At 71.1% G+C, this 56,240-nt stretch carries 58 protein-coding genes (2 of these 58 cut by a window edge); 9 read left to right on the top strand and 49 right to left on the bottom strand.

Annotation, left to right across the window (positions count from 1 at the left end; genetic code table 11):
* The 6 genes from gltB to trpC all read right to left on the bottom strand — a co-directional run.
* Positions 1-1,690: the beginning of a glutamate synthase large subunit gene (gene gltB, locus ABEA33_RS25620; RefSeq protein ID WP_345530056.1), read on the bottom strand. Its footprint begins 2,867 nt before the window's first position; the window shows 1,690 of its 4,557 coding nt (coding positions 1-1,690); the start codon lies at positions 1,688-1,690; the stop codon falls past the left edge of the window.
* A 170-nt stretch (positions 1,691-1,860) separates the two neighbouring features.
* Positions 1,861-2,832, bottom strand: a complete 972-nt coding sequence (lgt, locus tag ABEA33_RS25615; RefSeq protein WP_345529952.1) for a prolipoprotein diacylglyceryl transferase — start codon at positions 2,830-2,832, stop codon at positions 1,861-1,863.
* Positions 2,833-2,842: 10 nt separating this feature from the next.
* Positions 2,843-3,451, bottom strand: coding sequence for an SCO family protein (locus ABEA33_RS25610; protein WP_345529951.1), 609 nt, complete (start codon positions 3,449-3,451; stop codon positions 2,843-2,845).
* Positions 3,444-4,241 (bottom strand): tryptophan synthase subunit alpha, encoded by a 798-nt coding sequence (gene trpA, locus ABEA33_RS25605; RefSeq protein ID WP_345529950.1) that lies wholly within the window; start codon positions 4,239-4,241, stop codon positions 3,444-3,446. The genes ABEA33_RS25610 and trpA overlap by 8 nt, the downstream gene beginning before the upstream one ends.
* Complete coding sequence (trpB, locus tag ABEA33_RS25600; RefSeq protein WP_345529949.1) at positions 4,238-5,479, bottom strand: tryptophan synthase subunit beta; 1,242 nt, start codon at positions 5,477-5,479, stop codon at positions 4,238-4,240. Before trpB ends, trpA begins: the two co-directional genes overlap by 4 nt.
* A complete protein-coding gene (gene trpC, locus ABEA33_RS25595; RefSeq protein ID WP_345529948.1) occupies positions 5,476-6,258 on the bottom strand; it encodes an indole-3-glycerol phosphate synthase TrpC in 783 nt (260 codons plus the stop codon). Before trpC ends, trpB begins: the two co-directional genes overlap by 4 nt.
* Before the next feature lie 131 nt (positions 6,259-6,389).
* On the opposite strand from trpC, the gene ABEA33_RS25590 reads away from it, so the two are divergent.
* Positions 6,390-6,734 (top strand): DUF4190 domain-containing protein, encoded by a 345-nt coding sequence (locus ABEA33_RS25590; protein ID WP_345529947.1) that lies wholly within the window; start codon positions 6,390-6,392, stop codon positions 6,732-6,734.
* Between the two features lie 18 nt (positions 6,735-6,752).
* Here the strand turns inward: ABEA33_RS25590 and ABEA33_RS25585 are convergent, their stop codons facing one another.
* From ABEA33_RS25585 to ABEA33_RS25560, 6 genes are all read right to left on the bottom strand, one after another.
* Positions 6,753-7,211, bottom strand: coding sequence for a DUF2752 domain-containing protein (locus ABEA33_RS25585; protein WP_345529946.1), 459 nt, complete (start codon positions 7,209-7,211; stop codon positions 6,753-6,755).
* A 19-nt stretch (positions 7,212-7,230) separates the two neighbouring features.
* Positions 7,231-7,431: an HGxxPAAW family protein gene (locus ABEA33_RS25580; protein ID WP_345529945.1), complete on the bottom strand. Its 201-nt coding sequence runs from the start codon at positions 7,429-7,431 to the stop codon at positions 7,231-7,233.
* A 78-nt stretch (positions 7,432-7,509) separates the two neighbouring features.
* Positions 7,510-8,085, bottom strand: a complete 576-nt coding sequence (locus tag ABEA33_RS25575) for a Trp biosynthesis-associated membrane protein (RefSeq protein WP_345529944.1) — start codon at positions 8,083-8,085, stop codon at positions 7,510-7,512.
* Positions 8,078-8,437 (bottom strand): phosphoribosyl-AMP cyclohydrolase, encoded by a 360-nt coding sequence (gene hisI / locus ABEA33_RS25570; RefSeq protein ID WP_345529943.1) that lies wholly within the window; start codon positions 8,435-8,437, stop codon positions 8,078-8,080. The genes ABEA33_RS25575 and hisI overlap by 8 nt, the downstream gene beginning before the upstream one ends.
* A 35-nt stretch (positions 8,438-8,472) precedes the next feature.
* Positions 8,473-10,287 carry an ABC transporter ATP-binding protein gene (locus tag ABEA33_RS25565; protein ID WP_345529942.1) on the bottom strand — a complete coding sequence of 605 codons (1,815 nt, stop codon included), beginning with the start codon at positions 10,285-10,287 and terminating at the stop codon, positions 8,473-8,475.
* Positions 10,284-12,110: an ABC transporter ATP-binding protein gene (locus ABEA33_RS25560; protein ID WP_345529941.1), complete on the bottom strand. Its 1,827-nt coding sequence runs from the start codon at positions 12,108-12,110 to the stop codon at positions 10,284-10,286. The genes ABEA33_RS25565 and ABEA33_RS25560 overlap by 4 nt, the downstream gene beginning before the upstream one ends.
* Before the next feature lie 115 nt (positions 12,111-12,225).
* On the opposite strand from ABEA33_RS25560, the gene ABEA33_RS25555 reads away from it, so the two are divergent.
* Positions 12,226-12,855: a TIGR03085 family metal-binding protein gene (locus tag ABEA33_RS25555; RefSeq protein WP_345529940.1), complete on the top strand. Its 630-nt coding sequence runs from the start codon at positions 12,226-12,228 to the stop codon at positions 12,853-12,855.
* 336 nt (positions 12,856-13,191) lie between these two features.
* Positions 13,192-13,356, top strand: a complete 165-nt coding sequence (locus ABEA33_RS25550) for a hypothetical protein (RefSeq protein WP_345529939.1) — start codon at positions 13,192-13,194, stop codon at positions 13,354-13,356.
* Positions 13,357-13,360: 4 nt separating this feature from the next.
* Here the strand turns inward: ABEA33_RS25550 and hisF are convergent, their stop codons facing one another.
* The 7 genes from hisF to hisD form a co-directional block, all read right to left on the bottom strand.
* Positions 13,361-14,122, bottom strand: a complete 762-nt coding sequence (gene hisF, locus ABEA33_RS25545) for an imidazole glycerol phosphate synthase subunit HisF (RefSeq protein WP_345529938.1) — start codon at positions 14,120-14,122, stop codon at positions 13,361-13,363.
* Positions 14,119-14,853 (bottom strand): bifunctional 1-(5-phosphoribosyl)-5-((5-phosphoribosylamino)methylideneamino)imidazole-4-carboxamide isomerase/phosphoribosylanthranilate isomerase PriA, encoded by a 735-nt coding sequence (priA, locus tag ABEA33_RS25540; RefSeq protein ID WP_345529937.1) that lies wholly within the window; start codon positions 14,851-14,853, stop codon positions 14,119-14,121. Before priA ends, hisF begins: the two co-directional genes overlap by 4 nt.
* A 12-nt stretch (positions 14,854-14,865) precedes the next feature.
* Positions 14,866-15,189, bottom strand: a complete 324-nt coding sequence (locus ABEA33_RS25535) for a hypothetical protein (protein WP_345529934.1) — start codon at positions 15,187-15,189, stop codon at positions 14,866-14,868.
* A 67-nt stretch (positions 15,190-15,256) separates the two neighbouring features.
* Positions 15,257-15,895, bottom strand: coding sequence for an imidazole glycerol phosphate synthase subunit HisH (hisH, locus tag ABEA33_RS25530; protein WP_345529933.1), 639 nt, complete (start codon positions 15,893-15,895; stop codon positions 15,257-15,259).
* Complete coding sequence (gene hisB, locus ABEA33_RS25525) at positions 15,892-16,491, bottom strand: imidazoleglycerol-phosphate dehydratase HisB (protein ID WP_345529932.1); 600 nt, start codon at positions 16,489-16,491, stop codon at positions 15,892-15,894. Before hisB ends, hisH begins: the two co-directional genes overlap by 4 nt.
* Entirely contained in the window at positions 16,484-17,575 is a 1,092-nt protein-coding gene (locus ABEA33_RS25520; RefSeq protein ID WP_345529931.1) for a histidinol-phosphate transaminase, read from the bottom strand. The genes hisB and ABEA33_RS25520 overlap by 8 nt, the downstream gene beginning before the upstream one ends.
* Entirely contained in the window at positions 17,572-18,873 is a 1,302-nt protein-coding gene (hisD, locus tag ABEA33_RS25515) for a histidinol dehydrogenase (protein WP_345529930.1), read from the bottom strand. Before hisD ends, ABEA33_RS25520 begins: the two co-directional genes overlap by 4 nt.
* Positions 18,874-18,964: 91 nt before the next feature.
* Here hisD and ABEA33_RS25510 point away from each other — a divergent pair, with 91 nt between their 5' ends.
* Positions 18,965-19,651, top strand: a complete 687-nt coding sequence (locus ABEA33_RS25510) for an LON peptidase substrate-binding domain-containing protein (protein ID WP_345529929.1) — start codon at positions 18,965-18,967, stop codon at positions 19,649-19,651.
* Positions 19,651-20,139, top strand: a complete 489-nt coding sequence (ybaK, locus tag ABEA33_RS25505; RefSeq protein ID WP_345529928.1) for a Cys-tRNA(Pro) deacylase — start codon at positions 19,651-19,653, stop codon at positions 20,137-20,139. The genes ABEA33_RS25510 and ybaK overlap by 1 nt, the downstream gene beginning before the upstream one ends.
* Before the next feature lie 27 nt (positions 20,140-20,166).
* Here the strand turns inward: ybaK and ABEA33_RS25500 are convergent, their stop codons facing one another.
* From ABEA33_RS25500 to mraZ, 26 genes are all read right to left on the bottom strand, one after another.
* Entirely contained in the window at positions 20,167-21,828 is a 1,662-nt protein-coding gene (locus tag ABEA33_RS25500; protein WP_345529926.1) for a DUF3352 domain-containing protein, read from the bottom strand.
* 52 nt (positions 21,829-21,880) lie between these two features.
* Positions 21,881-22,423 carry a hypothetical protein gene (locus ABEA33_RS25495; protein ID WP_345529924.1) on the bottom strand — a complete coding sequence of 181 codons (543 nt, stop codon included), beginning with the start codon at positions 22,421-22,423 and terminating at the stop codon, positions 21,881-21,883.
* Positions 22,420-26,007, bottom strand: a complete 3,588-nt coding sequence (gene dnaE / locus ABEA33_RS25490) for a DNA polymerase III subunit alpha (protein ID WP_345529922.1) — start codon at positions 26,005-26,007, stop codon at positions 22,420-22,422. The genes ABEA33_RS25495 and dnaE overlap by 4 nt, the downstream gene beginning before the upstream one ends.
* A gap of 94 nt (positions 26,008-26,101) precedes the next feature.
* Positions 26,102-26,794, bottom strand: a complete 693-nt coding sequence (locus tag ABEA33_RS25485; protein WP_345529920.1) for a GNAT family N-acetyltransferase — start codon at positions 26,792-26,794, stop codon at positions 26,102-26,104.
* A complete protein-coding gene (locus tag ABEA33_RS25480) occupies positions 26,784-27,722 on the bottom strand; it encodes an RluA family pseudouridine synthase (protein ID WP_345529919.1) in 939 nt (312 codons plus the stop codon). The genes ABEA33_RS25485 and ABEA33_RS25480 overlap by 11 nt, the downstream gene beginning before the upstream one ends.
* Positions 27,719-28,318 (bottom strand): signal peptidase II, encoded by a 600-nt coding sequence (lspA, locus tag ABEA33_RS25475; RefSeq protein WP_345529918.1) that lies wholly within the window; start codon positions 28,316-28,318, stop codon positions 27,719-27,721. The genes ABEA33_RS25480 and lspA overlap by 4 nt, the downstream gene beginning before the upstream one ends.
* Positions 28,291-29,103: a TraR/DksA family transcriptional regulator gene (locus ABEA33_RS25470; RefSeq protein ID WP_345529917.1), complete on the bottom strand. Its 813-nt coding sequence runs from the start codon at positions 29,101-29,103 to the stop codon at positions 28,291-28,293. The genes lspA and ABEA33_RS25470 overlap by 28 nt, the downstream gene beginning before the upstream one ends.
* A 178-nt stretch (positions 29,104-29,281) precedes the next feature.
* A complete protein-coding gene (locus ABEA33_RS25465) occupies positions 29,282-30,049 on the bottom strand; it encodes a DivIVA domain-containing protein (RefSeq protein ID WP_345529916.1) in 768 nt (255 codons plus the stop codon).
* 79 nt (positions 30,050-30,128) lie between these two features.
* Positions 30,129-30,422, bottom strand: a complete 294-nt coding sequence (locus tag ABEA33_RS25460; RefSeq protein ID WP_345529915.1) for a YggT family protein — start codon at positions 30,420-30,422, stop codon at positions 30,129-30,131.
* A 12-nt stretch (positions 30,423-30,434) separates the two neighbouring features.
* Positions 30,435-30,932, bottom strand: a complete 498-nt coding sequence (locus ABEA33_RS25455) for a cell division protein SepF (protein ID WP_345529914.1) — start codon at positions 30,930-30,932, stop codon at positions 30,435-30,437.
* A gap of 61 nt (positions 30,933-30,993) precedes the next feature.
* On the bottom strand, positions 30,994-31,692 hold the full coding sequence (locus ABEA33_RS25450) for a YggS family pyridoxal phosphate-dependent enzyme (protein WP_345529913.1): 699 nt from the start codon (positions 31,690-31,692) through the stop codon (positions 30,994-30,996).
* Positions 31,689-32,387 carry a purine nucleoside phosphorylase YfiH/LACC1 family protein gene (locus ABEA33_RS25445; protein WP_345529912.1) on the bottom strand — a complete coding sequence of 233 codons (699 nt, stop codon included), beginning with the start codon at positions 32,385-32,387 and terminating at the stop codon, positions 31,689-31,691. The genes ABEA33_RS25450 and ABEA33_RS25445 overlap by 4 nt, the downstream gene beginning before the upstream one ends.
* Positions 32,384-33,541, bottom strand: coding sequence for a cell division protein FtsZ (ftsZ, locus tag ABEA33_RS25440; RefSeq protein ID WP_345529911.1), 1,158 nt, complete (start codon positions 33,539-33,541; stop codon positions 32,384-32,386). The genes ABEA33_RS25445 and ftsZ overlap by 4 nt, the downstream gene beginning before the upstream one ends.
* A 286-nt stretch (positions 33,542-33,827) precedes the next feature.
* Positions 33,828-34,640: a cell division protein FtsQ/DivIB gene (locus tag ABEA33_RS25435; RefSeq protein ID WP_345529910.1), complete on the bottom strand. Its 813-nt coding sequence runs from the start codon at positions 34,638-34,640 to the stop codon at positions 33,828-33,830.
* Entirely contained in the window at positions 34,633-35,976 is a 1,344-nt protein-coding gene (murC, locus tag ABEA33_RS25430) for a UDP-N-acetylmuramate--L-alanine ligase (RefSeq protein WP_345529909.1), read from the bottom strand. Before murC ends, ABEA33_RS25435 begins: the two co-directional genes overlap by 8 nt.
* Positions 35,973-37,073, bottom strand: a complete 1,101-nt coding sequence (murG, locus tag ABEA33_RS25425; RefSeq protein WP_345529908.1) for an undecaprenyldiphospho-muramoylpentapeptide beta-N-acetylglucosaminyltransferase — start codon at positions 37,071-37,073, stop codon at positions 35,973-35,975. The genes murC and murG overlap by 4 nt, the downstream gene beginning before the upstream one ends.
* 8 nt (positions 37,074-37,081) lie before the next feature.
* Positions 37,082-38,338: a putative lipid II flippase FtsW gene (gene ftsW, locus ABEA33_RS25420; RefSeq protein ID WP_345529907.1), complete on the bottom strand. Its 1,257-nt coding sequence runs from the start codon at positions 38,336-38,338 to the stop codon at positions 37,082-37,084.
* A 26-nt stretch (positions 38,339-38,364) separates the two neighbouring features.
* Positions 38,365-39,825, bottom strand: a complete 1,461-nt coding sequence (murD, locus tag ABEA33_RS25415; RefSeq protein ID WP_345529906.1) for a UDP-N-acetylmuramoyl-L-alanine--D-glutamate ligase — start codon at positions 39,823-39,825, stop codon at positions 38,365-38,367.
* Positions 39,822-40,931 carry a phospho-N-acetylmuramoyl-pentapeptide-transferase gene (mraY, locus tag ABEA33_RS25410; RefSeq protein ID WP_345529905.1) on the bottom strand — a complete coding sequence of 370 codons (1,110 nt, stop codon included), beginning with the start codon at positions 40,929-40,931 and terminating at the stop codon, positions 39,822-39,824. The genes murD and mraY overlap by 4 nt, the downstream gene beginning before the upstream one ends.
* Positions 40,928-42,322 carry a UDP-N-acetylmuramoyl-tripeptide--D-alanyl-D-alanine ligase gene (locus tag ABEA33_RS25405; RefSeq protein ID WP_345529904.1) on the bottom strand — a complete coding sequence of 465 codons (1,395 nt, stop codon included), beginning with the start codon at positions 42,320-42,322 and terminating at the stop codon, positions 40,928-40,930. The genes mraY and ABEA33_RS25405 overlap by 4 nt, the downstream gene beginning before the upstream one ends.
* 5 nt (positions 42,323-42,327) lie before the next feature.
* Complete coding sequence (locus ABEA33_RS25400; protein ID WP_425577477.1) at positions 42,328-43,884, bottom strand: UDP-N-acetylmuramoyl-L-alanyl-D-glutamate--2,6-diaminopimelate ligase; 1,557 nt, start codon at positions 43,882-43,884, stop codon at positions 42,328-42,330.
* Between the two features lie 23 nt (positions 43,885-43,907).
* Complete coding sequence (locus ABEA33_RS25395) at positions 43,908-45,683, bottom strand: peptidoglycan D,D-transpeptidase FtsI family protein (RefSeq protein WP_345529903.1); 1,776 nt, start codon at positions 45,681-45,683, stop codon at positions 43,908-43,910.
* Positions 45,684-45,734: 51 nt separating this feature from the next.
* Positions 45,735-46,298 (bottom strand): cell division protein FtsL, encoded by a 564-nt coding sequence (gene ftsL, locus ABEA33_RS25390; protein WP_345529902.1) that lies wholly within the window; start codon positions 46,296-46,298, stop codon positions 45,735-45,737.
* On the bottom strand, positions 46,295-47,254 hold the full coding sequence (gene rsmH, locus ABEA33_RS25385) for a 16S rRNA (cytosine(1402)-N(4))-methyltransferase RsmH (protein ID WP_345529901.1): 960 nt from the start codon (positions 47,252-47,254) through the stop codon (positions 46,295-46,297). The genes ftsL and rsmH overlap by 4 nt, the downstream gene beginning before the upstream one ends.
* 82 nt (positions 47,255-47,336) lie before the next feature.
* Positions 47,337-47,534, bottom strand: coding sequence for a hypothetical protein (locus ABEA33_RS25380; protein ID WP_345529900.1), 198 nt, complete (start codon positions 47,532-47,534; stop codon positions 47,337-47,339).
* Between the two features lie 204 nt (positions 47,535-47,738).
* Positions 47,739-48,170, bottom strand: a complete 432-nt coding sequence (gene mraZ / locus ABEA33_RS25375) for a division/cell wall cluster transcriptional repressor MraZ (protein WP_345530054.1) — start codon at positions 48,168-48,170, stop codon at positions 47,739-47,741.
* A 384-nt stretch (positions 48,171-48,554) separates the two neighbouring features.
* Between mraZ and ABEA33_RS25370 the strand changes: the two genes are divergently transcribed.
* Genes ABEA33_RS25370 through ABEA33_RS25360 form a run of 3 tightly spaced genes read left to right on the top strand, consistent with a single transcriptional unit; the run spans position 48,555 to position 53,244 of the window.
* On the top strand, positions 48,555-49,538 hold the full coding sequence (locus ABEA33_RS25370; RefSeq protein ID WP_425577476.1) for an AAA family ATPase: 984 nt from the start codon (positions 48,555-48,557) through the stop codon (positions 49,536-49,538).
* Positions 49,539-49,585: 47 nt separating this feature from the next.
* The gene (locus ABEA33_RS25365; protein ID WP_345529899.1) at positions 49,586-50,860 is read left to right on the top strand and encodes a DUF58 domain-containing protein; all 1,275 of its coding nucleotides are present in this window, start codon (positions 49,586-49,588) and stop codon (positions 50,858-50,860) included.
* Complete coding sequence (locus ABEA33_RS25360; RefSeq protein ID WP_345529898.1) at positions 50,857-53,244, top strand: transglutaminase TgpA family protein; 2,388 nt, start codon at positions 50,857-50,859, stop codon at positions 53,242-53,244. The genes ABEA33_RS25365 and ABEA33_RS25360 overlap by 4 nt, the downstream gene beginning before the upstream one ends.
* Before the next feature lie 100 nt (positions 53,245-53,344).
* Here the strand turns inward: ABEA33_RS25360 and ABEA33_RS25355 are convergent, their stop codons facing one another.
* From ABEA33_RS25355 to ABEA33_RS25340, 4 genes are all read right to left on the bottom strand, one after another.
* A complete protein-coding gene (locus ABEA33_RS25355; RefSeq protein ID WP_345529897.1) occupies positions 53,345-53,782 on the bottom strand; it encodes a DUF3040 domain-containing protein in 438 nt (145 codons plus the stop codon).
* A 145-nt stretch (positions 53,783-53,927) separates the two neighbouring features.
* Positions 53,928-54,650: a methyltransferase gene (locus ABEA33_RS25350; protein ID WP_345529896.1), complete on the bottom strand. Its 723-nt coding sequence runs from the start codon at positions 54,648-54,650 to the stop codon at positions 53,928-53,930.
* Positions 54,651-54,669: 19 nt separating this feature from the next.
* Positions 54,670-55,104: an SAV_6107 family HEPN domain-containing protein gene (locus ABEA33_RS25345; protein WP_345529895.1), complete on the bottom strand. Its 435-nt coding sequence runs from the start codon at positions 55,102-55,104 to the stop codon at positions 54,670-54,672.
* Between the two features lie 154 nt (positions 55,105-55,258).
* Positions 55,259-55,708, bottom strand: coding sequence for a hypothetical protein (locus tag ABEA33_RS25340; protein ID WP_345529894.1), 450 nt, complete (start codon positions 55,706-55,708; stop codon positions 55,259-55,261).
* A 61-nt stretch (positions 55,709-55,769) separates the two neighbouring features.
* Here ABEA33_RS25340 and ABEA33_RS25335 point away from each other — a divergent pair, with 61 nt between their 5' ends.
* Positions 55,770-56,240 carry the 5' portion of a YbaK/EbsC family protein gene (locus tag ABEA33_RS25335; RefSeq protein WP_345529893.1) on the top strand. Its footprint extends 3 nt past the window's final position, so the window shows 471 of its 474 coding nt (coding positions 1-471); it begins with the start codon at positions 55,770-55,772; its stop codon lies off the right edge, out of view.

Here is a 56,240-nt window from a genome sequence, read left to right as displayed (position 1 = left end):
TGGAGATGACCGGGAACGGCAGCACCACCATCCGGCAGGACGCCGGCTGCGGCTCGAGCAGGTTGGACTCCGGGCCGATGGTGCCGGCCAGCGAGGTGACCAGCTCCTCGCGGATCGCGTCGAGCGGCGGGTTGGTGACCTGTGCGAAGAGCTGGCTGAAGTAGTCGAACAGCAGCCGCGGCTTCGCGCTCAGCGACGCGATGGGCGTGTCGGTGCCCATCGAGCCGAGCGGCTCGCCCCCGCCGTTGGCCATCGGCGTCAGGATGACGCGCAGCTCTTCCTCGGTGTAGCCGAAGACCTGCTGCCGGCGCGTGACCGAGGCGTGCGTGTGGATGATGTGCTCGCGGTCGGTGACGTCGGCGAGGTTGATCAGGCCGGCGTGGAGCCACTCGTCGTACGGGTGCTCCGACGCGAGCTGCGTCTTGATCTCCTCGTCCTCGATGATCCGGTGCTCGTCGGTGTCGATGAGGAACATCCGGCCCGGCTGCAGCCGGCCCTTGCGGACGATCGTGGCCGGGTCGAGGTCGAGGACGCCGACCTCCGAGGCCAGGACGACGAGGCCGTCGTCGGTGACCCAGTAGCGCGAGGGACGCAGGCCGTTGCGGTCCAGGACGGCGCCGATCTGGGAGCCGTCGGTGAAGACGACGCACGCCGGTCCGTCCCAGGGCTCCATCACGGCGGAGTGGAACTCGTAGAACGCGCGGCGCTTGGCGTCCATCTCGGCGTGGTTCTCCCACGCCTCCGGGATCATCATCAGCACCGAGTGCGGCAGCGAGCGGCCACCCATGTGCAGCAGCTCGAGCACCTCGTCGAAGGAGGCCGAGTCGGACGCCCCAGGGGTGCAGATCGGGAACAGCCGGTCCAGGTCGCCCGGGATGACGTCGGAGGCGAGCAGCGCCTCGCGGGCCCGCATCCAGTTGCGGTTGCCCATGACGGTGTTGATCTCGCCGTTGTGGGCGATGAACCGGAACGGGTGGGCCAAGGGCCAGCTCGGGAACGTGTTCGTCGAGAAGCGCGAGTGCACGACCGCGAGGGCCGATGCCATCCGCTCGTCGACCAGGTCCGGGAAGACCTTGTCGAGCTGGTCGGTGGTGAGCATGCCCTTGTAGGCGAGCGTCCGGGAGGAGAGCGACGGGAAGTAGACGTCGGTCTCGTGCTCCGCGCGCTTGCGCAGGCAGAAGGCGAGCCGCTCGAGCGCCATGCCCGTCACCCGGGTGCCGGCACCCGCGACGAAGAGCTGGGCGAAGCTCGGCATCACGCCGAGGGCCATCTGGCCGAGCCCCTCGGGCTGGACCGGGACCTCGCGCCAGCCGAGGACGGTCAGGCCCTCCTCGGCGGCGATCTCCTCGATCCGACGGCGGGTCTTCGCGACCTCCTCGTCGTCGCCCGGCAGGAACGCCGTACCCACGGCGTACGCGTGCTGGGCGGGCAGCTCGAAGTCGACGACCGCCCGGAGGAACGCGTCGGGGACCTGGAGCAGGATGCCGGCACCGTCGCCGGAGTTCACCTCCGCACCCGCCGCGCCTCGGTGGTCGAGGTTGCGGAGCGCGGTCAGTGCCTTGACGACGATGTCGTGGCTGGCAACGCCGGTGAGGGTGGCGACGAAGGCCACCCCGCAGGCGTCGTGCTCGAAGCGGGGGTCGTAGAGCCCTTGTGCTTGCGGGCCGGTCCAGTGTGCGGGCCCAGGCAAGGGTGCGGGCGGCGGGAATGCGTGCGAAGAAGGCACCGGGCATTCTCCCGTCGTCTCAGCGCCGCGCTGGCCCCACGACGTTGTCGGGCCGGCGCCGGCGGATCAGCGATGCAGATTCTGCGGGCAGGGGACGACATTGGCCCTGGCAGAAAGGACAGATTAACACCGCTCTAGGGGTGCTCCTGACCTCTGTCCGTCGTCGGGTCGTCCGCCTCACGCGGCTCTGCAGGCCCGCCAGAGGTGGACGAGTCCATTTCAGCGGCAGAGTCAGTGTCCGAGCCGGTCTCCGGTCCGCGCCCCTCGGCGTACACCTGCTCCTCGCGTCCGGGGTGGCGGCGAGCACTGACGACGAACCACACGAGGCCGGCGACGAAGAGCACCAGCGAGGTCCACACGTTGAAGCGCAACCCGCCGACGTCCTCGAGCTCGACGGTGTCGATCCGCAGCATCTCGATCCAGCCGCGGCCGAGCGTGTAGATCATGATGTAGAGCGCGACGACCCGGCCGTAGCCGAGCCGGAACCTGCGGTCGGCCCAGACCAGGATCCCGAAGGCCGCCAGGCACCACAGGCTCTCGTAGAGGAACGTCGGGTGGAACGTCGTGCCCGACGGGTAGCCGGCCCGGACCGCGGTGTCATCACTGACGGACAGCCCCCAGGGCAGGTCGGTCGGACGGCCGAACAGCTCCTGGTTGAACCAGTTGCCCCACCGGCCGATCGCCTGGGCGACCAGGACCCCGGGCGCCATCGCGTCGAGGACCGGCAGCAGCTTGATGCCCTTGCGCTTCGCGGCGATGATCGCCCCGACGGCGCCCAGCGCGATCGAGCCCCAGACCCCGAGGCCACCCTTCCAGACGTAGAGCGCCTCGATCGGGTGCTGCCCGGCGCCGAAGTAGAGGTCGTGGTCGGTGAGCACGTGGTAGAGCCGGCCGCCGACGAGCCCGAACGGCACCGCCCAGATCGCGATGTCCTGGATGTCGCCGGCGCGGCCGCCGCGCGCGACCCAGCGTCGCTCGCCGATCCAGATCGCCGCGACGATGCCGAGGATGATCGCGAGCGCGTAGCCGCGCAGCGGGAGGGGGCCGAGGTACCAGATCCCCGAGGAGGGGCTGGGGATCGAGAGCACGGTGGTGAGTGCGGTCATGGGGCGCTCATCAGTCCTTGTCGAGCAGCTGGTGGATGTCGGCGGCGAAGTCGGCGGAGGAGGTGTCCTCGCTCCAGTAGACCGTGCCTTCGTCGTCGGCGTCGACGCCGGTGATCGTGGTGCCGTGCGTGACGTCGTAGCCGCCGGACGGGAGCTTGTCGCCCTGGGTGATGCCGACGCCGAGCGGCTTGGCGACGGCGACGATCGTGTCGAGGTCACCGGTCAGGCCGATGAACTTCGGGTCGATGTGGGAGAGGTACCTGTCCAGCACCTCCTCCGTGTCACGGGCCGGGTCGGTGGTCACGTAGACGACGTCCACGCGGTCCCGGTCGCTGTCGTCGAGGCGGGTCATCGCCGAGGCGAGGTTGGACATCACGACCTGGCAGATGTCCGGGCAGTGCGTGTAGCCGAAGAAGACCAGGGTCAGGTCCTTGTCGGTGTCCTCGGTGAGCGAGAACGGCTCACCGTCGACGTCGGTGAGCGGCGTCGAGGACACCTCGAACGGCGGGTCGAGCTCGGTGCCGTGCAGCCCACCGCCCGCGCTGTCGCCGTCGCCGCCGCAGGCGGCGAGCGGGATCAGCAGGGCGGTGAGTACGGCGGCGAGGGCGCGCCTACCCACGCCGTACCCCGGCCGCCAGGTCCTCGGTCAGCCGGGCCAGCGCTCGCAGCCCGGTGCCGGTGTTGTCGGGGTGGTCGAGCAGCGCGCGCACGAACGCCGAGCCGACGATCACGCCGTCGGCGTACGACGCCACCTCGGCCGCCTGGTCGCCGTTGCTGACACCCAGGCCGACCCCGACGGGGAGGTCGGTCGCTGCGCGGGTGCGGGCGACGAGCGGCCCAGCCAGGTCTGAGGTGGTGGTGCGGGCGCCGGTGACGCCCATGACGGCGGTCGCGTAGACGAACCCCCGGCAGGCTGCCGTGGTCATCGCGATCCGCTCGTCCGTGGACGACGGCGCGACCAGGAAGACCTTGTCGAGGTCGTGCTCGTCGGCGGCCTCTGCCCACGTCGTGTCGGCGTCCGGCGTGAGGTCGGGCGTGATCAGGCCCGCTCCCCCGGCGTTGGCCAGGTCCTGGGCGAACCGGGAGACGCCGTACCGCTCGACGGGGTTCCAGTAGGTCATCACCAGGGTCGGGGTGCCGGTGGCCGCGACGGCCTCGACGGTGCGCAGCACGTCCTTGGTGCGGACACCGCGCTCGAGAGCCTGTTGGGCGGCGGCCTGGATGGTCGGGCCGTCCATGACGGGATCGCTGTAGGGCAACCCGATCTCGATGACGTCGCAGCCGGCGTCGACCATCGTGCGCAGGGCCTCGATGCCTCCGGCGACGTCGGGGAAGCCGGCGGGCAGGTAGCCGACCAGCGCGGCGCGGCCTTCGGCCTTGGCCGTCTCGAAGGCGGTGCTGCTGCTCATGCAGGGTCTCCCGTCTCGGCGTCCGGCTCTCCGAGGTGGAAGTACTCCAGCGCCGTGCCCATGTCCTTGTCGCCGCGGCCCGAGAGGTTGACCAGGATCGTCTGGCCCTGCCGCTGCTCGGCGATCCGCAGCGCGCCGGCGAGCGCGTGCGCCGACTCGATCGCCGGGATGATGCCCTCGGTGCGCGCCAGCAGCGACATCGCGTCCATCGCCTCGGCGTCGGTCACCGGCTCGTACGTCGCTCGACCGATGTCGGCGAGGTGGGCGTGCTGGGGGCCGACTCCCGGGTAGTCGAGCCCGGCCGAGATCGAGTGGGACTCGACGGTCTGGCCGTCCTCGTCCTGGAGCACGAACGTCCGGGCGCCGTGCAGCACCCCCCGCTCGCCGGCGTAGATCGTCGCCGCGTGCCGGCCGGTCTCGTAGCCGTCGCCGCCCGCCTCGAACCCGTAGATCGCCACGTCGGCGTCGTCGAGGAACGCGGTGAACAGGCCGATCGCGTTGGACCCGCCACCGACGCAGGCCACGATCGCGTCCGGCAGGCCGCCGTACTGCTCGATGCTCTGGGCGCGGGCCTCGTCGCCGATGCCGCGGCAGAACTCGCGGACCATCGTCGGGAAGGGGTGCGGTCCGGCTGCGGTGCCGAAGAGGTACGCCGTGTGGTCGACGCTCGCGACCCAGTCGCGCAGCGCCTCGTTGATCGCGTCCTTGAGGGTGGCGCTGCCGGAGTCGACGGCGACCACCTTCGCGCCGAGGAGGTTCATCCGGGCGACGTTGAGCGCCTGTCGCTTGGTGTCCACCGAGCCCATGTAGACCGTGCAGTCGAGGCCGAAGTACGCCGCTGCGGTGGCACTCGCGACCCCGTGCTGGCCGGCACCGGTCTCGGCGATCACCCGGGTCTTGCCCATCCGCTTGGTCAGCAGGGCCTGGCCGAGGACGTTGCGGATCTTGTGGGCGCCCGTGTGGTTGAGATCCTCTCGCTTGAGCAGGATGCGCGCGCCGACCTTGTCGCTGAGCCGCTCGGCGAAGTAGAGCGGGCTCGGGATCCCGGCGTAGTCACGCAGGATCGCCTCGAACTCGGCGATGAACGTCGGGTCGGCCATCGCGTCCTGCCACGCGACCGTGAGCTCGTCGAGCGCCGCGACCAGGGCTTCGGGCATGAACCGCCCGCCGAAACCGTCGGGGCCTCCGAACCAGCCGCGCGCGTCGGCGTCGTACGGCGTGGGCGCATGGGTCGTCATGCTTCAACTCCTGTCATCGCGGCGACCGCGGCCTGCGGGTCACCGTCCCTCACCAGCGCCTCGCCGACGAGGACGGCGCGGGCCCCCTCGCCGACGAAGCGCTTGACGTCTGCGGGGCCGAAGATGCCGCTCTCCGCGACCTTGACCCGGTCATCCGGGATCAGTGGCGCGAGCCGGCCGAAGGTGTCGTCGTGGATCTCGAGGGTCTTGAGGTTGCGCGCGTTGACGCCGACCAGCTCGGCACCGAGCTCGACCGCCCGCTCGGTCTCGGGCTCGTCGTGGACCTCGACGAGCACGGTCAGGCCGAGCTCGCGGGCCTCGTCGTGGAGGCGGCGCAGGGTGTCGTCATCGAGCGCAGCGACGATGAGCAGCGCCAGATCGGCGCCCGCGGCCCGGGCCTCGACCAGCTGGTAGCTGGTGACGATGAAGTCCTTGCGCAGCACCGGGGTGTCGACGGCGGCGCGGACGGCGCGCAGGTCGTCAAGACTGCCGCCGAAGCGCCGCTGCTCGGTCAGCACGCTGATCGCCGCGGCCCCACCCGCGGCGTACTGCTGCGCGAGGTCGGCGGGGTCGGGAATGTCCGCGAGGTCGCCCTTGCTGGGACTGCGCCGCTTGACCTCGGCGATCACGCTCGAGCCCCGAGCACGGAAGTGCGGCATCGGGTCGAGCGGCGGGTCGACGTCGGCCAGCGCGGCACGCAGGTCGGCCAGCGGCACGCATGCCTCCCGCTCGGCCAGGTCGACGCGCACGCCGGCGACGATGTCGTCGAGCACGGACATGCTGTTCTCCCACCAGATGGTCACCCTTGCGTGGCCAGTGTTTCACGCGGCATGAAGGCGGCGTCCGTGGGTAGTGTCCGCTGAACACGGCCCGGGAGACGGACCGGCCGACAACCCCGAAGGGCCCATCAGTGAGCTACTCCGAACCACCCCCGCCTCCCCCGCAGTACGGCGCCCCGGTGCCGCCGCAGGGTGGCATGCCGCCGAAGAAGTCGGGCATGGCTGTCGCCAGCCTGGTGCTCGGCATCCTCGCCGTGATCCCGTGCTTCTGGGGATGCTTCATCTTCGGCATCCTCGGCGTCGTCTTCGGCCAGCTCGGCAAGAAGGACATCCGCGACTCGGGCGGCGCCAAGACCGGCGAGGGCCTGGCCAAGTGGGGCTTCATCCTCGGCATCGTCGGCATCGTCGCCGGTGTCCTCTACTGGATCCTGGTCGCCACGGGCGCCGTGGACCTCAGCTACAACACCGACGTCTGAGCTGCTCTCCCCGTCGGGTCAGGGCGCGAGCCACGACCCGGCGGGGAGGTTGCGCAGCACCGTGAAGACCGTCAGCAGTGCGAGCGACACGTGCGCCGTCGGCGTGATCACGCTCATCGACAGCCGCACGGGCCGCCCGCGCCACCGGCCGATCGCCCACAGCGCCAGGCCGATCACGATGAACGGCAGGGCCACGACGAACGCCAGGTTGCTCGACGCGGCGCCGGCCAGGTCGCCGTGGGTGAGGTCGTTGACGGCCCGCAGGCCACCGCACCCCGGGCAGTAGACGCCCAGGGCCGCGCTGGGGCAGAGCCCCCACGAGCCATGCTCGTGCGGGTCGCGGAGCCTCAGGGCGAGCGTCGCGATCCCCAGGCCGCCGATGACCAGCGCGGGGCCTCGGACCCGCTGCCAGCGCGTCGCCGGGCCCCCCTCTGTGAAGGGCGTCTCGGCGACGGGCGGCGGGGCCGTGGCGGTCACGAGGCTCAGCCCACGACTGTCAGTGCGTGGACTCGTGGTAGCCGAGCTTCGCCATCACCAGGAAGAGCACGAACGCGCCGACACCGAGCGCGATGCCGACCCAGAGGATCACCCAGCTGATGGGGTCGAGCATCAGCCCGACCGCGCCGACCACGAAGCCGAGCATGGCGACCGTGACGGCCGTCCAGGCAGCGGGGGTGTTGCCGTGGTTGTCAGACATGCAGGCTCCTCGAGCACGGGGCGGATGTGGCGCGAGCACAGTCTATTCAGGTCGGGTCCGGCTGGTGCGGCAGTGGGGTCAGGCAGTCGGGTCGCGCCCCTCGTCCATCGCCTTCCAGAGGTCCAGGCTGCTCTGCTCCTCGGGCGGGACGGCCGGCGGGGCGGGGGCCGCGCCGGGCGCGTCGTACCGGGTGCCCATCTCGGGCCAGGCCGGCGCCCAGGCGACCGCGAGCGCTCCGGCGACGGTGCAGAGCAGGGCGCCGATCACCGCGACCCAGTACCAGAGCGTGTGGCTGAGCTCGGGATCGCTGATGCCGACGAGGGCGAGCTCGTCGCGGAACTGGTCCGGGACCTGGGAGTACGCCGCGAGCGCGGCCACGACGGCCCCGACGGCCGCGATCGTGCCAAGTGCGGCGACGGCTCGGCGGACCCGTCGGCGGGTCACCAGCACCACACCCCAACAGGCCAGCACGACCAGGCCGAGGGCGGTCACGAGCGGCAGATGCGCGTCGAAGGAGACCAGCCGACTGCTGACCGCGGTGGCCGCGTCGCCGGAGCCCTTGACCGCCGGCTTCTCCCCGGCGACCGCGGTCAGGGTGCCCGCCGCCAGGCCGAGCAGCACGACGGGGCCGAACGTACGACGCCGCTCACTCATCGGCGTTCGTCCGAGCGAGCAGGTCGGCGTCGAAGCAGGTCCGGTCGCCGGTGTGGCAGGCGGCCCCGACCTGATCGACCTTGACCAGCAACGTGTCGCCGTCGCAGTCGAGGCGCACCTCCTGGACCCACTGGACGTGGCCCGAGGTGTCGCCCTTGACCCAGTACTCCCGACGCGAGCGGCTCCAGTACGTCGCGCGGCCGGTGCTGAGCGTCCGCGCCAGCGCCTCGTCGTCCATCCACCCGAGCATCAGCACCTCGCCGGTGTCGTGCTGCTGGACCACGGCGGGCACCAGGCCCTCCGCGGTGCGCTTGAGGCGGGCAGCGATGTCAGGGTCCAACGGGGTGGTCACGACTCGATTATCCCTCGCTGGTGGTTTCGAGGCGCTCACGCGGGGTCAGCGGCTCGGACCCAGCTCGCGTGCAGCCCGGCGTACACGGACCCCTCCTGTTGGACCAGGGCGGCGTGCGGGCCGCGCTGCACGATTCGACCCTGGTCGACGACGACCACCTCGTCGGCGCTCTCAGCGGTCGACAGGCGGTGCGCGATGGTGACGCTGGTGCGACCGGTCATCAACCGCTCCAGTGCCCGCCCGATCCGCATCTCCAGCGCCGGGTCGACCGAGCTGGTGGCCTCGTCGAGGACCAGCAGGTCGGGGTCGGCGAGCTGGGCGCGCAGCAGCGCCACGAGCTGGCGCTCACCGGCCGACAGCGACTCGCCGCGCTGGCCGACGCGGGTCTCGAGGCCTGCAGGCAGGCCGGCGAGCCAGTCACCCAGGCCGAGCTCCTCGGCACCGGCGAGCATCTCCTCCGCGGTGGCCCCGAGGCGTCCGTAGCGCACGTTGCTGGCGAGGGTGTCGTCGAAGAGGAATCCCTCCTGCGGCACCAGCACCACGCTGCGCCGCAGCGACTCCTGTGCGATCTCTCGCACGTCGATGCCGTCCAGCAGGACGGCGCCGGCCGACGGGTCCATCAGTCGGGTGAGCAGCTTGGCGATGGTCGACTTGCCCGAGCCGGTCTCGCCGACGACCGCGACCCGGGTGCCGGCTGGGATGTCGAGGTCGATCTCGCGCAGCACGGGCGGGCCACCGGGGTAGGCGAACGTGACGTCGCGCAGCGAGACGTCGATCGGGCCGCGGGGCAGCACCTGTCCCTCCTCCCCCGGGTCGACCAGGTCGGCGGGTGTCTCGAGGATGCCGATCACCCGGCGCCAGCTCACCAGGGCGTTCTGGGCGTCGGTGAAGATCTGGGTGCCCATCTGCACCGGTCCGACGAAGAGGGTAACCAGGAAGGCGAACGCGAGGACCTTGCCGGCCGTGAGGTCCTGGCCGAAGCCACCGCCGTGCAGGCCGATCTGGATCCCGACGACCAGGACCGCGGCGTTGGCGAGCCCAGCAGAGATCCCGCCGAGCGAGAACGACACGACCGTGAACTGCTGAGCCCGCGTGCTGGCCGTCTTGTACTCGTCGATCGCCTCGTCGATCCGGCTCTGGGTGCGGCCCTCGATCGCGTAGGACTTCACGACCGCCGCACCGACGACGGGCTCCGAGATCGCGGAGAGCATCACGGCGACCTGGCGCCGAACCACGCCGTACGCGTCGGAGAGCTTGCGCTGGAAGTAGCGGATGGAGAGGAAGAGCGGAGCGAAGCAGAGCCACACGACCAGCGCGAGCTGCCAGCTGTAGATCACCATCACGACCGTCGCGATGATCACCTGCCCGACGCTCACGATCAGCAGCAGGCCCCCGAACACCAGGAACTGGCTGACCTGGTCGACGTCGCTCGTCACGCGCGAGACCAGGGCGCCACGGCGCTCGGTGTTCTGCGTCAGCACCGGTAGGTCGTGCACGTGCCGGAACGCCTTCACCCGCAACGTGGCGAGACCCCGCTCGGACGTCGTGAAGAGGCGCGTGGTCATCAGGTAGGACGCCCAGCTGGCGAGCACGATCGCCGCAGCCGCGGCCAGACCCATCATCACCGTGAACGAGACGTCGGGTCCGCCGGAGCCGTTGATCCCGCGGTCGAGGGTCTGCTGCACCGCGATCGGGACGACGACCTGACCGGTCGCGGCCAGGAAGGCCAGAGCGATCGTCCAGCCCAGACCGTCCTTCAGCTCGGGCGAGACCTCCACACCGCGGCGGATGGTCTCGATCGCGCCGATGTCCTCGCCGGTGTCCATCCCGGTGTTCGTGGTGGTGCTCATGAGGTCACCTCTCCCACGAGCTCGCCCGTGTGCTCGTAGGCGTTGACGAGGCGCGCGTACGCCGGGCTGCGGCCGAGCAGCTCCTCGTGGGTGCCCCGGTCGGCGATCCGGCCGTCCTGGAGGTGCACGACTTCGTCGGCCAGCCCGATGGTGGCCTTGCGATAGGCGACCACGACCAGGCTGCTGCCCCGGTCGGCCCCCTCCCGGTTGCTCTGTCGGAGTGCTTGGAGGATGCGCGCCTCGACCTCGGGGTCGACCGCCGAGGTGGCGTCGTCGAGCACCAGCAGCCGCGGCCTCCGGACCAGAGCCCGCGCCAGGGAGATCCGCTGTCGCTGCCCGCCGGACAACGACGTGCCGCGCTCACCGAGACGGCTGTCGAGGCCGTCGGGCAAGGCCGCGACGAACCCGTCGGCCTGAGCAGCGCGGAGAGCGGCCCAGACATCGCCGTCGGACACGTCCGCCCCGAGGGTCACGTTGCCCCGGACGGTGTCGTCGAAGAGGAACGCCGACTGCGGCACCAGCGCCACGGCCTCAGCGAGCTCGCCGCGCGCGAAGTCACGCAGGTCGCTCCCGTCGAGCATGACCCGGCCCTCGTCGGGGTCGACCAGGCGGGCCATCAGCGTGGTCAGCGTGCTCTTGCCGGAGCCGGTGGCCCCGACCAGGGCTACGGTGCGTCCCGGCTCGACCGTGAACGACACGCCCTCGATCAGCGGCTGCTCGGGGTCGTAGCGGTAGCCGAGCCCGTCCACCTCCAGACGCGCACCCGAGGCGGCATCCGGGTCGACGGTGTGGTCGCCGTACGGCATCTCGCCGGTCGCCCGCAGCACCGAACGCACCCGGTGGTAGCCCACGACGCTGCGCGGGAACTCACCCAGCAGCCAGCCGATCGCGCGGATGGGGAACGAGACGATCGTGAGCAGGTAGGCGATCGTCACCACGTCACCGGCGTTGGTCGCGCCGCTGAGGACCCGCTCGACGCCGACGACCAGCACGATCAGGACGCCCAGGTTGGGGAGTGCTGCCAGGGTCGGGTCGAAGGCGGCACGGATCCGGCCGGCGCGGATGTTGACGTCGCGCAGCAGGTGGGCCTTCTCGGCGAATCTGGCGGTCTCCTCGGCCTCGCGGCCCAGGGTCTTGACCACCATCGCTCCGTCGAAGGACTCGTGGGCCACCTCGCTGAGCTCGGCGCGCAGCTGCTGCGCCTTGGTCATCAGCGGGGAGGCGAGACGCTGGTAGGCCACGTTGGCGAGCACCACGGCGGGGAAGACCAGCAGGCCGACCAGGGCCATCACCACGTCGGCGAAGAACATCTGGGCCACGGCGATCACCATCATCGCCAGCACGCCGACCGCCATCGGCAGCGGCGCGATCGGACCCCACGCCGCCTCGACGTCCGAGTTGGCGTTGGACAGCAGCTGGCCGGTCGGGTGTCGGTGGTGCCACTCCATCGGGAGCGCGAGGTACTGCCGGGTCACCTCTCGGCGAGTGTGGGCCTGCATCCGGTACTGCATGACACCGGCACCGAGCCGGCGCGCCACGATGCCGACCGCGCGGAGCAGCGCGACGCCGAGGAAGAGCGCGAAGACCGCGACCATCACGCCGGCCCCGATCTCGCCGTCCTTGAATGCGGGCAGCACGACGTGATCGGTCGACCAGCCGAGCACCCAGGCGTCCGCGACGGTGAGCGCGCCGAACAAGACGCTGCCGACGGTGGAGAGCGCGAAGATCCACGGCTCGCGACGGATCGCCACCCCGAGGACCCGGAATCCCTCGACCGAGGTCCCCCGCTTGTTGTAAGACCCACTACCGAGTGTCTCGCTCACTACCTGCCCGTCGCCGCCTGATGCTGTGCCGACGGGGAACCCCGCCGTCGGGTCAGGCTATTCCCACCCGCCGACATCGGGCGCGCCCACGGTGCCGGCGGCTACTGTCGGTCGCGTGACCGAGCCCCTCTCCCGCCGAGAACGTGCCGCCCTCTGCGACCTCGCACTCGAGGTCGGCCCCGACTCGCCGACGGAGTGCACCGGCTGGACCGCGAAGGACCTCGTCATCCACCTCCTCGTGCGCGAGCGGAGCCCGCTCGGTGCCGCGGGGATCATGGCCTCCCCGCTCGCCGGCTTCACCAAGCGGGCGTCCGAGCGCTTCGAGCAGCGGGAGTACGCCGCGCTCGTCGACCGCCTTCGGTCGCCGGGCGGCATGTTCGCGATCCCGGCCGTCGACAAGGCGGCGAACACCTTCGAGTACGTCGTGCACCACGAGGACCTGCGGCGCAGCCAGCCCGGCTGGGAGCCCCGACAGCTTGACCTGGTCGACCTGGATGCTCTGTGGGGCCAGCTCGCCAAGGGTCTCGGCTTCTTCGGCCGCAAGCTCCCCGGCCCGACCGTCGTACGCCGTGCCGACACCGGTGCGACCGCAGTCGGCAAGAAGGGCGCCGCCGCCGTCACGGTCACCGGCGACGTCGTCGAGCTGGTCCTCTTCCTGTTCGGTCGTCCGGCGGCCCGCGGGCTGGAGTTCGACGGCCCCGACGAGGCCGTGTCCGCTCTCCGGGAGGCTGATCTCGGGGCGTAGGGGCCAGGGATACCCGGTTCACCGGGTATCCCTGAGGTTCTCGGGCAATGCAAAGGCCCAGAGGTTCCAGAAGTGCCCGAGAAGTCGTCGTGCCGTCAGTGCACGAGGCGGCTCTGGGCGATCGGGACGACGAGTATGCTCTCGCCGAGGCGGGTGGCCGCGCCTGGGCGGGCTGGACGCCCGGACGATGAAGCAGGTGGCCGAGATCGACGACGTCCCCGACGCCGACCAACGAGAACGTCGGCTCTGCGGTCGTCGGGGACGACCTGGTCGTCACCACCCGGACGAGCAGAAGATCCATACCCTCCACGGCCCTGAGGCGATACCGTCAGCATCGTGTGGACCTGGATCGTGGCGGTCGCCGCCGGCATCTACGCTTTCTGGCCGCGTGCGGATGGCCTCGACTCCCGGGTCGACCGGGCCACGGGCATCGCCCATGGTCGAGCCGGCAACTACAGCGGCACCAGCAACAGTGGCGCCGACGGCGGAGGCGGGCTCTGAGCCCTCAGCGCACCGGGTGACCAGCGGACGCGAGCGACTGCTTCACGTCCGCGATGCGCAGCGTCCCGAAGTGGAAGACGGTCGCGGCGAGCACCGCGTCCGCACCGGCCTCGACCGCGGGCGGGAAGTGCTCGGTGGCGCCCGCGCCGCCCGAGGCGATCACCGGGATCGAGACCTCGCGTCGTACGGCGCGGATCAGCTCGAGGTCGAACCCGTCCTGGGTGCCGTCGGCGTCCATCGCGTTGAGCAGGATCTCGCCCGCGCCGAGCTCGGCGGCGCGCACGGCCCACTCGATCGCGTCGAGCCCGGCGGACTTGCGGCCCCCGTGCGTCGTGACCTCGAAGCCGGAGGAGGAGCCGGGCGCCCGGCGGGCGTCGACGGAGAGCACCAGCACCTGGTTGCCGAACCGGTCCGCGATCTCGGCCACCAGCTCGGGACGGTTGATCGCGGCGGTGTTGACGGCGACCTTGTCGGCGCCGGCGCGGAGCAGCCGGTCGACGTCCTCGACGCTGCTCACGCCCCCGCCCACGGTGAGCGGGATGAAGACCTCCTCGGCCGTGCGCGACACGATCTCCATCGTGGTGGCGCGGCCCTCGTGGGAGGCCGAGATGTCGAGGAAGGTCAGCTCGTCGGCGCCCTCGGCGTCGTAGATCCGAGCCAGCTCGACCGGGTCGCCGGCGTCCCGGAGCTGCTGGAAGTTGATCCCCTTGACCACCCGCCCGGCGTCGACGTCCAGGCACGGGATGACGCGTACGGCGAGGCTCACCGCTCGCCCTTGGTGAGCGCGAGGGCGTCCTCGAGCGTGAACCGGCCCTCGTAGAGCGCGGTGCCGGCGATCGCACCCTCGACCCCGTCGGCGACCAGGCCCATCAGGGCCTCGATGTCGGCGAGGGTCGTGACGCCACCCGAGGCGACGACGGGCGCGTCGGTGACGGCACAGACGTCGCGCAGCAGCTGCAGGTTGGGCCCCTGGAGCATGCCGTCCTTGTTGACGTCCGTGACGACGTAGCGCGCGCAGCCCTCGGCGTCGAGACGAGCGAGCGTCTCGTAGAGGTCGCCGCCCTCCTTGGTCCACCCGCGGGCCGCAAGGGTGGTGCCGCGGACGTCGAGGCCGATCGCGATCCGGTCGCCGTGCTCGGCGATGATCCGGGCGCACCACTCCGGCTGCTCGAGCGCGGCGGTGCCGATGTTGACCCGGCGGCAGCCCGTGGCGAGCGCCGCCTCCAGGGACTCGTCGTCGCGGATGCCGCCGCTCATCTCGACCTTGATGTCGAGTGCTCCGACGATCTCCGCCTGCAGGTCACGGTTGGTGCCGCGGCCGAACGCCGCGTCGAGGTCGACCAGGTGCAGCCACTCCGCACCGGCGTCCTGCCAGCGCATCGCGGCGGCGACCGGGTCGCCGTACACGCGCTCGGAGCCGGCGATGCCCTGGGCGAGCTGGACGGCCCGGCCCTCCGTGATGTCGACGGCGGGGAGGAGCTCGAGGTAGTCGGACATGTCTTCTCTCAGTCAGCTGGTCAGGAGGATGAGGACGATCGGGGTGATCAGCAGGCTCAGCGCAAGCGCCAGCAAGCGCGCGGGCCAGTCGGGGTAGGCGAGCCAGACGAGCAGGTTGACGACGACCACCCCGATCACGAACAGCGTCGAACGGGTACGGCGGCGCTGCGCGATGATCCCGCCGGGTCCCTTGCGCGGCTTCGGGAGCCAGGACGTCAACGCCGCCTTGCGAGCAGTACGGCGTCGCTGTCGCTCGACCGCGGCGGCCCGCGCGGCGGCAGCGGCGGCCTCCTGCTGCTCGCGCTCGGCGCGCCGCTGCGCGCGCTCCTTGCTCATCCGGGGTCCCCGCGGAAGCGTGGGCTGGAGGAGCGAAGCGGGGGAAGACCGCGGTTTCGTGGGGTGGTCATCTGAGCGTGTCCACCCAGTTGCGGAGGAGCGCCGCGCCCGCATCGCCGGACTTCTCGGGGTGGAACTGGGTCGCCGTGAGCGGACCGTTCTCGACCGCCGCCACGAAGCGGTCACCACCGTGCTCGGACCAGGTCACCAGGGGCGCGCGAGTGCGGTCGTTGGTCTCGAGGGTCCAGTCGCGCACGCCGTAGGAGTGCACGAAGTAGAAGCGCTCGTCCTGGATCCCGTCGAAGAGCGTGGAGCCAGCCGGCACGTCGACGGTGTTCCAGCCCATGTGGGGCACGACGGGCGCCTGGATCCGCTCGACGACGCCCGGCCACTCGTCGCAGCCCTCGGTCTCGACCCCGTGCTCCACCCCGCGCTCGAAGAGCACCTGCATGCCGACGCAGATGCCCAGCACCGGGCGGCCGCCCGCGAGCCGGCGGCCGATGATCCGCTCGCCCTTGATGGCGCGCAGACCGGCCATGCAGGCGGCGTACGCGCCGACGCCGGGCACGAGCAGCCCGTCGGCGTTGAGCGCGGTGTCGAAGTCACCCGTGAGCGTCACATCGGCGCCCGCACGCTCGACCGCGCGCACGGCAGAGCGGAGGTTGCCCGACCCGTAGTCGAGAACCACCACGTTCGGTTGGGTCACAGAGCGCCCTTGGTGCTGGGGATCCCCGTCTCCCGCGGGTCGATCGCGACGGCGTCGCGGAAGGCCCGGGCGAATGCCTTGAACTGGGTCTCCACGATGTGGTGCGGCTCGCGGCCGGCCAGCACGCGCACGTGCAGGGCGATGTGGGCGTGGAAGGCGATCGTCTCGAAGACGTGCCGCGTCAGCGAGCCGAGGTAGTCGCCACCGAGCACGACGTACTGCTGACCCTCCGGCTCGCCGGTGTGCACGCAGTAGGGGCGCCCGGAGACGTCCACGACCGCCTGCACCAGCGCCTCGTCGAGCGGCACGGTCGCGTCGCCGAAGCGGCGTACGCCGGACTTGTCACCGAGTGCCTCGCGCAGCGCCTGGCCGAGCACGATCGCGGTGTCCTCGACGGTGTGGTGCGCGTCGATGTGGGTGTCGCCCTCGGTCTGGACCGTCAGGTCGAGCAGCGCGTGGCGGCCGAGCGCGTCGAGCATGTGGTCGTAGAAGCCGACGCCGGTGGAGATGTCGGTCCGGCCGGTGCCGTCGAGGTTCACCTCGACGTGGACCTTGGACTCCTTGGTCTGACGCTCGATGCGTGCAGTCCTACTCATTGCTTGTCCTCACCTGGGTCAGTGCTTCCTTGAACGCCATCATCTCGTCCGCGGTGCCGATCGAGACCCGCAGCCATCCGTCCGGACCGGTCTCGCGGATCAGCACACCCCGGTCGAGCAGCCCCTGCCACACAGCATGACGGTCCGCGAACGTCCCGAACAACGCGAAGTTGGCGTCGGAGTCGGCCACCTGGAGACCCTGGGCCCGGAGCCAGTCCACGGTGGCGTCCCGCTCGGCGCGCAGCTCGTCGACCTTGCCGAGCAGCTCGGGGGCGTGCCGCAGCGCCGCTAGCGCGGCCGCCTGGGTGACCGCGGAGAGGTGGTAGGGCAGGCGGACGACGCGGATCGCGTCGCAGATCGCCGGGTCGGCGGCGAGGTAGCCGAGCCGGAGGCCGGCGGCGGCGAACGCCTTGCTCATGGTGCGGGTGACGACCAGGTTGCGGTACTCGGGCAGCAGCTCCACCGCGCTCGGCACGCCGGTACGCCGGAACTCGCCGTACGCCTCGTCGACGACGACGATCCCGTCCCCTGCTGCTTCACACAGCATCCCGACCGCCTCCGGCGGGAGTGCCGTGCCCGTGGGGTTGTTGGGGCTCGGCAGCAGCACCACGCTCGGCTGGGTCTCCTTGACCAGATCGTGCGCGTCGTCGAGGTCGAGCGAGAAGTCGCTCTCGCGCCTGCCCACGACCCACTCGGTGACGGTGTTGCGGGCGTACTCGGGATACATCGAGTACGTCGGCGCGAAGCTCAGCGCGGCCCGACCCGGTCCCCCGAACGCCTGCAGCAGCTGCAGCATCACCTCGTTGGACCCGTTGGCCGCCCACACCTGCTGGGGAGCCACGCCGTGCGGCGTGTCCCTGCTCAGGTACGCCGCGAGCGCGGTGCGCAGCTCGACGAACTCCCGGTCCGGATAGCGGTTGAGCGTGGTCGCGGCCGCCCCGACGGCCGACGCGATGTCAGCGACGCAGGCGGGCGACGGCCCGTAGGGGTTCTCGTTGACGTTGAGCTGGACGGGCACGTCCAGCTGCGGGGCGCCGTACGGCTCGATCCCCCGCAGCTCCTCGCGGAGCGGCGGCCAGCTCATCTGTCGAACCGGACGGAGACTGCTGCGCCGTGGCCGGGCAGGTCCTCGGCGTTGGCGAGCGTGACGACGTGGTCGGCCACCTCGGCGAGGGCGTCTCGGGTGTAGTCGACCACGTGCACCGACTTGGTGAACGCGCGCACCGACAGCCCGCTGCTGTGGCAGGCGCAACCGGCGGTGGGGAGGACGTGGTTGGAACCGGCGCAGTAGTCGCCGAGGCTCACCGGGGCGTACTGACCCACGAAGATCGCGCCCGCGTTGCGTACCCGGGCGGCGTACGACGACGCGTCCGCGGTGTGGATCTCGAGGTGCTCGGCGGCGTACGCGTTGACGACGTCGAGGCCCTGCTCGAGGTCGTCGACCAGGACGATCCCGGACTGGTTGCCCGACAGGCTCGTGCGGATCCGCTCGGTGTGCTTGGTCGCGAAGACCTGCTTGTCGAGCTCGGCGTCGACCTCGTCGGCGAGCCGCACGGACGGGGTGACGAGCACGGCGGCGGCCAGCGGGTCGTGCTCGGCCTGGCTGACCAGGTCGGACGCGACGTACGCCGCGTCCGCGCTGTCGTCAGCGAGGATCGCGATCTCGGTCGGCCCCGCCTCGGAGTCGATGCCGACCTGGCCCTTGAGCAGGCGCTTGGCCGTGACCGTGTAGATGTTGCCCGGACCGGTGACCAGGTCGACCTTGGCGCACGGACCAACGCCGTACGCGAACATCGCGATCGCCTGGGCACCGCCGACGGCGTACACCTCGTCGATGCCGAGCAGCGCGCACGCGGCCAGGATCGTCGGGTGCACGGCGCCCCCGAACTCCTTCTGCGGCGGGCTGGAGAGCGCGATCGACCGCACGCCGGCGGTCTGTGCAGGGACGACGTTCATCAGGACGCTGGAGACCAGCGGAGCCAGGCCACCGGGCACGTAGAGCCCCACCCGGTCGACCGGCACCTTGCGGTGCGTGACGCGGGCGCCGGGACCGAGGTCGGTCACCGCGTCGTGCTCGAGCTCGTTGGCGCAGGTCAGCCGCAGTCGGCGGATCGACTCCTCGAGGCCGGCGCGGATGGCAGGGTCGAGCTCGGCCAGCGCGCGCTCGAGCGCTGCGGGCGAGACTCGGATGTCATCGACGGTCACCCCGTCGAAACGCTCGCCGTACTCCCGGATCGCGTCCAGGCCGCGGGTACGGACGGCCTCACAGATCGCATGCACCGCCGGCACCGCAGCCTCGACGTCGAAGTCGGCGCGGGGCACGGCTGCGCGGTAGTCGACCGTCGTCCGGTCGGCTCCTCGCAGGTCGATGCGTTGGATCATGGGGCAATTCTACGAGCGAACCCCTGCCGCACCGGATGCGCGTCCGGTGGTTGAGGTGCGAGAGCCAGCGAGCCTCGAAACGACCAGTGCGATGACCGACTACGTTGAGGGCGTGAGCGACACGCTGCCGATGTTCCCCCTGAACGCGGTGCTGTTCCCCGGGCTCAGCGTCCCGCTCAAGGTCTTCGAGGACCGCTACCGGGCGCTCGTCCACCACCTGCTCCGCGTCGACGATCCAGCCGAGCGCGCGTTCGGCTCGGTCGGCATCCGCGAGGGCTACGAGGTCGGCGACCACGGCGCGCAGTCGCTCTACCGGATCGGCTGCCGGATGCAGCTCACCGAGATCGAGAGCCACCCCGACGGCACCTTCGACGTGGTGGCGGTCGGGATGGAGCGGATCGAGCTCCAGCGCCTCGACACGACCGGCACCTTCCCGGTCGGTCACGTGGTGGACCTGCCGGACACGTCCGCGCCGGTGCCCGAGGAGGTGATGGTGCGTGCCCGGGCCGCCTTCACGGCCTACCGGGTCGCCCTGACCGATCTGCGAAACGACCCGTACGACGGCGCGCTCCCCCGCGACCCGACGTACCTCTCCTGGACGCTCGCCGCCGTCGCGCCGCTGCCCATGTCGGAGCGCCAGGCCCTGCTCGAGGCCGAGGACGCGACCGAGCGTCTGGTCCTGCTGACCGACCTGCTGCGCAGCGAGCTGCGTGCGATGAACGTCATCCCGTCGCTGCCGGCCACCGAGGTGGCCCGTACACGTTGGTCTCCCAACTGATGGCCAAGAAGAACTCGTCCGGCGGCACTCCGGCTACGGTCGCGCTGACCCGCACCGGGGTCGCGTTCACGCTCCACGAGTACCACCACGACCCGCGCACCGAGTCCTACGGCCTGGAGGCCGCGGAGGCGCTCGGCGTCGAGCTCGGCCGGGTCTTCAAGACGCTGATGTCGACTGTCGACGGAGTCCTCACCGTCGGCATCGTCCCGGTGTCCGGCCAGCTCAACCTCAAGTCCCTGGCCCGCGCGGTCGGCGGCAGCAGGGCCGCGATGGCCGACGTCGCGGCCGCTGAGCGAGCCACGGGGTACGTCGCCGGCGGGATCTCGCCGATCGGCCAGAGGCGCGCGCATCCGACCGTCCTCGACAGGTCAGCCTCCGAGCACGCCACGATCTTCGTCTCGGCCGGTCGTCGGGGGCTGGACCTGGAGATCACCCCCGACGACCTGGTGCGCGTCACCCGCGCGATCGTCGCCCCGATCGGGCGTTGAGCCAGGCCTCGACACGCCGGTCGACCGCTACCCCGTCGTCACCTTGATCACGGCGTGCGCGACGTCGTCGTCGACCCAGGAGCTCATGCCGAGAGCCTTCAGCGGTGCCAGGTTGTCGCGCACCTCGGCGTCGTCCCCCGCCAGCTCGGCGAGCCAGCCGTCGCCGGCGTCGAAGTTGATGTAGACGATCGCGGCCGCGTCGTCGGCGTGCTCGACCACGCTCTCGAACGCCTCGGAGTCCCCGAGGCCGCCGTCCTCGAGCAGGACGGCCCGGTAGCTGGCGTCAGGCCCGATCGCGACGACGTCACCCTTCGCGTCGCTGTCGAGGATCCCCTCGTCGGCGCCGCCGGCGGTCGCGCGGAGCTTGTCGAGGACGCCCCCGATGTCGTTCGAGTCGCCGAGCACCTTCACCCCGATCCCGGTCAGGCCACTCCCGGCCTCCGACCCGGGGCTGGGCATCACCGATGACGGGTCGAAGTCCGCGTCGACCGCGACGGCCACGGACTCGCCGAGGAGAGTCTCCAGGTCGCCCGGCAGGTCGAGGCCGAGCTGGGTGCCGATCTCGGACATCAGGTCGTCGGTCGACTCCCCTGAAGACTTCGCGACCTGGTCGAAGATGTCGGTGACCCAGCCCTCCTCGAAGCTCATCCCGATCGCGGCGGCGGTGTCGTCGGGCAGCGTCGAGACCGCCTCCGCGCCCTCGTCGCCGGCGGTCAGATCGCGGCCGGTGGCGGCCGGGTCGGCGGCGAGCTCGAGCTCGAGCCCGCCGTCGTCGAAGCGGACCGTCGCGGCCGCACCCTTGAAGTCCTTGAACGCCTCGGTCAGCTCGTCGGGAGCGGCCGCTGGATCGCCGCCCAGCTCGTCGAGTCCGCCGAGTGCCGCGAGATCCTCGGTCAGGCCGTCGGCGAGGGCCTTGCCGGCCGCCGGAGCGGCGTACATGGACATGATGCCGCCGTCGCCGGCGGCACCCGTCCACTGCTGGAAGTCGTCGTCATCTGCGAGCGACGAGTCGGCGGCGTCCGCCGCGACACCGTCCACGGTCTTCTGGTCCTCGCCCAGCAACGCCCAGTCGCCGTCGATGGACCAGGCCACGTCGTCGGGCCCGCCACCACCGCACTCGCGGAGCTTGCCCAGACCCTCGTCGGCCGCATCCGCGTCGGACACCTGGATCACGAAGACCGGCGCGGGCTGGTCGTCACCGGTATCGACCGCCGCCACCGCGAACCGGTCGCCCAGCCACGGCTCGATGTCGCCGTAGTCGAGGCCGGCGCACTCGGTCTCACCCTGGATCTCGTCGAAGATCCACTCCCGGATGTCGTCGTCGGTGTCGAGACCGATCTCGTCCTCGAAGGCCGGGAACTGCTTGAGGGTGCGCAGCGCCTCGATCTTCTGCCCGCCGCTGGGGTCCAGGTCGATGCTGACGTAGCCGAGCGTCGAGGCGGGCAGCGCCTCCGCCGGCTGGGCACCGGTCGAGAAGAACGACCACGCGGCCCAGGCCGCGCCGCCCACGGCGGCGGCACCCACGAGGGCAGCGACAGCGATCACCGTCGTACGCCGACCGCCTCCCGACGAGGTCGGCGGCGTCCCGTCTCCCCCGCGGCTGTCGAGGTACTCGACCGGCCCGCCGGGCGGAAGACCTCCGTGAGGGGGCTCGGACGGGGGCGGCCCAGCAGGAACGTCGAACGACACAGACAGACCTCACGATCGGATCGCCGGCCCGTGCCGGCGAGATGGCTGCAGCCTACTCAGCGGCGACGTCGTTCGGAGGCGTCTCCACAGACGACGCCTGCTGCCGTGGCGACAGCCCGATGAAGACGAACAGGAGCCCGAGCAGAGCACCGCTCGGCAGCGCGCCCCACGGGCTGTACCCCGTGACGGACAGCTGCATCGGGAGCCGGGTGCCGTCGTCGGCGGTGCGGGCTGCGACGTCCGGGTCGGGCGGCCCGAGCGCGGTGCCGACCACCAGCATCAGCCAGGCGGCGAGCCCCGACCCGACGACCACGGCGGCGAGAGTCAGCAGCGGCACCCGGTCGGCCAGCAGCGCGACGGCGATGCCCGCGACCAGACCGGCGACCAGGGCGACGATGACGTACCAACCGGTGCCGGAGAACTCGTGCTGGAGCCCGATCGCGTCGCCGGCGGACCAGTGGTGGTCGACGACGACGCCGATCGTCGGGGTCCAGAGCCACTGCCACACGACACCGGCGAGCGCACCGACCGCGGCAAGCGCGGCCACGACGAGTCCGAGCTGGAGCACGACCTGCTTGTCCATCTCGGCTGTCATCCGGTCAGGCACCCGGGGCCGAGGAGCTGCTTGAGGTCGGCGAAGAGCGCCGGGCTCGGCGTGACCCGGTGGTGGTCGCCGATGCGCATCACCAGGGTCTTCTCCCGCATCAGCACCTTGAGGTGCACCTCGGTCACACCTGGGTGGGTCCGCAGCACGTCCTTGAGATGGTCCACCGTGTCGGCGTTGACCCGGGTCTGCGGCAGCTTGATCACGACGGGACCGGACGGACCGTCCGAGAGGTCCGGGATGCTGACCTCCTGACCCATGATCTCCGGCTGATCCTTGCTCCGCGACAGCCGGCCCTTGACCGTGATGATCGCGTCCTCGGAGATCAGGTGCCCCGCGAGCTGCCACGAGCTCGGGAAGAGCAGCACGTCGATCGCACCGTCGAGATCCTCGAGCGTCACCATCCCCCAGGCGTCGCCGCGCTTGGTGATCTTGCGCTGCACGCCGGTGACCAGGCCGGTGATCGTGATCGGGCTGCCGTCGGCGCGGTCCTCGTCGAGCATCAGCTGGCCGACCGTGCAGTCGGAGCTGTTGGCGAGCAGGTGCTCGAGCCCGAGCAGCGGGTGGTCGGACACGTAGAGACCGAGCATCTCGCGCTCGTGTCCGAGCAGGGTCATCTTGTCCCACTCGTCCAGGTCGGGGATCGCGACCGATACACCGAAGCCGCTGTCGTCGTCGATCCCACCGAAGAGCGAGTCCTGACCGATCGCCTCGTTGCGCTTGATGTCGACGTACTGGTCGACCGCGGTCTCGTGGATGGCCACCAGTGCCCGGCGGCGGTGCTTCATCTCGTCGAAGGCGCCGGCCTTGATCAGCGACTCGATGACCCGCTTGTTGCAGACCTGGGCGGGCACCTTGTCGAGGAAGTCGTTGAAGTCCTCGTAGCGGCCCTTCTCCTCGCGCCCGCTCACCACGCCGTCGACGACGTTGCTGCCCACATTGCGGATCGCGGTCAGGCCGAAGCGGATGTCCTGGCCGACCGGGGTGAAGTTGTGCGACGACTCGTTGACGTCGGGCGGTAGCACCTGGATCTTCATCCGGCGGCACTCGTTGAGGTAGATCGCGGACTTGTCCTTGTCGTCCTTGACCGAGGTGAGGAGCGCCGCCATGTACTCGGCCGGGTAGTTGGCCTTGAGGTAGGCGGTCCAGTAGGACACCAGGCCGTACGCCGCGGAGTGCGCCTTGTTGAACGCGTAGTCGGAGAACGGCAGCAGCGTGTCCCAGAGCGTCTTGATCGCGCCCGCGGAGTAGCCGCGCTCGGACATGCCCGCGGAGAAGCCGGCGAACTGCTTGTCCAGCTCCTCCTTCTTCTTCTTGCCCATGGCGCGACGCAGGATGTCGGCCTGCCCGAGGGTGTAGCCCGCGAGCTTCTGGGCGATCGCCATGACCTGCTCCTGATAGACGATCAGGCCGTAGGTCTCGCCGAGCACGTCCTCCAACGCCTCGGCCAGCTCGGGGTGCAGCGCCTCGACCGGCTCGCGACCGGTCTTGCGGCGGGCGTACTTGTTGTGGGAGTCGGCACCCATCGGCCCGGGTCGGTAGAGGGCGCCGACGGCGGAGATGTCCTCGAACGAGTCGGGACGCATGCTGCGCAGCAGCGCGCGCATCGGGCCCCCGTCGAGCTGGAAGACGCCGAGCGTGTCGCCACGCTGGAGCAGCTTGTACGTCGCCTCGTCCGTGAGCTCGAGGTCCTCCAGGACCACGGTCTCGCCGCGGTTGGCCTCGATGTTGCGCACCGCGTCGTCGAGGACGGTGAGGTTGCGCAGCCCGAGGAAGTCCATCTTGATCAGGCCGAGCGACTCACAGGTCGGGTAGTCGAACTGCGTGATCATCGCGCCGTCGGCGGGGCGCTTGAGCATCGGGATGATGTCGAGCAGCGGCTCGCTGGACATGATCACGCCAGCGGCGTGCACACCCCACTGGCGCTTGAGGCCCTCGATGCCGATGGCGGTGTCGACGACGCGCTTGACGTCGTTGTCGGCGTCGTAGAGCGCCCGGAACTCGCCGCCCTCGCCGAACCGCTTGTGCTCGGCGTTGAAGATCTCCTTGAGCGGGACGTCCTTGCCCATCACCGCGGCCGGCATCGCCTTGGTGATGCGGTCGCCCATCGCGAACGGGTAACCGAGGATCCGCGAGGAGTCCTTGACCGCCTGCTTGGCCTTGATGGTGCCGTAGGTGACGATCATCGAGACCCGGTCGTCGCCGTACTTCTCGGTGACGTAGCGGATGACCTCGCCGCGCCGGCGCTCGTCGAAGTCGATGTCGAAGTCGGGCATCGAGACGCGGTCGGGGTTGAGGAACCGCTCGAAGATCAGGCCGTGGACCAACGGGTCCAGGTCGGTGATGCGCATCGCGTAGGCGACCATCGAGCCCGCACCGGAGCCGCGGCCCGGGCCGACTCGGATGCCGTTGTCCTTGGCCCAGTTGATGAAGTCGGCGACGACGAGGAAGTAGCCGGGGAAGCCCATCTGGGTGATGACGCCGACCTCGAAGTCGGCCTGCTTGCGTACGTCGTCGGGGATGCCGGCCGGGTAGCGGAACTGCAGCCCCTTCTCGACCTCCTTGACCAGCCAGGAGTCCTCGTTCTCGCCGGGCGGGCAGGGGAAGCGCGGCATGAACGTGCCGTTGCCCTCGGTGAAGGAGACGTCGCAACGCTCGGCGATCAGGAGGGTGTTGTCGCACGCCTCGCGGAGGTCGTACTTGTCGGCCCACAGGGCGCGCATCTCCTGGGCCGACTTGATGTAGTAGCCGTCGCCGTTGAAGGCGAACCGCTGCCCCGGACCGTCGCCGGCAGGGATGTCCATCGTCGACCCGGAGTTGATGCAGAGCAGGTGCTCCTGGCTCTTCGCGTCCTCCTTGTTGACGTAGTGCGAGTCGTTGGTGGCCAGCAGCGGGATCCGGAGGTCCTTGGCGAGCCGCAGCAGGCCGTCGCGGACCCGGGTCTCGATGTCGAGCCCGTGGTCCATCAGCTCGAGGAAGTAGTTGTCCTTGCCGAGGATGTCCTGGAAGTCGGCCGCCGTCTGGCGCGCGGCGTCGTACGCCCCGTGCCGCAGGTGGACCTGGACCTCGCCCGAGGGGCAGCCGGTGGTGCCGATGATCCCCTTGCCGTGCTGCGAGAGCAGCTCGCGGTCCATCCGCGGGTGCTTGAAGAACCCGTCGCGCCAGGCGCCGGTGGAGAGGCGGAAGAGGTTGTGCATGCCCTCGGTGGACTCCGAGAGCAGCGTCATGTGGGTGTAGGCACCGCGGTTGGAGACGTCGTCGGGGCCGCCGCCGTAGAAGTTCACGCCCTTGCGCTCGAAGCGCGAGATGTTGGGGGCGAAGTAGGCCTCGATGCCGATGATCGGCTTGACCCCGGCGTTCTTCGCCTTCTTGTAGAACTCGTAGGCGCCGAACACGTTGCCGTGGTCGGTCATCGCGATGGCGGGCATCCCCAGCTCGGCCGTGCGCTCCGCCATGGCACCGAGCCGAGCGGCTCCGTCGAGCATGGAGTACTCGGTGTGGACGTGGAGGTGGACGAAGGAGTCCTGGGAGCCTGTCGCCATCGTCGCGGGCCACTCCTCGTTGATCGTGGGCATGCCGGACAGAGCCGCGAGTCGGTCGTCGGCGCCGTGTGGGGAAGGACGTCAGCCTACGCGACTCTGAGACCAGATTAGAGAGGCACTCCGACAGTCAGTCGCGAGCCGCGTCGAGGCTCTCGGTGATGATCGTGTGCACGATCCGGGACAACCGCTCGACGCCCAGCGCGGGCGCGCGGTCCGCCATCGCCTCCGCGATCTCCCGTTCGCGCGCCGGGTCGCGAGACACGTCGTGCTTGATCTCCTGCACCGCGGCGGTGAGCGCCGTACGGCGCGCCAGCAGGTCGCCCAGCTGGTCGTCCACCTCGTCGATCAGCTGCCGCAGGAACGCCAGCGGGTTGCTGCCCGGCCACGCCATGCGCACGTCAGGGGCCTTCTCCTCGTTGGCCGAGCCGTCCGTGTGCTCCAGCTCCACCAGCCCGTGGTGGGCGTAGAAGGCCCGGGCGGGTGCATTCGTCTCGAAGACCCACAGGCAGAAGCCGTCGGGACGCTGCGCCTTGACCAGGTCGAGGAGTGCGGAGCCCACTCCCCTGCCAGCGTGCGTCGGCAGGACGTACAGGTCGTCGAGCCAGGTGGGGGTGAACCGCGCGTAGCCGACCGGAGCCTCGTCGACCTCGGCCAGCCACACCTCGTCCATCAGCAGCCGACCGGTCAGCCAGGTGCTGACCTCGCCGTCGGGGTGGACGCCCGGCGGCATCGCGGCCGCACGCCGGCTGGTCAGGTGGATGCCGGCCACCGCCTTCGCATCGGCCTCAGTGGCCGGGCGCAGGGTCAGCTCAGTCGGCATCACGAATCACCGCGAGCGCGTGCTCGAGGTCGTCGGGGTAGGTCGACTCGTACTCGACGTGCTCGCGCGTGTCCGGGTGCTCGAAGCCGAGGCGCATCGCGTGCAGCCACTGGCGCTCGAGCCCGACCCGCTTCGCGAGCGTGGGGTCGGCGCCGTACGTCAGGTCGCCGACGCACGGGTGCTTGAGTGCGGCCATGTGCACCCGGATCTGGTGGGTGCGCCCGGTCTCGAGGTGGACCTCCAGCAGGCTGGCGAACCGGTGCGCCTCGAGCGTCTCGTAGTGGGTGACGCTGTGCCGGCCGTCGGCCATCACCGCGAACTTCCAGTCGGACTTGGGGTGCCGGCCGATCGGGGCGTCGATGGTGCCCTCGAGCGGGTCCGGATGGCCCTGCACGAGCGCGTGGTAGACCTTGTCCACCGTGCGGTGCCGGAAGGCGTTCTTGAGCACCGAGTAGGCGTGCTCCGACTTGCAGATCACCATCACGCCGGAGGTGCCGACGTCGAGCCGCTGCACGATGCCCTGGCGCTCGGAGGCGCCGCTGGTGGAGATGCGGTAGCCCGCGCCGGCGAGGTGGCCGACGACCGTCGGGCCGGACCACCCGGGCGAGGGGTGCACGGCGACGCCGACGGGCTTGTCGATCACGACGATGGCGTCGTCGTCGTGGATGATCTTGATGCCCTCGACGACCTCGGCACGGACCTCGAGCGGGTCGATCTGGACCGGGATCCGTACGTCGAGGACCGCACCTGGGAGGACCCGGTCGCTCTTCGCGACCGCGGCTCCGTCGAGCTCGACGTGACCCGCGGCGATCAGGTCCGCGGCACGGGTCCGCGAGAGGCCGAACAGCTGGGCCATGGCGGCGTCGACGCGCTCACCGGCGAGCCCCTCGGGAACGGTCAGGACGCGGTGGTCTGCGGGGGCGGTCACTCGGTGCCCTCTCCGGGCTGCTGGTCGGCCGTGGCGACCTTGTCGGGGGTGCGGGTCCCGTCGAGTCGGACCCCGCGGAAGACCTGGATCAGGATCAGGCCGGCGGCGACGTTGATGCAGATGTCGGCCACGTTGAAGACCGGCCAGTTCGGCAGCATGAAGAAGTCGATGACGTGGCCCCGCAGTGGCGCCGGGTCGCGCAGCAGCCGGTCGGTCAGGTTGCCGGCGACACCTGCGAGCAGGAAGCCGAGAGCGAAGGCCCACCCGAGGCTGCCGATGCGCCGGGCCAGGACCAGGATCACCACGACCGCGGCGATCGCCAGGCAGCTGAAGACCTGGGTGTAGCCCGTGCCGGTGCTGAACGCCGCCCCGGGGTTGCGGACGAGATGCAACACGAAGAAGTCGCCGACGATCTCGACGTCGAGACGCCCGTCCAGCCGGTCGACGGCGATGATCTTGGAGATCACGTCGACGGCGTACATCACCACGGCGACCAGCCCGAAGACCGCCAGCAGGCGGATCTTGGAGCCGCGGGGACGGACGGGTGGGTCTACCTCGTGGTCGCCGGTCAGCGACGCTCCTCGCGCTGCTTGCATGTCATGCACAGTGTGGCACGCGGGAAGGCCATGAGCCGCATCTTGCCGATGGGGTTGCCGCAGGACTCGCACACCCCATAGGTCCCGTCGTCGATGCGGGCGAGAGCCCGCTCGATCTGCGCCAGCTTGTCGCGCTCGCTGTTGAGCACCATCAGCTCGTGGTCGCGCTCGAAGCTGCTCGCGCCGACGTCGGCCTGGTCCTGGCCGGCCCCATCGCCGGAGTCACGCATCAGCCCGTTGAGCTCGCTGTCGAGGCCCTCGACGATCTCGAGGCTGTGGATCCGCTGCTCGTGGAGCTCGTCCAGCACCTCCTTGAGCTCGGCCTTGGTCCAGGCCGCCTCGCCGGCGCCGACGACGAGTGCGCTGGGCGACGCCTTGCGCGTGGGGGCGGCCTTCTTGGCCGGTGCCGCCTTCTTCGCCGGGGCCGCCTTCTTCGCCGGGGCTGCCTTCTTCGCGGCGGGTGCCTTCTTGGCTGGAGCCGCCTTCTTCGCGGCAGGCGCCTTCTTCGCCGGAGCCGCCGCCTTGGCCGGGGCTGCCTTCTTCGCGGCGGGTGCCTTCTTGGCCGGGGCTGCCTTCTTCGCCGGGGCCGCCTTCTTCGCGGCAGGTGCCTTCTTGGCCGGAGCCGCCTTCTTCGCGGCAGGTGCCTTCTTCGCCGGAGCCGCCTTCTTGGCCGTCGAGGAGCCCGTGGCCTTCGCCGCTGCCTTCCCCGGAGCCCGCCGGGAGATCACCGTGCGGGCTGCTGCCTTCGCCTGACCGGCGATCGACTTCCTCGTGGAGCGTGCCATGAGCGGGCCTCCTCGGCCGTTCGGGCGCCTGTGGTTCGTGCCACAGTGGGTGCAGGGAGATTAGCCGTTGAGTGGTTGCCCCTCCAATCCGCCGCACCGTACGACGCAACACCGGCCGACCCCCGAGGGGATCGGCCGGTGCCGTCGTACGTCAGTTCAGACCCAGATCAGGCCCAGATCAGGCGTCGTCCTCGCCGAGGATCGACCGCAGTCTCTTCGGCGCGGGCGACTCGTCGCCACCGGGAGCCGGAGTCTCCGACCCGGTGTTGAGCGACTCCAGCTGCTGGCTGAAGTAGCTCTTGAGCCGGGAGCGGTACTCGCGCTCGAACGAGCGCAGGTTCTCGACCTCGCTGTTGAGCTTGTCGCGCTCCTTCTCGAGGTCGCCGAACATCTGCCGGCGGCGCTCGGCGGTCTCCGAGTCGAGCATCTGCGCACGGGTGCGCGCGTCGGCCTCGAGCCGGTCGGCCTTGGTACGGGACTCCACGTCGAGACGCTCGGACTTGGTCCGGGCCTCGGCGATGATCTTGTCTGCCTCGTTCTTGGCCTCTTCAACCAGCTCATCGGCGTTGCGAGTCGCGATCTCGAGCAGACGAGCCGCCGCGTTGGAGGCCTGCGGAACCGTCTCCACACGGATCGTCTCGACCGGGCTGGCCGCGACGACCGGCGCCGGCGCCGGCGTGGGCACCGGGGTCGGCTCGGGCTCGGGCTCCGGCTCGGGAGTCTTCTCGACGACGGGCTGGGGCGCGGCGGGCGCCGGAGCACCGGACTGCGCGGCGGCGAGCTTCGACCTGAGGTCGTCGTTCTCCTTCGTGAGCCGCGCGAGCTCAGCCTCCACCTCGTCGAGGAACTGATCGACCTCACCCATGTCGTAGCCCTCGCGGAGCCGGACGGGAGTAAAGCGCTTGTTGCTCACGTCCTCAGGCGTCAGCGGCATGACCTCACCCATTCATTCTCGTCAGAGTTACTGTCCGTCGAACAATAGCGCCTGTGCTGGACACGGAGACATCCAGCACCGCGGTCCCAGGTCAGGGGAAGAAGATCTGGCGCTTGACCTGGAGCAATACATAGGCCGCGATCATCACGATCAGGAAGCTCAGGTCGAGCGAGACACTCCCGATCCGCAGCGGTGGGATGACCCGGCGTAGGGCCTTGATCGGTGGATCCGTGATCGAGTAGACGACCTCGAGCGCCACGAGCAACACCCCGCGGGGCGTCCAGGAGCGCGCGAAGATCTGCACCCAGTCGACGACGAAGCGGATCCACAAGAGCGCGATGAAAAACCACAACAGCCCCTCGATGAGGCCCCCGGCAAGTTCCACGTACGACGAGTCCTAGCTCTGGTTGAAGAATCCGCCCTCGACGATGCGCTGCTTGTCCTCGGCGGCCACCGAGACGTTCGGCGGTGAGAGCAGGAAGACCTTGTTGGTGATGCGCTCGATCGTGCCACGCGTGGCAAACACGAGCCCAGCCGCGAAGTCGACCAAGCGCTTGGCGTCAGTGTCGTCCATGTCCGAGAGGTTCATGATCACCGGGGTGCCCTCACGGAAGTTCTCGCCCACCGTGCGCGCCTCGTTGTAGGTGCGCGGGTGCAGCGTGGTGATGCGGGAGAGCTCTGCCACCACCGAGGTCGGGCCAGGCGCCGTACGCCGGCGCTCGGAGAGGTCGGCGACCGGAGCGGGACGACTCTCACGCTTCGCCGGCCGCGCGGAGACCGGCATGGTCTCCTGCGTGTGGTACTCACCGTCGTAGGAGCCGTACTCGTCGTCGTACCGACCGGTGTCCTCGAGCAGGCCGAGGTACTCGCCGATCCTGCGCATTCCGCCGCTCATGAGTGTTGCCCTCCGGTACTTCCGCGCCCCTTGACGGGACGCACTCTTGGTGATTGGGACCCTACTTGAACTGCGGCCTCGAACCGAGGACCGCAGAGCCGACACGCACGTGTGTCGCGCCGGCGTGGACTGCCTGCTCGAGATCGCCGCTCATGCCCGCGGACAGCCAGGTCGCGCCGGGGTGCTCGACCAGGAGGTCTCGGTGGATCGCGGCGAGGCGATCGAAGGCCGGCCGTGGATCCTCTCCGAGAGGCGCGACGGCCATCAGGCCGCGCAGGCGCAGCGCCCCCGACTCCTCGACAGCTCTGGCCAGAGCCGGCAGGTTGCCCGGGTCGGCGCCGGCCCGACCCTCCCGGTCCGGTGGGTCGAGGCTGACCTGGAGCAGCACGTCGACCTCGTGAGAGCGCTGGTGGGCGCCCTTGGCGAGCGGAGCCACCAGCTTGACCCGGTCGACCGACTCGACGACGTCGGCGTACGCCGCCACGGCGGCCGCCTTGTTGCTCTGGAGCCCACCGATGAAGTGCCAGCTGAGCCCGAGGTCGGCGCATTCGGCGGCCTTGGCCTCGGCCTCCTGGTGGCGGTTCTCCCCCACGTCGCTGACGCCGAGGTCGGCGAGCAGCCGGACATCGGACGCCGGGAAGAACTTGGTGACCACCACGAGCCGTACGTCGTCGGGGGCGCGGCCGGCGTCGGCGCACGCCGCGGCGATCCGGCCCCGCACTGCCTCGAGGTTGCGCTCGAGCTCGTCCCGGCGGCTCACGGCGTCCGCCAGACGACGCCCGCGAGGCGACCGGCGGCCGTGCCGTCGCGTCGGTGGGAGTGCAGCGTGTCGTCCTCCCGGGTGCAGCCGCCGACCTCGACGGCCCGGACCCCGGCGTCCGCCAGCTGGGCCAGGACGCCGGCACCCAGGTCGAGCGCGGGTGTGCCCCAGCTCGTCGTTGCGTCGGTTGCCGGGACCACGGCCACCACCTCCGCACGCATCTCGTCGGGCACCTCGTAGCAACGACCGCAGATGTGCGGGCCGACCCACGCCCGCACGCCGGTGGCACCGAGCTCACGCAGCCGCTCGACGGCGGCAGGCACCACGCCTCGGCGTACTCCCTCACGCCCCGCGTGCACGGCGCCCACGTGCCCGGTCTCGGCGACGAGCAGCACCGGGACGCAGTCCGCAGCGCGTGCGAGCAGCGCGACGCCGGCCTCGCTCGTCACCAGGGCGTCGGCATCGGGGACGCTCCCGGCGGGACCGTCGACCGGGCTCTCGACAACGTGCACGGTGGTGCCGTGCACCTGGTGCATGACGTACGGCGTCGCGCCGGTCGCGGCCGCCACCTCATCCAGAGCGGCTTCCCGGACAGCCGACGCCGCCAGGTCGCCGAGGTCGATCGAGGCGTCCGTGAACGCGACCGACACCGTGCCGGTTGTCACCGGCACGGTGTCGCTGAAGAAGAACGTCACTTCAGGAAGTCGGGGATGTCCAGGTCGTCGTCGTCGAACTGCACCGGGGTCGGCGCCGGCCGGGGTGCGGACGGCTGGGCGGCCTGGGGGGCGGGGGTCGGAGCCGACGCCGGAGCGGCATTGGCCGGCACGGCGACCTTCTCGACGGGCTTCGACTCCTGCGCCGGCGTACGCCGGAGCACGTTGCCCTCGTCGCGACGCTTCGGCATGCCGCCGTCGAAGCCGGCCGCGATGACGGTGACCCGGACCTCGTCGCCGAGGGCGTCGTCGATGGTGGCGCCGAAGATGATGTTGGCCTCGGGGTGGACGGCGTCGGCGACCAGCGCAGCGGCCTCGTTGATCTCGAAGAGGCCGAGGTCGGAGCCACCGGCGATCGAGAGCAGCACGCCGTGGGCACCGTCGATGCTCGCCTCGAGCAGCGGGCTGGAGACCGCCATCTCGGCTGCGGCCACCGAGCGGTCGTCGCCGCGGGCCGAGCCGATGCCCATCAGCGCCGAGCCGGCGTTGGCCATGACCGACTTCACGTCGGCGAAGTCGAGGTTGATCAGGCCGGGCGTCGTGATCAGGTCGGTGATGCCGGAGACACCCTGCAGCAGCACCTGGTCGGCCTGCTTGAAGGCGTCGAGCACGGACACGTTGCGGTCGCTGATCGAGAGCAGCCGGTCGTTGGGGATCACGATGAGGGTGTCGACCTCCTCGCGCAGCTGCGCGATGCCCTCCTCGGCGGAGTTGGCCCGGCGGCGACCCTCGAACGCGAACGGGCGGGTGACCACGCCGATCGTCAGGGCGCCCAGCGAGCGCGCGATCCGGGCGACGATCGGCGCGCCACCGGTGCCGGTGCCACCACCCTCGCCCGCGGTCACGAACACCATGTCGGCGCCCTTGATGACCTCTTCGATCTCGTCGGAGTGGTCCTCGGCCGCGCGCGCACCCACCTCGGGGTTGGCGCCGGCACCGAGGCCTCGCGTGAGCTCGCGGCCGATGTCGAGCTTGACGTCGGCGTCGCTCATCAGGAGGGCCTGCGCGTCGGTGTTGATCGCGATGAACTCGACGCCCTTGAGTCCGACCTCGATCATCCGGTTGACGGCGTTGACACCACCACCACCGATACCGACGACCTTGATGATGGCCAGGTAGTTCTGTGCTGCTGCCACGGCGGCTTCGCCTCTCGCTGCTCGAATGGATCGTGCTGTCTGTTGGTGCTGCTGTCCGGCGCTTCGTGCCCGGGGAAGTCGTACAGCGTGTCCCTCAACTCTGACCCTCAGCCTGAGGGTTATAGTTATGTCAACCTCGCCGTGGTCACGACAGTAGGCATCAGCAGGGCCCAGATCGTGGCGACACGCCCGCGCGCCGCTGGGTTGTCGGCCGAAACCTGCTGACACGCCGTTGCTGCAACGGCGTGTCAGCAGGTTTCCCCGGGCGGCCGGGGAAACCCGCCCGCTACTGACGCGTCGTCGGCTGCCCAGGCACGCTGACGTCGTACCGCTGGGCATCGACGGCGGCGAGCAGGTCGGCGAGGACCGCGGCCTTCTGCGCGGACTGCTCCGCGCTCCCCCACTCGACCTCGCGGCCGTCGCGCAGCTGCAGGGAGATCTCGTCGACGGTCTGGACGTCGACGTGGTCGACCTTGGCAGCGAGGTCGCCCGGCAGCGAGCCGACGACGAGGGCTCCCTCACGCAGCGCCTCGGCGCCGGTGCCGGCGGGCGTCTGCACCCGGGGCAGGTCGGCGGGAGCCTTGGCGTAGTTGCGGAAGACGACGCCCTCTTCATCCATGCCACGCAGCTGCCCGCCGATCTCGACGACGGCCACCGGCACCCGCTCGATCACCGCGATGCGCACCTCGTCGGGCCACTGCCGGGTGACGTCGGCGGACTTCACGGCGGCCAGCGACTCCACCCGGGTGCGGATCCGGTCGAGGTCGACCCGGGCGAGCGGGTCTCCCTCGGGCACGCCGGCCGCGCGCTCGACGTCGGACTCCTTCAGCTGCGACACACCGGTGACCTGCACCCCCTGGACGGCGAGGTACGACGAGAAGAAGACGAGCCAGACCCCGCCGACGAGCAGGGCCACGAGGAGCAGTACGGCGACGACCGGCTTCCAGGCCAACCACCGGCGGGCCCACTGCCGCCGGGCGAACCTGCGCCGGCTGCGCAGCACCGCCGGGTCGGAGCCCGGCGCCACGGCCTCGGGGGCGAAGGCGTCGAACCCCTGGGTGGCGTCGGGATCGTCAGGCCCCGTGCTCCGTCTAGCCATGACGGAGCAGCTCCAGCACTCTCGGCGCGATCTCGGTGACCGTGCCCGCGCCCAGGGTGAGCACCAGGTCGCCGGGTCGGGCACGCGAGACCAGCTCGGCCGCGACGTCGTCGAACTCCGGCACGAAGGCAACCCGCTCCGCGGGGAGCGGCACCGAGGCGGCGACCAACGCACCGGTCACCTCGGGGTCGGCGTCCTCGCGGGCGAGATAGACGTCCAGCACGACGACCTCGTCGGCCGCGCCGAGCGCCACCCCCATCGCCTCGCCGAAGATGCGCGTGCGTGAGACGAGGTGCGGCTGGAAGGCGACGACCACGCGCCCTTCTCCCGCCACGACACGCGCCGCCGCGAGGTCACCGGCGATCTCGGTCGGGTGATGGGCGTAGCTGTCGTAGACCCGGACGCCTCCGACCTCGCCCTTGCGCTCCATCCGGCGCTTGGTGCCCGTGTAGGACACCAGCCCACGGACCAGGTCATCCTCGGCGAACCCGAGCTCGCGCCCGGCGGCCAGCGCGGCCAGCGCATCGGCGAGGTAGTGCTCCCCCGGCGACCAGAGCTCGACGTCGGCGAGCGCCCCGGGCTCGCGGGCGGAGACGGTCACGACCCGGCGACCGGCGGCGCGATGCCGCTCGGCCAGCGCCGCCGCGCCCGGGTCGTCGACGACGCACACCAGGAAGCCGTCGGGGTCGAGAGTGTCGGCGAACTCGTCGAAGGCCGCGACGTACGCCGCCTCCGTGCCCCAGTTGTCCAGGTGGTCGGCCTCGACGTTGGTCACGATCGCGGCGTACGGCGAGTAGTGCAGGAACGCGCCGTCGCTCTCGTCAGCCTCGGCGACGAACAGCTCGCCGGCACCCGCCGCCGCGTTGACGCCGGTCGCGGCCAGGTCACCGCCGATGGCGTACGTCGGGTCGGCGCCGGCCGCCTGCAGCGCGACCGTCAGGAGCGAGGTCGTCGTCGTCTTGCCGTGGGTGCCGGCGACGGCGATGACCCGGCGGTCGGCCATCACCGCGGCCAGTGCCGCCGAGCGCGGCAAGATCCGCAGGCCCTGGCGCACGGCCTCGAGGTACTCGGGGTTGTCCTCGCGCACCGCGGTGGACACGACGAGCGTGTCGACGTCCCGCACCTGCTCGGCGGCGTGGCCGAGGTGGACGGTCGCGCCGAGGTCGCGCAGCGCCTGCAGTGTCGGGGAGTCGTTGCCGTCGCTGCCGCTCACCGCGGCGCCGCGGGCCAGCATGATCCGGGCGATGCCGGAGAGCCCGGCACCACCGATGCCGACGAAGTGCACGTGGCCCAGCCGGTCGACCGGAAGCAGCTCCTCGGGGACGGGCACCTTCATGGTCGTGCAGCCTCGAACACCATCCGGGCCAGCTTCTCGTCGGCGTCCCGGGGGACCAGCGCCGAGGCGGCCGCGCCCATGGCGGCGAGCCGCCCGGCATCGGTCGCCAGCGCGGGCAGGGTGCGGGCGACCCAGTCGGGGGTGACGTCGGCGTCGGCGACCAGCAGGCCGCCGCCGGCGTCCACGATCGGGCGGGCGTTGTGCTCCTGCTCGCCGTTGCCGATCGGCAGCGGCACGAAGATCCCCGGCAGGCCGACCGCGGCCGCCTCGGTCACGCTGCTGGCGCCGCCGCGACAGACGACGAGGTCGGCGGCGGCGTAGGCGAGGTCCATCCGGTCGACGAAGTTGACCACGACGTACGGCACGCTCTGCGCACCATCTGCCGGCTCGGGTGTCGCCTCGCCCTGCGGGCCGACGACGTGCAGCACCTGGACGCCGGCGGCCGCGAGCGCGGCGGCGGCACCGGAGACGGACTGGTTGAGCTTGCGGGCACCCTGCGATCCGCCGGTCACCAACAGCGTCGGGCGGTCGACGTCGAGTCCGAAGAACTCCCGCGCCTGGGTCCGCAGCGCGGCCCGGTCGAGGCCGGAGATCATCGTCCGGATCGGGAGCCCGACGTACTCCGCCTTCGGCAGCGGGGTGTCCGGGAAGCTCACCGCCACGCGCTGCGCAAACCGGGCTCCGAGCTTGTTCGCGACGCCGGGTACGGCGTTCTGCTCGTGCACCAGGAGCGGCACCTTGCGCCGCCGGGCGGCGAGGTAGGCCGGCACCGAGACGTAGCCGCCGTAGCCGACGACGACGTCCGGGCGAACCCGGTCGAAGACTGCGAGGGCCTCCTTCACGGCCGCCCGTAGCCGGAACGGGACCTTGACCAGGTCGGCGCCGGGCGTGCGTGGCAGCGGCACCGGCGGGATCAGCTCGAGCGGGTAGCCCGCCTCCGGGACCACCCTGTTCTCGAGCCCGCGGGGGGTGCCGAGACAGGTGATCTCGACCTCGATGTCGAGGTCGGGAGCGAGCCGCCGGATCGCGTCGGCGGTGGCGAGCAGGGGCGAGGTGTGGCCGGCGGTGCCACCGCCGGCGAGGAGTACGCGCATCATGACCAACTCTAGTGAGGCACTCGCCCGGCCGAGAGGCCGGCCGACCGAGCCTTCTTGCGTTGGGCGAGCGCCCGGGCGGCCTCCGGGTCACGGCGCGCGAACCCGATCAGCAGACCCAGCGCGACCAGGGACGGCACCAGCGCGGAGCCGCCGTACGAGACCAGCGGAAGTGGGATGCCGATGACGGGGAGCAGCGCGAGCACCATGCCGACGTTGATGATCATCTGGCCGAGCAGCCAGACGACGATCCCGAAGGTCAGGTAGCGCACGAACGGGTCGGCCGTCTGGGCGGCGACCCGGATCGCGGCGTAGGCGATGGTCAGGAAGAGCGCGATCACGAGCAGCGTCCCGACGAGGCCGAGCTCCTCACCGAGGACCGCGAAGATGAAGTCCGTGTGGGCCTCGGGGAGGTCTCCCCACTTCTGCTGGCTGGCGCCGATCCCCTGGCCGAACCATCCGCCGGAGGACAGGGCGTAGAGACCGTGCGCCGGCTGCCAGCCGGCCTTGTGGAAGTCCTTGAACGGGTCGGTGAAGGTGGTGAGCCGCTCGAGACGGTGTGCGCTGGTCGTCGCCAGGTAGAGCGCGATCACGCCCGTCACGAGGATCGACATCGTGAACAGCCGGGCAGGCGCGCCCACCACCCACAGCATGGCGAGCAGGATCGCGAAGAGCACCAGCGCGGTGCCGAGGTCCCGGCCGAGCATGACCAGCACGATCACCAGGCCGATGCCGAGTACGACCGGGAAGACCAGCTCGTGCAGGCTGCCGAGCCGCTTCTCCTTGCGGGCGTAGATGTGCGCCGCCCACAGCACGATCGCGAGCTTGGCGATCTCGGCCGGCTGGATGGTGAACGGGCCGACCCCGAGCCAGTTCTTGTTGCCGTTGACCTCGACGCCGAGGCCGGGGACCCGCACCAGCGCGAGCAGCACGATCGCGACGAGCAGCGCCGGCCAGGCGAACCGGCGCACCGCGCCGATCGGCAGCCGCGAGGCGATCCAGGCACACGGGATCGCGATCGCGACCCAGATGAGCTGACGGGTGACGACGGCGTAGGAGTTGCCGTCGTTCTCTTTGTAGGAGTACACGCTCGAGGCGCTGAGCACCATGATCAGGCCGATGGTGAGCAGCAGCGCGGAGGCGCCGAGCAGCAGGTAGTACGCCGTGAGCGGGCGGTCGATCGCGTCCCGGGCGACGGCGTACCAGTGCCGGACCGACGACTGCCGGCCAGCAGTCCGGCTCTCGTCGAGAGGGTTCGCGGCGGTCATCGCGTGTCCCCTCCCGGTCAGCGGCGTCAGAGCCTGCGTCGTACGGCTTCTGCGAACGCGTCGCCGCGCTCGGCGTAGTTGGTGAACATGTCCATGGACGCGCATCCGGGAGCCAGCAGGACCGCGTCGCCGGGTCGGGCCAACTCGGCTGCGGCGCCCACGACACGCTCCATGGCATGCCCACCACCTACTACGCCAGTCTCGTCGTCGCCGACCACGATGACGGGCACATCGGGAGCGTGTCGCGAAAGCGCGTCGGCGATCACGTCGCGGTCCCGGCCGAGAAGTACGACGCCCCGCAGCCGGTCGCGCACGGCCAGCACGAGGTCGTCGAAGCGGGCGCCCTTGGCCAGGCCGCCGGCCACCCAGACGACGGAGTCGTAGGCGAGCAGCGAGGACTGCGCGGCGTGCGGGTTGGTGGCCTTGGAGTCGTCGACCCAGGTGATGCCGTCCCGCTCCCCCACGACGGCGATCCGGTGACCGTCAGGCTTGAAGGAGCGCAGCCCGTCGCGCACCGCCGCCTGGGACACCCCGTGCGAGCGGGCCAGTGCCGCCGCGGCCAGCGCGTTGGCGACGAAGTGCGGCGCGGGCGAGGCGAGGTCGGCGATCGTGCAGAGCTCGGCGGCGTTGCTGTCGCGCTGCTCGATGAATGCGCGGTCGGCGAGGATCTCCTCGACCAGGCCGACCATGCCGACGCCGGGCATGCCGAGCGTGAAGCCGACCGCGCGAGCGCCCTCGATGACGTCGGCCTCCCGGACCAGTCGCTCGGTCTCGGGGTCGGCGACGTTGTAGACGCAGGCGCGCTGGACGCGCTCGTAGATGCGGCCCTTGTCGGCGGCGTAGTCGCGCATCCCGCTCGGACCGGAGTACCAGTCCAGGTGGTCCTCGGCGACGTTGAGCACGGCGGCCGACTCGGCACTCATGGAGTCCGTGTAGTGCAGCTGGAAGCTGGACAGCTCGACCGCGAACACGTCGTACGGCTCGGGGTCCATCACCGCCTCGACGATCGGCAGGCCGACGTTGCCGACCGCGATGCTGCGCAGTCCCGCGGCTCGCAGGATCGAGTCGAGCATCTGCACGGTGGTGGTCTTGCCGTTGGTGCCGGTCACACACAGCCAGGGAGTGTCATGGTTCGGGTCACGCAGCCGCCAGGCCAGCTCGACCTCGCCCCACACGGGGATCCCGCGCGCCGCCGCCTGGGCGAGCAGCGGCGCGGTTGGTTTCCAGCCGGGCGAGGTGACCAGGACGTCGACGTCCTCGGGCAGCGTGGCGGTCGCACCCTCGCCGAGGCGTACGTCGGCGCCGAGCACCTCGAGCAGCTCGGCCTTCTCGGCCCGTTCGCCCGCGTCGGACTCATCGAGCGCGATGACGCTCGCGCCCAGGTGGTTGAGGTTGTCGGCTGCGGCGAACCCGGACACGCCGAAGCCGGCGACGACCGCGCGGACGCCCTCCCAGGAGTCGTGCCGACCGAGATTCTCAGGCGTCACAGTCGAGCGACCCACTCGGCGTAGAAGATGCCCAGACCGCCGGCGACGCACAGCCCGGTGATGATCCAGAAGCGGATCACGATCGTGACCTGCTCCCAGCCGAGCAGCTCGAAGTGGTGCTGGAGCGGGGCCATCCGGAAGACCCGGTGGCCAGGCTGGACCCGGAACACCTTGCGCACCAGGCCGGACCTTCGCGAGAGCTTGAAGAAGCCGACCTGGATCATCACCGACAGCGTGATCACGAGGAAGAGACCGCCGAGCACCACCAGCAGCAGCTCGGTACGGGTCAGGATCGCCAGGCCGGCGAGCGCGCCGCCGAGGGACAGCGAGCCGGTGTCGCCCATGAAGATCTGGGCGGGCGACGCGTTCCACCACAGGAAGCCGAAGCAGGCGCCGGTGAGCGCCGCCGAGATGATCGCGAGGTCCAGCGGATCTCGAACGTCGTAGCACAGCGGCGTGGGGTCGCTGCCGCAGAACTGGTTGCCCTGCCAGATGTTCACGATCATGTACGCCGCGAACACCATGGTGCAGGCGCCGGTGGCGAGGCCGTCGAGCCCGTCGGCGAGGTTCACGCCGTTGCTGGTGGCGACGACGATCAGCCAGATCAGCAGGACGGCGAGCGCCGTCGGCAGCGCCAGCCAGCTGATGTCCCGCAGGAACGAGATCTTCTCCGAGGCCGGCGTCACGCCGTTCTCGTCCTCGAGCCACGGCGACAGGGCGAGCACGCCGAAGATGACTGCGACCAGGGTCTGCCCGATCATCTTCGCCTTGCTGCGCAGGCCCAGGCTGCGTTGCTTGGAGATCTTGATGTAGTCGTCGAGGAAGCCGACGAGGCCCATCCCGACGAAGAGGAAGAGCAGCAGCAGGGCCGAGGCCGAGGGCGGCGTACGCGTGATCAGCAGCGCACAGAAGTAGCCGACCACGGTCGCCAGGATGATGACGACGCCGCCCATCGTGGGCGTGCCGCGCTTGGTGTGGTGACTGGTGGGTCCGTCGTCGCGGATCTCCTGGCCGTAGCCCCACTTGGTGAACAGGGTGATCGCGCCCCGGGTGCCGAGCAGCGAGATCAGCAGGGCCAGACCGCCGCCGAACAGGATTGCTCTCATGGCGTGTCCGCCCCTCCTTCCACGTGGTCTGCTCGGTCTCGGGCGAGCAGTTCCTCTGCGATCACCCACAGCGCGACACCGTTCGACGCCTTGACGAGGACGACATCCCGCGACGCGACATTCTTCCGCACCCAGGCCAGTGCCTCGTCGCGCCCCGCCGTGACGATCGCCTCACCGTGCCAGGGCGGGTCGGCGGAGCGCAGGCCGTCGGCGATGCCTGCGGCAGGCTCGCCGACCACGACGACCACGTCGATCCCGAGCGCCGCGGCCGCGCTGCCCACCTCGGCGTGACCCCCGTGGGCACTGTCGCCGAGCTCGCGCATCTCGCCGAGCACGGCGACGGTACGGCGCCCGCTGCGCCGGCCGATCACCGACAGCGCCTCGATGGCGGAGGTCGTCGACGCGGGGTTGGCGTTGTAGGAGTCGTTGATCACCAGCAGCCCGTCAGCACGCTCATGGAGCTCCATCCGCTTCGGGGACGATGCCGCGGCGGCGCTCAGACCCGTCGCGACCTGATCGATCGGCAGGCCGACGGCGACGGCCATCGCCGCGGCCGCCAGGGCGTTCTCGACCTGGTGGGAGCCGGTGTGCCGCAGCGCGACCGAGTGCCACGACCCCGCGTGACCGAGCTCGAACGACGGCCGGTCGAGGTCGTCGACCTCGACGTGGCGCGCGGAGACGTCGCCACCCCGCCCGAAGGTGAGGATGCGAGCGTCGGTGCGGGAGGCCATGGCGGCCACCAGCTCGTCGCCGGCATTGAGCACGGCGGTCCCACCGACCGGCAGCGCCTCGACGATCTCGCCCTTCGCCATCGCGATCGCGTCGCGCGAGCCGAACTCGCCGATGTGCGCCGTACCGACGTTGACCACGGCCGCGACCTCGGGCGGCGCGATCTCGCACAGGTAGGCGATGTGCCCGACGCCGCGGGCACCCATCTCGACCACGAGGTAGCGGGTCTGCGCGTCGGCGGCGAGCACGGTGAGTGGGACGCCGAGCTCGTTGTTGTGGTTGCCGGCGGTCGCGACGGTCGGGCCGGTCGCGGCGAGCAGCTGTGCCAGGTAGTCCTTGGTTCCGGTCTTGCCCTGTGAACCGGTCAGGGCCAGGACGGTGACGTCGGGGATCCGGTCGACGACGTGCCGGGCGAGCCGGCCGAGCGCCACGACCGGATCGGCGACCACCACGGTCGGCGCGCTGGTCTCACGGCTCCCGAGCACCGCGTGGGCACCGTCGGCATAGTCGTGGCCGTCGACGCGCTCACCGGCCACCGCGACGAAGAGACCGTCGGCGAGGGCCGCCCGGGTGTCGACGTACGCCGGTCCGCTCACCACGACGTCGGCGACGTCGGGGCGCACGGTGCCGTCCACGGCGTCGGCGATCTCCCGCAGGGTCATCGGGATCATTCGGTGTCCCCCCGGAAGCGCGAGCGCAGCGAGCGGTCGCTCGGGACGTCGAGCTCCTCGCGGACGACGTCGCGGTCGTCGAACGGGTGCACGACACCGTCGATCTCCTGGCCGGTCTCGTGACCCTTCCCGGCGATCAGGACGATGTCCCCCGCCCGAGCCATCCGGACCGCCTCCCGGATCGCGGCCCGCCGGTCGCCGAGCTCGATCACCTCTGCAGCCGGTTCGCTGATGCCCGCCAGCATCGCGGCGCGGATGGCGGCCGGGTCCTCGGTGCGCGGGTTGTCGTCGGTGATGACGAAGACGTCGGCGAGCCGGGCGGCGATCTCGGCCATGAGCGGGCGCTTGCCGGGGTCCCGGTCCCCCCCGGCTCCGAGCACCACGATCACCCGACCGTCGGTGAGCGGGCGCAGGGTCCGGATCGCCGCGGCGACGGCGTCCGGCTTGTGCGCGTAGTCCACGACGACGGCGAAGTCCTGGCCTGCGTCGACCCGCTCGAGGCGGCCCGGGACTCCTCCGCCGTCGGCGATGCCGGCCGCGACCACGGCCGGGTCCAGGCCGGCCTCCCCGGCCGCAGCCACCGCGGCCAGCGTGTTGGACACGTTGAAGTCTCCGGGCAGCGGGCAGCCGGCGGAGATCCGGTCCCCGGCGGGCGTGGTGATGACGAACGCCGACCCCTCGGCCGTCAGCTCGACGTCGGAGACGCGCCAGTCGGCGTCGGCTCCGTCCGTGGAGAAGGTGCGCAGCGGGATCGTGGCGCGCTCGAGGAGCAGCCGGCCGTGCTCGTCGTCCACGTTCACGAGACCGAGCCGCGCGCGCTGCGGGGTGAAGAGGGACGCCTTGGCGTCGAAGTAGTCATCGATGTCACGGTGGAAGTCGAGGTGGTCACGGCCGAGGTTGAGGAAGACCGCGACGTCGAAGACGACGCCGTCGACCCGGCCCATCACGAGCGCATGGCTGGAGACCTCCATCGCGCAGGTCGTGACGCCACGCTCACGCATCATCGCGAAGAGCCCGTGCAGGTCCGGTGCCTCCGGTGTAGTCAGCGCCGTCTTCACGTCCGCGCCGGCGACCCGGGTGCCGACGGTGCCGATCACCGCCGCCGTGGCCCCGGTCTGGGTGAGCCCGCCCTCGAGCAGGCGGGTCGTGGTGGTCTTCCCCTGGGTGCCGGTCACCCCGATCATCCGCATCGCCGCCGCAGGTTCGCCGTACACCCGGGCGGCCAGGCGGCCGAGGACGGCCCGTGGGCTGTCGACGACCAGGATCGGCACGTCGACGTCCGCTCGCTCCGCACCGACCGCGTCTGTCAGCAGCGCGACCGCACCGGACTCGACCGCGGCACCGGCGAAGTCCACGCCGTGCGCCCGGGCGCCGGGCAGCGCTGCGTACAGGTCGCCGGGTCGGACCCGCTGCGAGGAGAGCGAGATGCCGGTCACGCTGAGGTCGCCGAGCGTGCCCCGTACGTCGGCACCCAGCCATGCGACAAGAGTCGCGAGCGAGGTGCGCACCGGGTTCGCCGGCCGCGTCACGGCCACCACGTCGTCGCTCACCAAGTGAACCTATCGCTGGACGACCGTCACCAATCGACGGGGAGGCGGGAGGGCTGCGTGCCCGTGGGTGGTACGCCGTAGCGGCGGAGTGCGTAGCTCATGATCTTGGAGAACGCCGGGCCGGCGACCGAGCCACCGCCGCCGCCGTTGCCGGGGTTCTGGACCACGACGTAGATCGTGAAGCGCGGGTCGTCGGCCGGGGCGAAGCCCGCGAAGGAGACGGTGTCGGTGCCGTCGTAGCAGCCGCACTCGGCGCCGACCCGCTGGGCGGTGCCGGTCTTGCCGGCGACCCGGTAGCCGGGCACGGCGGCGCCGGGAGCGACTCCCACGTCGGGGTCGACCACCCGCTCCATCATCAGCATCGTCTGGTGCGCGGCCTTGGCGCTGATCACGCGCTTGCGGGTGGCGTGGTCGGTGCCGACCTGCTTGCCGTCGTCGGTCGTCGCCGAGCCCTCGATCACGTTGGGCGAGATCCGCACGCCGCCGTTGGCGATCGTGTTGACGGCGGCGGCCATCTGCGCGCCGTTGACCGAGACCGACTGGCCGAAGGCGATGCGGTCCTGCATCTGGTGGGTCCACGTGTTGCCGGGCGGCAGCAGGCCGGGCGTCTCGCCACGCACGCCGATGTCGGTGCGCTGGCCGAGCCCGAACTGGCGCAGGTAGGCGTCGAGCTGGCCCTGCTTGAACTTGTCGGCCGCGAGCACCGTGCCGATGTTGGACGACTTCGCGATCACGCCGGCGAGCGTGAGCGGGATCGTGCCGTGCGGGAACCAGTCGCCGATCGCGCGGTCCTCGCGCTTGAGCTCCGGGGGCACCACGATCTTGGTCCGCGGCGAGACGAGGCCGAGGTCGATCAGCGAGCTGACGGTCAGCACCTTCTCGACCGAGCCCGGCTCGTAGACGTCCTGCAGGGCGCGTGAGCCGAGGTCTGCCTTCGGGGAGGCGGTCGCGTTGTTGGCGTCGTACGTCGGGTAGTCGGCGACCGCCAGCAGCTCCGCGCTGCGCGTGTCCATCACGATCGCGAAGCCGGACTCGGCGCCGGAGTCCTCGACGGTCTGGCGGAGCACGCGCTGGGTGTACCACTGCAGGTCGAGGTCGAGGGTGGTCTTCAGGTCCTTGCCGTTGACCGCGTCGGTGACGGTGCTCTCGCCGAGCGGGAGCCGGTTGCCGCCGCCGACCTCGTAGCGGGCGGACCCGTCGGTGCCGGAGAGCTGCTTGTCGAAGGTCCGCTCGAAGCCGGCCAGCGGCTCGTCGGTGCCGATGAAGCCGACCAGGTTGGCGCCTACGTCGCCCGCGGGGTAGTCGCGCACCGGGTCGCGGCGGGTGTCGAGGCCCTTGAAGTCGTGGCGCTTCGCCTCTTCTATGACCTCCGTCGCGATGGTGGACGGCACCCGACGGGCGATGTACTCGAACCGCGCCTCCGTGCCGTCGATCTCGTGCTCGCGGAGCTTGGCCAGCGTCGTGGGGTAGTCGACGTTCAGCTTCCGGTAGAGGAACGTCGCGATCTCCGCGGCGTCCGGCGCGGTCAGCCTCGGGTCCGCGACCACCATCAGGCCGTCGACGGAGTCGGCGAGCGGCTCGCCGTTGCGGTCGAGGATGTCGCCGCGCGCGGCCGGCAGCACGACGTTGCGCTGGCCGGCCGCGGCCGCCATCTGCGCGTAGGAGTTGGGGTCGAGCCCCTGCAGCTGCACCAGCCGTGCGCCGAAGACGGACAGCAGCATCGCGATCACGACGAACCCGACGCGCAGCCGCAGCTGCGGCGATCCCCGCCGGGTGCCGCGGGGCGACGTGGTCGCGGGCAACGGCTGCTCCTCGGTCAGGGTCGGGCGGGTGACAGGTGGGACTGGTGTGAACTAGCGGCTCTTCTTTTTACCGTCTCGCACGGCCCGGTCGGCGTTGCCGGCGGCCGTGTCGCCCGCCGAGTTGCCGCTCGTGGCTGAGGCCTCGACCCGGACGACCTTCGTCTTCGGGTTGAGCTCGGCCGGCTTGACGGGAGGTCGCCCGTTGATCCGCAGCGGGTTCGGGTCGGAGCACGGAGCGCCGGTCACCTTGCCGGTGCCGAGCTGCAGGAAGGCCGGGCTGCACGCCTGGACCATCCCGAGCTTGAGGGCGGCGCCGGCGATCCGCTGGGGGTTGCGCAGCCGCTCGAGGTCCATCGACAGGCTCTGCTCGCGAGCGGCGAGGCGGGTGGACTGCTGCTCCAGGGCGGTGGTGGCGAACGAGGCCTGCTGCATCGAGGTGTTGAAGAGGAGCAGCCCGACGACGCCACCGAGCAGCACCATCGAGACCAGGGCGAGGAACGGCGCGCGGCCGGCCGCCGTACGCCGTCGCGGAACGACGGTGAGGCGGGCGCGCTCGACGGCGCTCCCGGCGAGCCGTGGGATCCGGGACCGGACCTGCATCGCGGGTGTGCTCATGCCACTGCTCCCTCTCGCACTCGCTCGATCACGCGGAGCCGCACCGACGCGGCGCGTGGGTTCTCTGAGATCTCGTCCGGGCTCGCCTTCTCGCTGCCCCGGGTGACCAGGCGCAGCGCCGGCTCGTGCCCCTCCGGCACGAAGGGCATGTCGACCGGGACGTCGCTGCGGGTTGCGGCGACGAACGCCTGCTTGACCAGCCGGTCCTCGAGCGAGTGGTAGGACTCGACGACCACGCGGCCCCCGACGTTGATCGCGTTGATCGACGCGGGCATCGCCCGGCGCAGCACGGCCAGCTCGTCGTTGACCTCCATGCGCAGCGCCTGGAAGGTGCGCTTGGCCGGGTGTCCCCCGGTGCGACGTGCGGGCGCGGGGATCTCGGCGTAAAGGAGCTCGACCAGCCGGCCCGAGCGAGTGAAGGGCCCCTTGGCCCGCTCGCGCACGACCGCGGCGGCGATCTTGCGGGCGAACTTCTCCTCGCCGTACTCACGCAGGATGCGGGTCAGGTCGGCGGGCTCGTAGGTGTTGAGGACCTCGGCGGCCGTGATGCCGACGGTGCCGTCCATCCGCATGTCGAGGGGTGCGTCCTCGGCGTACGCGAAACCACGCTCGCGGACGTCGAGCTGCATGGAGGAGACGCCGAGGTCGAAGAGCACCGCGTCGACCGCCGACAGGCCGAGGTCGTCGAGGACGTCCTCGATCTCGTCGTAGACCGCGTGCACGCCGGTGAACCGGTCGCCGTACGGCGCCAGGCGCTTGCTCGCGAGCTCGAGGGCCTGCGGGTCCCGGTCGATCCCGATCACGCGGGTCGCCTCGATCCGCGAGAGCACGGCCTCGCTGTGCCCGCCGAGGCCGAGGGTGGCGTCGACCAGCACCGAGCCGGGGCGGTCCAGGGCGGGCGTCAGAAGAGCGACGACCCGGTCCAAGAGGACCGGGACGTGAGAGGGGACGCTCACGCGCGTACTCGCTTCGCTCCGTGCGCGCGCGAGGCACGAGCTGGGCTGCTTGGGATGATGAGCTCGCTGCGCTCGCTCATGTTCAGGCCTGTCGCGCCGCGAGTGCGAGGAGCAGGAAGGCCACCGCGACCCCGACCGACGTGGCCGCCGAGAACACCATCAAGGTGGCCGCGTCGCGGGCCTGCTGCCGCACCCGAGGTGCCGGACCTGGCGCGGGACCCGGTGTGGAGCCTGTCGGCTCGGTGGTGTGCGGCGACGGTGCCGCGGAGGCGATGCTCATGTGGATCTCGACCCTCGATGTGGTGGTGCTGGGGAAGTACTCGAGTGAGGTGTTGTGCGATCCGCCTGACCAGGTCCCTGCCCGCTCCCGAAGGAAGGTGACATCTGGAACCGGGGAAGGTGCCCCAGATGTCGCGGGAGCGGGCTCGAGACCTCGTCCTGCGGATCGCTCTGTAGTTCGGTGAAGCGTCAGTTCGGTGAAGCGTCAGTTCGGTGAGGCTGGTTGCTCGTCGAGCTCGGCGAACTTCTCCTGCGCTCCGGTGGAGTACTCGCGCCAGCGGGCCGGATCCCAGATCTCGATCCGGTCCATCACGCCGATCACGACGACGTCGCGCTCCAGCGCGGCGTACTCCCGCAGCGTGGCCGGGATGCCGATCCGGCCCTGCTTGTCCAGCGATCCCTCGTCGGCCCCGGCGAAGAGGATGCGGGCGTAGTCACGCGCACCACGCACCGTCATCGGCGTGGCCTGGGCTCGCCGGGCCTCCTCCATGAAGACGTCCGTCGGCCACACGACGAGGCAGTTCTCCTGTCCCTGTGTGACCACGAGCCCCTCCGACAGTCGGTCCCTGAACTTGGCGGGGAGGAACAGCCGGCCCTTGTCATCGAGCTTCGGGGTGTAGGTGCCCATGAAGAACACGAGCACCACTCCCTTCCTCCACTGCGCTCCACATTACTCCACATTCCACCACCGTCAACCACTTCACGCGTGTTGCGGCGCCGTTTTCCGGCGTACGGCGGCCTCGGCGTGCTCCGGGCCGCGCCTGCGCTCCTCGAGCACTAGACGCGTTTGCGCAGGTCAGAAGGGGTACGGCGACCCGCTCGATGTTCGGGTGGTGTGCCGGTGGGGAGTTCTGGTGCGGGTGGTGGGGCGTGGTGGGGAGTTCGTCGCAACCAGAACCTGATCCCGGGAGTCAGATGCGTGGGAGCCGCCGGGCCACGTAGGTTTCCCTCCACGACTTACGGTGGGGACACAGCGATGGCCGCGTCATACGACGCGGTCGGGCAGCGGGGAAGGGACGACGTGGACAGTTCTGCGGGCGGCGGAGTGACGGGCGGGGCCGACCTCGAGACCTTGGCGAGGGTCGTCGGCAGGGTGCGGGCCAACATCGAGCGGGTGATCGAGGGCAAGCCCGACGTGGTCTCCTCCGCGCTCACCGTGCTCATCGCCGAGGGTCACCTGCTGATCGAGGACGTGCCCGGGGTCGGCAAGACCATGCTGAGCAAGGCGCTGGCGCGCAGCATCGACTGCTCGGTGCGCCGGATCCAGTTCACCCCGGACCTGCTGCCCTCCGACGTCACCGGCGTCTCGGTCTTCAACCAGAACACCCGCGAGTTCGAGTTCCGCCCCGGCGGGATCTTCGCCAACATCGTGGTCGGCGACGAGATCAACCGCGCCTCGCCCAAGACGCAGTCCGCGCTCCTGGAGTGCATGGAGGAGCGTCAGGTCACGGTCGACAACAACACGTACTACCTCGAGCAGCCGTTCATGGTGATCGCGACCCAGAACCCGATCGAGATGGAGGGCACCTACGCCCTCCCCGAGGCCCAGCGCGACCGGTTCATGGCGCGAGTCTCGGTCGGCTACCCGGTCGAGGCCGCCGAGATCGCGATGTTGAGCTCGCACACCGGGGCCAACCCGCTCGACGACCTCGAGCCGGTCACCGACGCCGCGGAGCTGCGCAAGCTGATCGGCATCGTCAACCAGGTCCACGTCTCGACCGCGGTGCAGCGGTACGCCGTCGCCATCAACGCCGCCACCCGTCGCTCCGAGGAGCTCTCGCTGGGCGCCTCGCCCCGTGCGACGCTGCACCTGGTCCGCGCCGCGAAGGCGGTCGCCGCGATGGACGGCCGCGACTACGTGCTGCCCGACGACGTACACCGCCTGACCCGTCCGGTGCTCGCCCACCGGCTGCTGCCGAGCGTCGAGGCCGCGATGAGCGGCCGGTCGACGACCGCGATCCTGGACGCCATCGTCGCGGCCGTGCCCGTACCCGACGCCCGCTGACGACGGGGAGCCGGTCCTGATGAGTCAAGGCTGACGAGAGAAGGCTGATGAGAGAGGCTCTGGCCGGGATGACCGTCCGCGGGCGGGCGTTCCTGGCTGCCGGTGTGACCGCGATCGTCTGCGCCGTCATCCTCGACCAGGCCACGCTCGCGCGAGTCGGTGTGCTGCTGCTGGCTCTGACCCTGCTGACCGTGGCCGCCCTCGCGCGCAACCGCTACCGGCTGACGCTGGTGCGCACGGTGGCACCGCAGCTGGTCTCGGCCGGCCAGTCGGCGCGGGTCACGCTCGCCCTTGCGAACGACGGCCTGGCGCCCAACGGCGTCCTCCTCCTCGAGGACCAGGTGCCCTATGTCCTGGGCACCCGGCCTCGGTTCGTGCTCGAGGGCATCAGCCAGGGGTGGCGGCACTCCGTGAGCTACCAGGTGCGCTCCGACGTACGCGGCCGCTTCGAGATCGGACCGATGTCGGTGCGGGTGAGCGACCCGTTCGGCTTGGTCGAGCTGGGCCGCACCTTCCGCACCACGGTGCCGTTGACGGTGACCCCCCGCACGGTCCCGCTCCCCCACATCCCGCTCGGCGGCGCCTGGACGGGCTCCGGCGACAACCGCCCGCGCGCGTTCGCGACGGGCAGCGCCGAGGACGTGACCGTTCGGGAGTACCGCCAGGGCGACGACCTGCGCCGCGTCCACTGGCGCAGCTCGGCCAAGCTCGGCGAGCTGATGGTTCGCCGCGAGGAGCAGCCGTGGCAGTCGCGGGCGACGCTCTTCCTCGACAACCGCGGCGTCGCCCACCGGGGCCAGGGCATCGCGTCGTCGCTGGAGGCGGCGGTGTCGGCGGCCGCGTCGATCGCCGTACACCTGACACATCGCGGCTTCGCCGTCCGCCTCGTCACGGCGACCGGCGAGGAGTCCGGCAGCGCCTGGCACGTCCGCGGCGCGGACCTCAACACCGGCCCCCTGCTCGAGTCGCTGGCCGTCGTACAACCGGTCTCGCAGCCGCGGCTCGAGACCGGGTGGCTCGGCGAGGGCGCCCATGGCGGCCTCACCGTCGCCGTCTTCGGTGCCGTCGAGACGACCGACCTGCCCGTGCTGCGGCGGATGCAGCACCACGCCGGCTCCGCCGTGGCGGTGGCCGTCGACGTCAACGCCTGGATCGGTGCTCCCGCGGCGGATGGAACGACCCGGATCCTGGCCCAGCAGGGCTGGCGGGCCGCCGCCCTGCGCCCCCGCGACCGGCTCGAGGCCGTCTGGCAGGAGCTCGCCCACACCAGCACCCAGAGCTCGCGGGTGCAGAGCTCGCGCCAGGAGGGGGTGGCGACATGAGCCGCTCGCGGGGTCACCTGAGCACCAACATCCTCGTCGCCCTCGTCGCGGCGGGCACCACCTGGCTCGCGATGTCGGCGTGGCGCGACCTGACCGTCACGCCCGGCAGCTTCCTCAACCCGTTGCTGCTGCTCGCCGCGGTGGTCGCCGGCACCGGCACCGCAGCGCGGTGGTGGCGCTGGCCGGGACCGCTGGTCGTCCTCTTCCAGCTCGCGGTCACCGGGGTCCTGACCAGCCTCCTGCTGACGGGCTCGCCACTGCCGATCGGCGGGGCCTGGTCCGAGCTCACCGCGACGATCAGCGACGCGATGGACACCGCGCAGGGTTTCGCGGCCCCGGTGCCGGCCGAAGCGCCGCCGGTCGACCCACTGCTGATCCTCGGGGGCCTCGCCTGCCTCCTGCTCGTCGACCTGCTCGCCTGCACCCTGCACCGGGCGCCGTTGGCCGGGTTGCCGCTCCTGGCCGTCTTCACGATCCCGGTCGGGATGGTCGGGGACGCGGTCAGCTGGTGGATCTTCGCCGTGACGGCAGTGGGCTTCCTGTTCCTGCTCTTCCTCCAGGAGAGCGACCAGGTGTCGCGCTGGGGACGCCCGCTCGGCATCGACCAGGAGACCGGCGACCCGATCGCCTTCGGCGGCGGCGCGTCCACCGTGCGCGGCACCGCCGGGCTCGTCGGCGGAGCGGCCACGGCGCTCGCCGTGCTCCTCCCGGTCCTGATCCCGGCGACCGGCGTGCACCTCTTCGACTTCGGACCGGGCGGCGGCGGGGGTGACGACATCCGGGTCGACAACCCGGTGGCCGACCTGGTCCGCGACCTCAGGCAGGGTGAGGACATCCCGCTGATCCGGGTCACGACCAACGACCCCGACCCGTCGTACCTCCGGATCCTGACGCTCACCCGCTTCAACGACGCCGAGTGGAGCCCCGGCAACCGTGAGGTGCCGTCGGACCACCTCGCCGACGGCCAGATGCCGCCTCCCCAGGGCGTCTCCGCGGACGTCAGCCGCAAGGAGTACCCGTACGACGTGTCGGTGCTGCCTGACTTCGACTCACGCTGGCTGCCGACCCAGCCGCCGATCAGCCGCGTCGTGGCCGACGGCAACTGGCGCTACGACGACAAGACGATGGACTTCATCGCCGGAGACGACGACCTGAGCGCCGCCTCGCTGAACTACTCGATGACCGCCGTCGACCTCGACCTCACCTCCGAGCGGCTGGCCGACGCCGGGCCTCCGGCCGGCAAGGTCAGCGACATCTTCACCGACCTGCCCGATGACCTGCCGCCGATCGTGCACGACCTGGCGGTACAGGTCACCCAGGACGCGACCACACCGTACGAGAAGGCGGTCGCCTTGCAGAACTGGTTCCGCGACGACGGCGGCTTCACCTACTCGCTCGACCAGGCGCCGAGCGGCAACGGCAGCGACGCGCTTGTCGAGTTCCTGTCCGACGGACCCGGGGGCCGGACCGGCTACTGCGAGCAGTTCGCCTCGGCGATGGGCGTGATGGCGCGGGAGCTCGGCATCCCGGCCCGGCTCGGGATCGGCTTCCTGAACCCGGACCCCGACGGGCCGAACAGCTGGGTCTACAGCAGCCGCGACATGCACGCATGGCCCGAGCTCTACTTCGACGGTGCCGGCTGGGTGCGGTTCGAGCCGACGCCGTCCGGGCGCGCCGAGGACGTGCCGGGGTACACCGTCCCCGGCTCCGGCGCGGAGGAGGGGCCCAGCGACTCGCCGTCCGCCTCGGCGAGCACATCGGGACCGGTGCAGCCGAGTCGGCCGCGCGACAGCGAGAGCGCGGCGGCCGCGGCCGACGACGAGGCCAGTGCCGGCCCCGGCATCGCGTGGCTGCCGGTGCTCGGTGGTCTGGGCGGGCTGCTCGTGGTCGCCGGCGGCCTGCTGCTGCCCCGGACGCTCCGGTCGCGACGGCGCGAACGGCGCCTGTCGTCGGGCTTCGCGGAGCCGATCTGGGCGGAGCTGCACGACACCGCCGTCGACCTCGGCGTCCCCTGGCCGCGAAGCCGGTCGCCCCGGGCCACCCGGGCCGTGCTCGTCGAGCACTTCGGCGCGCCCGTCGGACCCCAGACGGCCGAGCGTCCGACGCACGGGCCCCAGCTCGCCCCCGAGGCAGTGAGCGCTCTCGACCGCCTCGTGCACACGCTCGAGCTGGACCGCTACTCGCGCTCCGGTGCGACCTTCGACCCGGTGCGGCTGCGCGCCGACGGCGAGGCGTGCGTCGCCGCCCTCGCGGGCGGCGCTCCGCGATCCGCCCGACGCCGGGCCGCCTGGTGGCCGCGCACCGTCCTGTCATCGCGCCGCCGCCGTACCTCCCCCGGCACCCTCGAGGCGAAGTTCGGCGGGGTCGTCGATCACGTGACGTGAGGCCGCATGGTCGGGGTAGTCCGCTGGCCTGAAACGAGAACGACCCGGCCGAGGATCTTGGCCGGGTCTACAGTGGATTCGTGCGCCTGGCGCGTCCTTGCTAGAACCCGCCGGAGTCTCGACGGCGGTTCCAGCGCTCGTTCATCCGGTCCATGAAGGAGCCGTGCGAGGCGGAGGAGCGCGATCGCTTGGTACGACGACCACCGTCGATGACGGTGAAACCGCCGCGGCTGGGGTGGCTCGCGCGGGGGTCGGCAGCGGCGGGGCCGTGCTGACCACGCAGCGACGCGAGCGCCACGGTGGCCGCGACCAGCATCACCACGAAGCCGGCGATGCCGAGCACCGGGATGCTCGCGACGGCACCGGTCATCAGGACCGCGACACCGCCAGCGAAACAGACGCCCGCGATGATCGCCCGGCGACGGGCGGACCGGCGGAAGGCCGTGCCGCGCAACGTCGAGGCGAACTTGGGGTCTTCCTCGACGAGGGCGCGCTCCATCTGCTCGAGCAGTCGGAGCTCCTCTTCCGAGAGTGGCACCGTTCCTCCCCAGGGTCATCGCCGGACAGATCTTCTCCGGCGACACCAAGTCTAGGCAGCGGCTGGGCATCCCGGTAGCCGGGATCGGTAATTTACCCCGGTAACAATCCGGACAACGGTCCCTGCCCATGCCGGCAGCACAGGCTCAGCGCGCCATCAGGTGCAGCTGGGCCGCCAGCGGCAGGTACTCCGGGCGCTCGGAGACGGTTCGTTCGAGGTCGACCAGGGCGGCCGTGGCACCGGGTTCGAGGTCGAGCAGGGAGCCCGGGACCAGGTCGGCGAACACGCGTACGCCGTGGACGGACTCGACCGCGAAACCCGCAGCGAAGACCACTGCGGTCACCTCGTCGGCCGTGAAGCGGTGGCCCGCGCGACCGTCGCGCTCCCCCGGTCCGGCATCGAGCAGCGCCTTCGCCTGCGCGAAGTGGCCGGCCATCGCCCGGGCGACCACGGCCGCGTGCCGCTGGGCGACCAGCAGGCTGAGGACACCACCGGGGCGCAGCACCTGACGCAGGGTCGCCAGGGCGGCGGCCGGGTCGTCGACGACCTCGAGCACGCCGTGACACAGCACCAGGTCGGCGCTGCTGGGCCCGGTGACCTCCAGCAGCGACGACAGATCGCCTTGCTGTGCGGAGACCTCGACCGAGAGCTCGCGGGCACGTCGGGCCAACGCCGCCAGCGCGTCCGGGCTGGGGTCGACGACCGTGACCCGCGCCCCGAGCTCGGCGACCCGGACCGCGAAGCCGCCGGTGCCGCCGCCGATGTCGAGGACGTCGGCACCCGCTGAGACGTGCGGTCGTACGGCATCCCAGACGACGGAGGTGCGAGCCGCCGAGCGGCGTTCGCTGGGCCGGGCGCTGTCGGTCATGCGCCAACCCTAGAGGGCTTCAGCCCGCGCGCACCGCCGCAGCCCGGATCTCCAACGGCAGGTGCGGCACCAACCCGAGGGAGCGCTCGATCACCGCCAGGAACCGGTCGGCGTCGCGGACCAGGTCGTCGGCCTCCCGCTCGGCGACCACTCGGCTCGACCCGGCTTCGGCCGCGGCCCGCTTGGCGGCGCCGCCGGCGAAGAAGGTGGCCCACTCGCTGAGCTCGGGCGCCACCTCGGTGAGCAGCACCCAGGCATTCTTCTGCGGACGCCGGCCGCGGCTGGCCGCGGGGCGGGCGCGCGCCGACAGCAACGCGGCCGCTGCCCGCAGCGCCGCCACGTGGGCGCAGGCGTAGCGGACAGGAGCCTCGGTCGCGGCGACGGCCTCGCTCAGCGACTCGGCCGCACGGGCGAGGTAGGAGTGGGTGGTCGCGGGCAGTGCGTAGGGGTTCATCGGGCACCTCTCCGGGTAGCGCCGGCCCGGCGGAGGCGAGGGTCGAGGTCACCTCCGCCGAACCGCGTTCGAACACATGTTCGAACGCCATCAAGGTACACCCGCCCTCCGACACCGCGTCAAGAGTGCGGACGAAGCCGACGCAGATGACGCGTCAGGTGCCGGCGGGCTCGGCGGCCGGCTCGCGCAGGTACGCCGAGGTGTCACGGTGCCAGAGCGCACCGACAACGCCCGCCTGGATCACCAGGCCGAGGACCGACAGCACCACGAAGAGCGTCGGCGGTCCGATCCGGAGGGTGGCCAGGGTGCTCAGCGCCATCAGCACCACCGTCACGGTGAGCGCTGCTCGAGCCCACCCGTGCCGGGAGCGGAAGAACTCCATCAGGACGAGGGCGAGCAGGGCCACCACGATCAGCATGACGACCACGACCGGCACGATCGCCGGCGGCTCCACCGATCCCGAGTTCACGCGGCCCGACTTCCACGCGTCCGTCAGCTCGCTCTTGAAGACGAGGGACAGGAGCGCGATCACTCCCGACAGCACGACCAGTGCCCAGGTCATCCACACCGCCATCGTCACCGATGCGGGCCGGTCCTGACTCATGCGTCTCCTCCTCGTCACCGGTCGCGCTCCTGGGGCAGCACGCTGCCCTAGGGTCTCGACCATGAACACCGAACACCCGTCGATCACCCGCTTCCGCGACGACCACACGCGACGTGGCGGCACCGGTGAGATCGTCATCCTGCCCGACTCGGTGCACACCGCGGCGCTCGCGGCCGAGGCTCTGGGGTGCGAGGTCGGTGCGATCGCGAACAGTCTGCTCTTCGACGCCGACACGACGCCGGTGCTCATTCTGACGTCGGGTGCCCACCGCGTCGACACCACCAAGGTCGCGACGGCGCTCGGTGTGAGCAAACTCAAGCGGGCGACGCCGGACTTCGTGCGCGAGCACACCGGCCAGGTGATCGGCGGAGTCTCCCCCATCGGCCACCCGGCTCCGGTGCCGACGTACCTCGATCCCTGGCTGCGCACGTACGACGTCATCTGGGCCGGCGCCGGGCACCCGGCCGCCGTCTACTCCACGACGTACGACGAGCTCGTGGCGATGACCGGGGCGCCCGAGATCGAGGTCGAG

The sequence above is a fragment of the Nocardioides endophyticus genome, from assembly GCF_039543845.1.
GTDB lineage: Bacteria > Actinomycetota > Actinomycetes > Propionibacteriales > Nocardioidaceae > Nocardioides > Nocardioides endophyticus.
The sequence above is the reverse complement of the archived record's forward strand: the minus strand, read 5'-3'. Positions and strand labels throughout refer to the sequence as shown.

Bases quoted from the DNA above. Each gene is read 5' to 3' on its own strand.
- ABEA33_RS25580 (WP_345529945.1), bottom strand. From the start codon at position 7,431: ATGTCTGACAACCACGGCAACACCCCCGCTGCCTGGACGGCCGTCACG.
- trpA (WP_345529950.1), bottom strand. From the start codon at position 4,241: ATGAGCAGCAGCACCGCCTTCGAGACGGCCAAGGCCGAAGGCCGCGCC.
- ABEA33_RS25470 (WP_345529917.1), bottom strand. From the start codon at position 29,103: ATGGCACGCTCCACGAGGAAGTCGATCGCCGGTCAGGCGAAGGCAGCA.
- ABEA33_RS25345 (WP_345529895.1), bottom strand. From the start codon at position 55,104: ATGAACCCCTACGCACTGCCCGCGACCACCCACTCCTACCTCGCCCGT.
- ybaK (WP_345529928.1), top strand. From the start codon at position 19,651: ATGGCCAAGAAGAACTCGTCCGGCGGCACTCCGGCTACGGTCGCGCTG.
- ABEA33_RS25405 (WP_345529904.1), bottom strand. From the start codon at position 42,322: ATGACCCTGCGGGAGATCGCCGACGCCGTGGACGGCACCGTGCGCCCC.
- ABEA33_RS25485 (WP_345529920.1), bottom strand. From the start codon at position 26,794: ATGCCGACTGAGCTGACCCTGCGCCCGGCCACTGAGGCCGATGCGAAG.
- ABEA33_RS25380 (WP_345529900.1), bottom strand. From the start codon at position 47,534: ATGAGCATCGCCTCCGCGGCACCGTCGCCGCACACCACCGAGCCGACA.
- trpC (WP_345529948.1), bottom strand. From the start codon at position 6,258: ATGTCCGTGCTCGACGACATCGTCGCCGGCGTGCGCGTCGACCTGGCC.
- dnaE (WP_345529922.1), bottom strand. From the start codon at position 26,007: ATGCCCACGATCAACGAGGAGTGGCCCGCGACGATGGCGACAGGCTCC.
- ABEA33_RS25340 (WP_345529894.1), bottom strand. From the start codon at position 55,708: ATGAGTCAGGACCGGCCCGCATCGGTGACGATGGCGGTGTGGATGACC.
- ABEA33_RS25520 (WP_345529931.1), bottom strand. From the start codon at position 17,575: ATGAGCTGGCCGCCGCTCCGCGAGGAGCTGCGGGGGATCGAGCCGTAC.
- ABEA33_RS25565 (WP_345529942.1), bottom strand. From the start codon at position 10,287: ATGAGCACCACCACGAACACCGGGATGGACACCGGCGAGGACATCGGC.
- murG (WP_345529908.1), bottom strand. From the start codon at position 37,073: ATGATGCGCGTACTCCTCGCCGGCGGTGGCACCGCCGGCCACACCTCG.
- ABEA33_RS25465 (WP_345529916.1), bottom strand. From the start codon at position 30,049: ATGGGTGAGGTCATGCCGCTGACGCCTGAGGACGTGAGCAACAAGCGC.
- lspA (WP_345529918.1), bottom strand. From the start codon at position 28,318: ATGCAAGCAGCGCGAGGAGCGTCGCTGACCGGCGACCACGAGGTAGAC.
- hisD (WP_345529930.1), bottom strand. From the start codon at position 18,873: ATGATCCAACGCATCGACCTGCGAGGAGCCGACCGGACGACGGTCGAC.
- priA (WP_345529937.1), bottom strand. From the start codon at position 14,853: ATGTCCGACTACCTCGAGCTCCTCCCCGCCGTCGACATCACGGAGGGC.
- trpB (WP_345529949.1), bottom strand. From the start codon at position 5,479: ATGACGACCCATGCGCCCACGCCGTACGACGCCGACGCGCGCGGCTGG.
- ABEA33_RS25535 (WP_345529934.1), bottom strand. From the start codon at position 15,189: ATGAGCAAGGAGCGCGCGCAGCGGCGCGCCGAGCGCGAGCAGCAGGAG.
- ABEA33_RS25360 (WP_345529898.1), top strand. From the start codon at position 50,857: ATGAGCCGCTCGCGGGGTCACCTGAGCACCAACATCCTCGTCGCCCTC.
- ftsL (WP_345529902.1), bottom strand. From the start codon at position 46,298: ATGAGCACACCCGCGATGCAGGTCCGGTCCCGGATCCCACGGCTCGCC.
- ABEA33_RS25575 (WP_345529944.1), bottom strand. From the start codon at position 8,085: ATGAGTGAGCGGCGTCGTACGTTCGGCCCCGTCGTGCTGCTCGGCCTG.
- ABEA33_RS25495 (WP_345529924.1), bottom strand. From the start codon at position 22,423: ATGACAGCCGAGATGGACAAGCAGGTCGTGCTCCAGCTCGGACTCGTC.
- ABEA33_RS25435 (WP_345529910.1), bottom strand. From the start codon at position 34,640: ATGGCTAGACGGAGCACGGGGCCTGACGATCCCGACGCCACCCAGGGG.
- ABEA33_RS25350 (WP_345529896.1), bottom strand. From the start codon at position 54,650: ATGACCGACAGCGCCCGGCCCAGCGAACGCCGCTCGGCGGCTCGCACC.
- murC (WP_345529909.1), bottom strand. From the start codon at position 35,976: ATGAAGGTGCCCGTCCCCGAGGAGCTGCTTCCGGTCGACCGGCTGGGC.
- ftsW (WP_345529907.1), bottom strand. From the start codon at position 38,338: ATGACCGCCGCGAACCCTCTCGACGAGAGCCGGACTGCTGGCCGGCAG.
- hisB (WP_345529932.1), bottom strand. From the start codon at position 16,491: ATGAGTAGGACTGCACGCATCGAGCGTCAGACCAAGGAGTCCAAGGTC.
- ABEA33_RS25365 (WP_345529899.1), top strand. From the start codon at position 49,586: ATGAGAGAGGCTCTGGCCGGGATGACCGTCCGCGGGCGGGCGTTCCTG.
- lgt (WP_345529952.1), bottom strand. From the start codon at position 2,832: ATGACCGCACTCACCACCGTGCTCTCGATCCCCAGCCCCTCCTCGGGG.
- mraY (WP_345529905.1), bottom strand. From the start codon at position 40,931: ATGAGAGCAATCCTGTTCGGCGGCGGTCTGGCCCTGCTGATCTCGCTG.
- ABEA33_RS25510 (WP_345529929.1), top strand. From the start codon at position 18,965: ATGACCGACTACGTTGAGGGCGTGAGCGACACGCTGCCGATGTTCCCC.
- ABEA33_RS25455 (WP_345529914.1), bottom strand. From the start codon at position 30,932: ATGAGCGGCGGAATGCGCAGGATCGGCGAGTACCTCGGCCTGCTCGAG.